41 protein-coding genes and 10 tRNA genes are annotated in these 51568 nt (G+C 27.3%); 34 read left to right on the plus strand and 17 right to left on the minus strand.

Features of this window, described 5'->3' with window-relative positions; translation table 4 throughout:
- The first annotated feature begins 63 nt into the window (after positions 1–63).
- The 4 genes from MAU_RS03420 (at position 64) to MAU_RS03425 (ending at position 5656) form a co-directional block, all read left to right on the plus strand.
- On the plus strand, positions 64–693 hold the full coding sequence (locus MAU_RS03420) for a variable surface lipoprotein (RefSeq protein WP_004424073.1): 630 nt from the start codon (positions 64–66) through the stop codon (positions 691–693).
- Between the two features lie 288 nt (positions 694–981).
- Positions 982–2811: a S41 family peptidase gene (locus tag MAU_RS01160; RefSeq protein ID WP_004424075.1), complete on the plus strand. Its 1830-nt coding sequence runs from the start codon at positions 982–984 to the stop codon at positions 2809–2811.
- A gap of 287 nt (positions 2812–3098) precedes the next feature.
- The gene (locus tag MAU_RS01165) at positions 3099–4910 is read left to right on the plus strand and encodes a S41 family peptidase (RefSeq protein ID WP_004424076.1); all 1812 of its coding nucleotides are present in this window, start codon (positions 3099–3101) and stop codon (positions 4908–4910) included.
- Positions 4911–5134: 224 nt separating this feature from the next.
- On the plus strand, positions 5135–5656 hold the full coding sequence (locus MAU_RS03425; RefSeq protein ID WP_004424078.1) for a variable surface lipoprotein: 522 nt from the start codon (positions 5135–5137) through the stop codon (positions 5654–5656).
- Positions 5657–5752: 96 nt separating this feature from the next.
- Here MAU_RS03425 and MAU_RS01175 read toward each other — a convergent pair whose 3' ends face one another.
- The 8 genes from MAU_RS01175 to MAU_RS01210 all read right to left on the minus strand — a co-directional run bounded on the left by MAU_RS01175 (position 5753) and on the right by MAU_RS01210 (position 15831).
- Positions 5753–6184, minus strand: coding sequence for a 23S rRNA (pseudouridine(1915)-N(3))-methyltransferase RlmH (locus tag MAU_RS01175; RefSeq protein WP_004424079.1), 432 nt, complete (start codon positions 6182–6184; stop codon positions 5753–5755).
- Positions 6185–6201: 17 nt separating this feature from the next.
- A complete protein-coding gene (mnmG, locus tag MAU_RS01180) occupies positions 6202–8037 on the minus strand; it encodes a tRNA uridine-5-carboxymethylaminomethyl(34) synthesis enzyme MnmG (protein WP_004424080.1) in 1836 nt (611 codons plus the stop codon).
- Between the two features lie 8 nt (positions 8038–8045).
- Positions 8046–8372 (minus strand): 30S ribosome-binding factor RbfA, encoded by a 327-nt coding sequence (rbfA, locus tag MAU_RS01185; protein ID WP_004424082.1) that lies wholly within the window; start codon positions 8370–8372, stop codon positions 8046–8048.
- Between the two features lie 2 nt (positions 8373–8374).
- On the minus strand, positions 8375–10180 hold the full coding sequence (gene infB / locus MAU_RS01190; protein ID WP_004424084.1) for a translation initiation factor IF-2: 1806 nt from the start codon (positions 10178–10180) through the stop codon (positions 8375–8377).
- On the minus strand, positions 10141–10440 hold the full coding sequence (locus tag MAU_RS01195; RefSeq protein ID WP_152414846.1) for a YlxR family protein: 300 nt from the start codon (positions 10438–10440) through the stop codon (positions 10141–10143). Before MAU_RS01195 ends, infB begins: the two co-directional genes overlap by 40 nt.
- Positions 10424–12019, minus strand: a complete 1596-nt coding sequence (gene nusA / locus MAU_RS01200) for a transcription termination factor NusA (RefSeq protein ID WP_004424089.1) — start codon at positions 12017–12019, stop codon at positions 10424–10426. Before nusA ends, MAU_RS01195 begins: the two co-directional genes overlap by 17 nt.
- A gap of 177 nt (positions 12020–12196) precedes the next feature.
- Positions 12197–13417 carry a phosphatase PAP2 family protein gene (locus tag MAU_RS01205; RefSeq protein WP_004424090.1) on the minus strand — a complete coding sequence of 407 codons (1221 nt, stop codon included), beginning with the start codon at positions 13415–13417 and terminating at the stop codon, positions 12197–12199.
- A 248-nt stretch (positions 13418–13665) separates the two neighbouring features.
- Positions 13666–15831 carry a helix-hairpin-helix domain-containing protein gene (locus tag MAU_RS01210; RefSeq protein WP_004424091.1) on the minus strand — a complete coding sequence of 722 codons (2166 nt, stop codon included), beginning with the start codon at positions 15829–15831 and terminating at the stop codon, positions 13666–13668.
- Positions 15832–16021: 190 nt separating this feature from the next.
- On the opposite strand from MAU_RS01210, the gene MAU_RS01215 reads away from it, so the two are divergent.
- A complete protein-coding gene (locus tag MAU_RS01215) occupies positions 16022–16918 on the plus strand; it encodes a nucleotidyltransferase (protein ID WP_004424092.1) in 897 nt (298 codons plus the stop codon).
- 41 nt (positions 16919–16959) lie between these two features.
- On the opposite strand, the gene MAU_RS01220 is transcribed toward MAU_RS01215, so the two are convergent.
- Positions 16960–17523, minus strand: a complete 564-nt coding sequence (locus MAU_RS01220) for a 5-formyltetrahydrofolate cyclo-ligase (RefSeq protein WP_004424093.1) — start codon at positions 17521–17523, stop codon at positions 16960–16962.
- A gap of 203 nt (positions 17524–17726) precedes the next feature.
- Here MAU_RS01220 and MAU_RS01225 point away from each other — a divergent pair, with 203 nt between their 5' ends.
- Together MAU_RS01225 and MAU_RS01230 are read left to right on the plus strand one after the other, a co-directional pair.
- Entirely contained in the window at positions 17727–18776 is a 1050-nt protein-coding gene (locus MAU_RS01225) for a Dam family site-specific DNA-(adenine-N6)-methyltransferase (protein ID WP_004424094.1), read from the plus strand.
- A gap of 45 nt (positions 18777–18821) precedes the next feature.
- Complete coding sequence (locus MAU_RS01230; protein ID WP_040543875.1) at positions 18822–19646, plus strand: type II restriction endonuclease; 825 nt, start codon at positions 18822–18824, stop codon at positions 19644–19646.
- Between the two features lie 83 nt (positions 19647–19729).
- Here MAU_RS01230 and pip read toward each other — a convergent pair whose 3' ends face one another.
- Together pip and MAU_RS01240 are read right to left on the minus strand one after the other, a co-directional pair.
- Positions 19730–20665: a prolyl aminopeptidase gene (pip, locus tag MAU_RS01235; RefSeq protein ID WP_004424096.1), complete on the minus strand. Its 936-nt coding sequence runs from the start codon at positions 20663–20665 to the stop codon at positions 19730–19732.
- 79 nt (positions 20666–20744) lie between these two features.
- Positions 20745–23621 carry a cation-translocating P-type ATPase gene (locus tag MAU_RS01240; RefSeq protein WP_238543388.1) on the minus strand — a complete coding sequence of 959 codons (2877 nt, stop codon included), beginning with the start codon at positions 23619–23621 and terminating at the stop codon, positions 20745–20747.
- A gap of 64 nt (positions 23622–23685) precedes the next feature.
- Between MAU_RS01240 and MAU_RS01245 the strand changes: the two genes are divergently transcribed.
- Both MAU_RS01245 and MAU_RS01250 read left to right on the plus strand, forming a co-directional pair.
- A tRNA-Ser gene (locus MAU_RS01245) sits at positions 23686–23775 on the plus strand.
- A 163-nt stretch (positions 23776–23938) separates the two neighbouring features.
- A tRNA-Ser gene (locus tag MAU_RS01250) sits at positions 23939–24028 on the plus strand.
- A 56-nt stretch (positions 24029–24084) separates the two neighbouring features.
- Here the strand turns inward: MAU_RS01250 and MAU_RS03430 are convergent.
- Positions 24085–25785: a BspA family leucine-rich repeat surface protein gene (locus tag MAU_RS03430; protein ID WP_004424098.1), complete on the minus strand. Its 1701-nt coding sequence runs from the start codon at positions 25783–25785 to the stop codon at positions 24085–24087.
- Positions 25786–26224: 439 nt separating this feature from the next.
- Here MAU_RS03430 and lepA point away from each other — a divergent pair, with 439 nt between their 5' ends.
- From lepA to metG, 7 genes are all read left to right on the plus strand, one after another.
- The gene (gene lepA, locus MAU_RS01260; protein ID WP_004424099.1) at positions 26225–28033 is read left to right on the plus strand and encodes a translation elongation factor 4; all 1809 of its coding nucleotides are present in this window, start codon (positions 26225–26227) and stop codon (positions 28031–28033) included.
- A gap of 50 nt (positions 28034–28083) precedes the next feature.
- The gene (locus tag MAU_RS01265; protein WP_004424100.1) at positions 28084–28989 is read left to right on the plus strand and encodes an MSC_0882 family membrane protein; all 906 of its coding nucleotides are present in this window, start codon (positions 28084–28086) and stop codon (positions 28987–28989) included.
- A 16-nt stretch (positions 28990–29005) separates the two neighbouring features.
- Positions 29006–29230, plus strand: coding sequence for a YneF family protein (locus MAU_RS01270; protein ID WP_004424102.1), 225 nt, complete (start codon positions 29006–29008; stop codon positions 29228–29230).
- 1020 nt (positions 29231–30250) lie between these two features.
- Complete coding sequence (locus MAU_RS03670; protein ID WP_238543389.1) at positions 30251–30700, plus strand: hypothetical protein; 450 nt, start codon at positions 30251–30253, stop codon at positions 30698–30700.
- Entirely contained in the window at positions 30627–31304 is a 678-nt protein-coding gene (locus MAU_RS03675) for a class I SAM-dependent methyltransferase (protein ID WP_004424104.1), read from the plus strand. Before MAU_RS03670 ends, MAU_RS03675 begins: the two co-directional genes overlap by 74 nt.
- Positions 31305–31459: 155 nt before the next feature.
- Positions 31460–32257 (plus strand): tRNA1(Val) (adenine(37)-N6)-methyltransferase, encoded by a 798-nt coding sequence (locus MAU_RS01285; protein ID WP_004424107.1) that lies wholly within the window; start codon positions 31460–31462, stop codon positions 32255–32257.
- On the plus strand, positions 32247–33809 hold the full coding sequence (gene metG / locus MAU_RS01290) for a methionine--tRNA ligase (protein ID WP_004424111.1): 1563 nt from the start codon (positions 32247–32249) through the stop codon (positions 33807–33809). Before MAU_RS01285 ends, metG begins: the two co-directional genes overlap by 11 nt.
- 95 nt (positions 33810–33904) lie before the next feature.
- Here metG and MAU_RS01295 read toward each other — a convergent pair whose 3' ends face one another.
- Both MAU_RS01295 and MAU_RS01300 read right to left on the minus strand, forming a co-directional pair.
- Positions 33905–34756 (minus strand): hypothetical protein, encoded by an 852-nt coding sequence (locus tag MAU_RS01295; protein ID WP_004424113.1) that lies wholly within the window; start codon positions 34754–34756, stop codon positions 33905–33907.
- An 8-nt stretch (positions 34757–34764) separates the two neighbouring features.
- Positions 34765–36060 carry a putative cysteine peptidase gene (locus MAU_RS01300; RefSeq protein ID WP_004424115.1) on the minus strand — a complete coding sequence of 432 codons (1296 nt, stop codon included), beginning with the start codon at positions 36058–36060 and terminating at the stop codon, positions 34765–34767.
- A gap of 524 nt (positions 36061–36584) precedes the next feature.
- Between MAU_RS01300 and MAU_RS01305 the strand changes: the two genes are divergently transcribed.
- The 11 genes from MAU_RS01305 (at position 36585) to MAU_RS01355 (ending at position 41019) form a co-directional block, all read left to right on the plus strand.
- On the plus strand, positions 36585–37745 hold the full coding sequence (locus MAU_RS01305) for a phosphatase PAP2 family protein (RefSeq protein WP_004424117.1): 1161 nt from the start codon (positions 36585–36587) through the stop codon (positions 37743–37745).
- Positions 37746–38084: 339 nt separating this feature from the next.
- Positions 38085–39356, plus strand: a complete 1272-nt coding sequence (gene obgE / locus MAU_RS01310) for a GTPase ObgE (RefSeq protein WP_004424118.1) — start codon at positions 38085–38087, stop codon at positions 39354–39356.
- A 109-nt stretch (positions 39357–39465) separates the two neighbouring features.
- Positions 39466–39542: transfer RNA gene (locus tag MAU_RS01315), tRNA-Pro, on the plus strand.
- Between the two features lie 5 nt (positions 39543–39547).
- Positions 39548–39624, plus strand: a tRNA-Ala gene (locus MAU_RS01320).
- Positions 39625–39628: 4 nt separating this feature from the next.
- Positions 39629–39705: transfer RNA gene (locus MAU_RS01325), tRNA-Met, on the plus strand.
- 30 nt (positions 39706–39735) lie between these two features.
- Positions 39736–39811: transfer RNA gene (locus MAU_RS01330), tRNA-Ile, on the plus strand.
- A gap of 2 nt (positions 39812–39813) precedes the next feature.
- Positions 39814–39904, plus strand: a tRNA-Ser gene (locus MAU_RS01335).
- Positions 39905–39910: 6 nt separating this feature from the next.
- Positions 39911–39985, plus strand: a tRNA-Met gene (locus tag MAU_RS01340).
- A gap of 1 nt (position 39986) precedes the next feature.
- Positions 39987–40063: transfer RNA gene (locus MAU_RS01345), tRNA-Asp, on the plus strand.
- Positions 40064–40068: 5 nt separating this feature from the next.
- A tRNA-Phe gene (locus MAU_RS01350) sits at positions 40069–40144 on the plus strand.
- Positions 40145–40236: 92 nt separating this feature from the next.
- Positions 40237–41019, plus strand: a complete 783-nt coding sequence (locus MAU_RS01355; RefSeq protein WP_004424120.1) for a PQ-loop domain-containing transporter — start codon at positions 40237–40239, stop codon at positions 41017–41019.
- A 39-nt stretch (positions 41020–41058) separates the two neighbouring features.
- Here MAU_RS01355 and MAU_RS01360 read toward each other — a convergent pair whose 3' ends face one another.
- The gene (locus tag MAU_RS01360) at positions 41059–41403 is read right to left on the minus strand and encodes a YigZ family protein (protein WP_004424123.1); all 345 of its coding nucleotides are present in this window, start codon (positions 41401–41403) and stop codon (positions 41059–41061) included.
- Between the two features lie 31 nt (positions 41404–41434).
- Between MAU_RS01360 and MAU_RS01365 the strand changes: the two genes are divergently transcribed.
- From MAU_RS01365 to fusA, 7 genes are all read left to right on the plus strand, one after another.
- The gene (locus MAU_RS01365) at positions 41435–42337 is read left to right on the plus strand and encodes an RluA family pseudouridine synthase (protein ID WP_004424125.1); all 903 of its coding nucleotides are present in this window, start codon (positions 41435–41437) and stop codon (positions 42335–42337) included.
- A gap of 86 nt (positions 42338–42423) precedes the next feature.
- Complete coding sequence (locus MAU_RS01370; protein ID WP_004424127.1) at positions 42424–43437, plus strand: hypothetical protein; 1014 nt, start codon at positions 42424–42426, stop codon at positions 43435–43437.
- 59 nt (positions 43438–43496) lie between these two features.
- Positions 43497–44684: a hypothetical protein gene (locus MAU_RS01375; protein WP_004424130.1), complete on the plus strand. Its 1188-nt coding sequence runs from the start codon at positions 43497–43499 to the stop codon at positions 44682–44684.
- Between the two features lie 25 nt (positions 44685–44709).
- The gene (locus MAU_RS01380) at positions 44710–45282 is read left to right on the plus strand and encodes a hypothetical protein (RefSeq protein WP_004424132.1); all 573 of its coding nucleotides are present in this window, start codon (positions 44710–44712) and stop codon (positions 45280–45282) included.
- Between the two features lie 188 nt (positions 45283–45470).
- Complete coding sequence (gene rpsL / locus MAU_RS01385; protein ID WP_004424135.1) at positions 45471–45887, plus strand: 30S ribosomal protein S12; 417 nt, start codon at positions 45471–45473, stop codon at positions 45885–45887.
- 28 nt (positions 45888–45915) lie between these two features.
- Positions 45916–46386, plus strand: a complete 471-nt coding sequence (gene rpsG / locus MAU_RS01390; RefSeq protein ID WP_004424136.1) for a 30S ribosomal protein S7 — start codon at positions 45916–45918, stop codon at positions 46384–46386.
- A 24-nt stretch (positions 46387–46410) separates the two neighbouring features.
- Positions 46411–48504 (plus strand): elongation factor G, encoded by a 2094-nt coding sequence (gene fusA / locus MAU_RS01395; RefSeq protein WP_004424138.1) that lies wholly within the window; start codon positions 46411–46413, stop codon positions 48502–48504.
- 865 nt (positions 48505–49369) lie between these two features.
- Here the strand turns inward: fusA and MAU_RS01400 are convergent.
- Together MAU_RS01400 and MAU_RS01405 are read right to left on the minus strand one after the other, a co-directional pair.
- Positions 49370–50602, minus strand: a complete 1233-nt coding sequence (locus MAU_RS01400; protein ID WP_004424141.1) for an Mbov_0401 family ICE element transposase-like protein — start codon at positions 50600–50602, stop codon at positions 49370–49372.
- Between the two features lie 162 nt (positions 50603–50764).
- Complete coding sequence (locus MAU_RS01405) at positions 50765–51412, minus strand: Mbov_0400 family ICE element protein (RefSeq protein ID WP_004424142.1); 648 nt, start codon at positions 51410–51412, stop codon at positions 50765–50767.
- Positions 51413–51568: the final 156 nt, after the last annotated feature.

The following is a 51568-nucleotide window of genomic DNA, read 5'->3' on the forward strand; positions in this document are numbered from 1 at the left end:
ACAATTGCTATTTCAAAAGCAAATTTGATATTTAAATATTTAGATAAAATTAGGAAATAAATAATGAAAAAAATAAACAAGTTTTTATTAGCTTTAGGTACTATAGCTTCTTTAGCTTCTATGCCACTAATTGCTGCAAATTGTAATGGAACCAAAAAAGAAGAAACAAAAAAACCTAATGAAAAAGATCCAAATAACAAAACTCCAGAAAATCAAACCTCAGGAAATAAAGCAAAAGTTAAATTAAATGCTTTAGAAAATTCGGTTGCTGAAAAAATAAAAAAAGCAATTAAGAATAATACTATTGAACCTGAAGAAGTATTAGATGTATTAAAAGGTGTTAAAGGTTTAGAATCTCTAAGATTAGGCGATTTTAAATCATTTGAATTTAAAGATTCAAAATTAACAATTGAAGCTATTGCTGATTCTTCTTTAATTGAAGGAAAACTTGAATTAACACTAGCAAATGGTAAAGAAGAAAAGAATAAAAAACCTACAGTTACTGCAACTGCCTCAGTTGTAGTTAGCGTAGTTAATAAACCAGGTACTGCTATTCAAAATGATAAATTTGAAATAGGTACTCCAAGTGGTGACGTATACAGCGACGAATCAGGAGAAAGAACTACTTCGGATCGTGAAGATAGTCTAAGAGACTGAATTAACAAAAACAAAAAGAAAATTAAAGTTCAATAATAATTAACATTAAATATTAAATTTCTCTTATTTTATTGAAATAAAGTCATTTTGACTCAATTAGACAAAATGGCTTTTTTCAATCAATTTCAATCTTCTTCAGTCTATTTTTAAGTATAATGAATGTAAGTATTTATTAGAATTTACTAATAATGGTTTTATATTTTTTTCTTATTTAAAGGATAGTACATATGTACTATTCTTTTATTTCTTTTTTTAGGAATTAGGAATACAATCTAATTTAAGGAGAAAGCTTATTCTCCAAAAAAGAAAAAAGGAATATAAATTATGCTTGCAAATAAAAATAAAAAAATTGGAAAAATATTATCTTTAATGTCATTGGCAATATTGCCAATAGCTGCCATTTCAGCTAGCTGTCAAAAAAGAGTAGATGATAATGCACTAACAATGGATGTAACAAAGGCTTCATTTAAAAACTTTAATAAAGAATACACAATTAAAGATAGCGAAATGTCAATATACAGAATTAAAGACCAACAAGAAATGATGTATATTGACCTTGATGAATTCTTAAAGAATTTAGAAGGGCTTTTTGACAATAAGGTCTTTAGTACAAGAGTAAGCTTAGACGATAATAAAAAATTCTATGAAATTAAAGATGAAAAAAAACAAGTTGTAAGTAGACTAGTAGTTGATTGAAAAAATAACAAAATAATAACCACAAGCACCTCTTTCTTTTATGAAATTCAAAAGCCTCAAGAACAAACTAATGATGGGCAATTCCTTGAAACAACATATGAAAGTAAAAAAGATGATCCAAAATCTGAAGTCGTTTTTGATTTAGGCAAATACAAGATGGATATCCTATACAAAGATAATAAAGTCTTGTTGCCATTTCTTGCCTTCAATACATTATTTATGAGTTGAACTTTCAATAATATTTATTGAAATGGTAAAAACCTTACAAATGTTCAAGCAGGTGTTGATGCATATAAAGATACACCAAAAGAAGCAAAAGAGAGAATTAGAAAAGATCAAGAAATAAAAAACAAAGAACAAACAAAAAAAGAACGTGAAATTAACTTCAATCACTTGATGTTTACAATGGATAATTTCTATGGTCTAAAATACCATAAAGAAATTAAATCATTTGAAGAATGAATTGGTCCTGAATATAAGCAAAAACTTCTATCAACTAAACCAGCTGAATTCCATCAAGCATACATTGATATATTCCACAAGAAACTAAATGAGCTTCATACAAGACTTAATACCTTATCCTACTATGAAGAATATAATGAAAAAGAAACAACCAAACAACGACTATTAAAAAATAAGGAAGCAAATTACGGTCAATATTTCAATGACTTTGGAAAGATTAAAGCGGATTTAGTTCAACAATTTGAAAAGAAATTTAACAAAAAAATTGATCAATTTGGTCCAGAAGACTATATAAGATACCATGGTAACACAGCCATTGTAACAACTTTTGGCTTCCAAGATGGAACCAAAGAACAACTTGATAAAGAAGATGAAGCTTGAAAATACGACACTTATTATCTAATGCGTCATTTAATGAAGCAAATTGAAGAAAGAAATAAGAAAGCCCAAAAGAAAGAAAAAGAAGGAAATAAGGAAATCAAAGAAATTAAAAACATTGTTCTAGACTTATCCTTAAATGGTGGTGGTAGTGTTAGTTCAATGGTAAGAGTCTTAGGCTTTATGACTGATAAAGAAGTCTTAAACCGTGAATATAACATTGTAGATAAAAGAGGTGACCTAAGTAAATCTAAAGTTGATACTGATGGTGATCAAAAATATGACAATGATGCATATACTAAATATACTTGAAGTTTATTAGTTGGTCTAAATACATTTAGCGCAGCTAATCAACTAACAAGTATTGTAAAAGAAATGGGAATTGCTAAAATCATCGGTAAGCAAACTGGTGGTGGAATGTCAGCAATTATGCCAATTATGCTAAATGATGGAACTACTATTACAATCAGTGGTCCAAATAATGCAGTATTTGGAGAAAAAAACGAATCAATCGAAGGCGGCATTAAACCAGATATCAATTTAGAATACAAGGATTTCTATAATGATGAAGCTATTGACAAAGCTTTAAATGCAGCTACAACTACTCCTAAAAAATAAAATTTAATTTTTCCCTTAATTTATCTCCTTGCATTAGTGCAGGGAGATTTTTATTTGCACTTAATTTCTAAAATTTTTCTAAAAATAAGTATTTTTAGTTCAATATCCTTTTATCTTGTTATAAAGATATAAAGAAGGCTTCAATAACTCATTCAATGCATTTTTTCTTCTTAATTTGAGTAGAAAAACGCTAGAAACTATCATATTTCAATCATTATTCAATATAGTTTGAATCTAATTCAATATAATTTAACTTAGGGTGTATGCCCAAAATTATAAGAGGATTTATGAGAAAAACATCGAATAAAAAAAGGCTAGTTAAGTTTATATTGCCAATACTAGCCGGAAGCATTTTGCCAGTTGCAATGCTATCTGCAAAATGCCAAACAGAAGAAATAAGTGTAACTAAACATTCATTTAAAAATTACAACCCACAATACAAAGTTGAAGAAAAAGCTGATTTGAATGCTTATTGAAAAAATGAAGAAATGTTTGTGGATGTGGATGAATTTTTAAGTACACTTGAAGGAATTGTTGATAATTCGAAATTTACTACAAAAATTGATCTAGATAAAAAAGAAAAATCATATATATTAAAACAAGATAGCACAGCTACTGAAGGAATTGAAAATCAAGAACAAGCTGAATATAAATTAGTTATTAATTGAGAAAAAAATACAATTTCAGTTCCTGATACTGGATTCTTCTATTCAATTATAAAACCAGGTCAATTGATTGATGGTAGCCAATTCTTAAAAATCAGAACTGAACAACAATATGATGCCAAACAAGAAATTGTATTTGATTTAGGCAAATATAAAATGGATATTCTATTTAAAGATGAAAAAGTTTTAATTCCTTTTTCAGTCTTTAATACCTTGTTTATTACTCAAAATTACAATAATATATATTTTAATGGTAAAACATTTACAAATCTTGAAGCGGGTATAGATTCTTATTCATCTTTTGGAACTCCAAAAGAAGCTAAAGAAAGAATCCAAAAAGAAGCTACTATTGCTAAGAAAAAACCAACCAAGAGACAAAGAGAAATTAACTTCCATCATTTAGCCTTTGTTATGGATTATTTTTATGGCCTTAAGAGATATAAAAAATTTGATTCTTTTGAAAAATATATCGGGGAAGATTATAAGAAGAAACTTCTATCAACTAATCCAGAAGAATTTCATCAAGCATATATTGATGTATTTCACAAAAAATTAAATGAATTGCATACAAGAATTGATGCATTGTCATACTATAATGGTTATAGTGAAGAATCTTTAAGAAACTCAACACTAGCAAAAGAACCAAAAAAATATTATGGTGATTATTACAATACATTCTTTAAGAACCAAGATGAATTACAAGCAAGATATAAGTCTACCTTTAAAAAAGATCTAGATAAATTGACTTTAGATGACCATATTAGATTTGTTGATGATGACACAGTTATATTGAGTACATTTGGTTTTGCTGATGCAACTAAAGAACAAAAAGAAGATACAGCAAATACTTGAAAACATGATACTTATTTCTTAATGAAAGAGTTCATGAAGAAAATAGAAGCAAAGAAAAAAGAAAAGAAAGAAATTAAAAATATAATCCTTGATTTATCCTTAAATGGTGGTGGTAGCGTTTATGCTATGATAAGAACACTTGGATTTATGACAAATAAAGAAGTTCTAAATCGTGAATACGATGTTCTTAATAAAATAGGAACTAAAACACTATCAAAAGTCGATGTTTTTGGGGACAATAAATTTACTAATCACAATTATGATAAATACAAATGAACAGCATTAGTTGGAATTAACACATTTAGTGCTGCTAACCAAGCTACAAGTATCATAAAAGAAATGGGCATAGCTAAAATAATAGGTCAAAAAAGTGGTGGCGGAATGTCAGCCGTTTTCCCTGCAACTCTATTAGATGGAACAACAGTGACAATGTCTTCTCCAAATAATGCTACATTTGGTGAAAAATTTGAAGACATTGAAGGTGGAGTTGAACCAGATGTTAAACTAGATTATAAAGACTTTTATGATAATAAAAAAGTAAAAGAAGCTGCATTAAAAGCACACAAAATGACACAAAAATAATCTAAACAATCGAAAAAATGGAATTTAGAAAAAATGGCTAAATTCTATTTTTTTGTCATCTTTTGCAAAAAAACACACTATTTTCTTTAATTTTGGCCACAAAATTCAAGACTTTGGCAAAAAAAAAAAAAAGTAAAATAGGGGTTGTAACAATGGAAATTGTTATGTTTATTTATAAAGAGAGAGATATTTAAATATTTGAATAATAAGGAGACTTTAAGATTATGAAAAAAATTAATAAGTTCCTACTTGCTTTAGGAAGCGTTGCTTCACTTGCTTCAATGCCACTAATTGCTGCAAATTGTGGCGGTAATGATAAAACAAAAGACGATAAATCAGAAAACAAAGATAAAGATGGTGATGGAAATAAAAATCCTGAAACCGATAACAAAACAGATGAACAAAAATTTACTGAAGCATCTGATAAGGCAATTAAAACATTAAATGACTTAAAAGAAAAAGTTAATAAATACGAGTTTGATGCTGAAAAAGCTAAAAAATCAGAAACCTTAAAAGATGCTAAAGAAGAAAATCATAAAGAATATAAAAAACAAATAACAGATCGTATAGATCAACTAGTTAAACAAATTGAAAGTTGAAAAACCTCAGGACCTAAAAACATTGATGAAGTTAATCTAGCAAAAGGTGAACACAAAACCTACGATGAAGCATATGATGCAATGATTAAAAAACAATTAGGTGATGCCATAAAAAAAATTGAATCAATTTCAAAAGATGTAAAATAATAATTGGTAAAAAAAACGGACGAAATATTTTGGTTTTTTTCTAATTCAAAAATCCAAACAAAAAAGTTGAGAATTTATTCTTCTCAACTTTTGTTTTTATTTGTGGTATTTGATATTCTTTTTAATTGCTAAACCGCGATAGATTTGTTCAATAAGCATCAATCTAAACAGCTGATGCGGGAAAGTCATTTTCGAAAAAGCTATTTTGTTTTGGAATTTAGATTCATCCACACCATTGGAGCCTCCAATAATAAATGTCAAATTGTCTTCAACAAATAAATCTGAAAACTCTTCACTTGTCATTTGTTTACCTTGTAAAGATAAATAAAAGACTTTGGAATTTTTGGGAATTTTGGATAATATAGCTTCTGTTTCTTTTGCTATCTTAAGTTCAATATTGTCATTTAAATTTTCTTTAATTTCAATAAGGTTAATGTTAGCTAGAAAATTGATTTTTTTAAGGTATGAATCATAGATTTTTTGATTATCTTTATTAAGACTTCCTATTGTAATTAAATTTATTTTCATAATGAAAGTAATTATGGTTAGGATTTGTTGATTTTGTTATTTAAATGATAAATAAGCATCTGAATATCAGCAGGATTAATGCCGCTGATTCTTGTTGCTTGTCCTAAAGTAGTTGGACGAATTAAAGCTAGTTTTTGGCGTGCTTCTGTTGCTAGATTTTGAATTGCTTGATAATCTAAGTCAGCAGGTAGTTTTAGATTTTCAAGTCTTTGCATTTTTTCAGCTGCGCTTTCTTGTTTTTTTAGATAGCCAAATAATCTAACTTGGGTAGTAATTTCATTAATATAAGGATAATCATCTCCCAAAATATCCTTTGGGTCAGTAGCTGGGTTGGATAGCAGTTTTAAATAAGATTGGCCATTTGTAACGTTATATTTAATGCCCAATTCACTTTTGGAAGAAACATAAATATTTTTAAGCTCTTCAATCTTAGATTGGATATTTTTATATTTGTTTAGCACTGCATTATATTCTTCTTCTGAAATCATTTTGTTATCAAATGCATATTTAGATAATCTTTCGTCGACATTATCATTACGTAATAATAAACGATACTCAGCACGGCTAGTTAGCATTCTATAAGGTTCATTTGTTCCTTTGGTTACAATGTCATCAATTAATACGCCAATATAACCATCATTTCTCTTAATTTCCATAACTGGAAGCCCTTGGATTTTGTTAGCTGCATTAATCCCAGCAATTAGCCCTTGCGCGGCTGCTTCTTCATAGCCACTTGTTCCATTAGGTTGTCCTGCTGAAAAGAAGTTTTCAAGCAATTTAGTTTCTAATGATTTATATAAAACAAGCGGATTAATTGCATCATATTCAATAGCATAACCATATTTTTGAACTCTTGCATTTTCAAGACCAGGAATTGTTTTGATGATTTCGTCTTGTACATCAGCAGGCATAGAAGTAGATAGCCCATTAATATACATAATGTCTCCCTTGGCAGTTTCAGGTTCAAAGAAAACATGATGAGTTTCTTTGTCTTGGAAACGCACAATTTTATCTTCAATACTTGGACAATATCTAGGACCAACTCCGACAATTACACCTGAATATAAGGAGCTTTTATCTAAATTTCTTAAAATTATTTCTTTAGTTTCTTTTGTTGTATGTGTTAAGAAGCAAGAAGTTTGTTCATCTAGTTTAATGTTAGTTTTGGATGAAAAACATAATTCAGTTTTATCTAGAATTTCTTTTTCTACTTTTGAAAAATCAATGCTATCTGTATAAATACGACAAGGAGTACCAGTTTTTAGTCTTTGAAGTTCAAAGCCATATTTAGCTAAATTCGAAGATAAAGTTGCACTATTTTTTTGACCATCAGGACCATCATTTTTAATTTCATTGCCTCTTAGAATTCTTGAATTCATATACACACCAGTTGTCATAATAGTAACGGTCGCATATAAATCTCCATGAGCAAGGGTTTTAATGCCTAAACATTTTTTGTTTTCAACAATTAAATCAGAAGCTTCATCTTCAATTAAAGTAATGTTTTTTTCTTGTTGTAAAGCTTCTAGAATAATTTCAGAGTATTTTTCTTTATCAATTTGGGCTCTTAAGGATCAAACTGCTGGGCCTTTTGAGGAATTTAGCATTTTAATTTGAATCATTGCTTTATCAGCGAAAATTCCTTGTACTCCGCCTAAGGCATCAATTTCTCGTGTCATAATCCCCTTAGCTGAACCGCCAATGGAAGGATTACATGGTAACATTGCAATTTTGTTTATATTAAGGGTAACTAGGGCCACTTTTAAATTTCTTTTGGCTAAAGCAAAAACTGCCTCGATTCCGGCATGACCGCCACCAATAACGATGGCATCGAATTTATTTAGATTATTCATTATAAAAATTATTTAATTTCATTAAGAATCTTTTCGATTCGTGCAGCTTCAGGTTCAACTTGGTCAATTAGGAATACCAATTCTGGAAGTTTTTTGTATTTTCAGCTTTTAGCAACAACTGAACGAATAAATGGAGTCATGGAAGTTACTTTTTCAAAGTATCTTTCTTTATCTTTGAATAAAGTAATAAATACTTTTGCATGTGAGCCATCATTTGATAAGATAACATCATTGATTGCAATGTTTGTCACATCGAAATCTTTTAAATCATAAAAACTATTTCCAATTAATTCTAATAGTAATTGTTTTTTTCTTTCATGCATAATTGTGTTCATAATTAAACTAATACATCCTCATAAAATTTTAATTCGTCATCTAACTCTATTTTATCAAAATCCTTTATGTGAGTTCCGAAATCAAAACCCTTTTCAACGATCTTGACATCATTTTTTTCAATTCTTAAAGAACTGATTGTACCCTTAAAAATGCTCTTGCCTTTTCTAAATACTTCTACCTTAGAAAATTCTTTAACAACACCATCAATTACCTTACATCCAGCAATCATTCCAACTTTTGAATAAAAGAATAATTTAATGATATTAGCCACACCAATTTGTCTTTCTTCATAAACTGGTTCTTTTAGTGTACTAATAATAGCCTGCACTTCTTCAACAATCTTATAAATAACATTGTGTGCAATAATTTTAATGTTTTTACTTTCAGCTAATTTTTTAATTTCTGCAGAAGCATTAACATTGAATAAATAAATTCTTGCATTAGAAGTTTCAGCTAAAAGTAAATCAGCTTTAGTTAGTTCTCCAGAAGTTGCTCTAATAACATTAACATTAGTTTCATCTGTTGTTACTTTGATTAAAGATTGCTTGATTGCTTCAGCTGTTCCTTGGACGTCTGTTTTAATAATTATATTTAGAACTTTTTTACCATCTTTAATTGAAAAAGAATTTCTTTCATTTAATTCTTTTTGTTTGTTAATAAAAGATTTTTCTTCAGCTATTTTTTTAGCAAATTTTTCATCACTAATTACAACAAATTTATCACCTGAAAGTGGATTTTTATTAAGCCCAGTAATAATACATGGATCCCCTGGCAGAGCTTTTTCAAGAGGTTTACCATCAAAAGTCATTAAGCTTCTTATATTGCCATATTGACCACCTGCAATAATGAAATCTCTTGGTAATAAGGTTCCATTTTGGACAATTATTGTTGTAACAATACCTCTTCCTTTGTCAATTTTTGATTCAATAACAGTACCAAATGGATCACGATTTAAGTTAGCTTTTAAATCCAATAAATCAGCTTGTAAAAATATAGCTTCTAGTAGACTATCAATATTTTCATTTTGAGTTGCTGAGCCATAAATGAATTGAACGTCACCACCTCATTCTTCACAAACAATATTATGTTCACTAAGTTGGCTTTTAACTTTTTCAGGATCAGCTCCTGGTTTGTCCATTTTGTTAACAAAAATAATAATTGGTAGCTCTGCTGCTTTAGCATGATCGATTGCTTCAATAGTTTGCGGTTTTACTCCATCATCAGCTGCAACAACAATAATTACAATATCAGTAACTTTTGCACCACGTGCACGCATTTCAGTAAAGGCTTCATGTCCTGGAGTATCTAAGAAAGTTACTTTTCTACCATAATAATCAACTTGGTATGCGCCAGTGTGTTGAGTGATTCCTCCAAATTCAGAAGCTAAAACATTGCTTTTCCTGATTTTATCAATCAAAGTTGTTTTCCCGTGGTCAACATGACCCATAATGGTAACAATGGGAGGTCTAGAAAATAAGTCATTTGGATCATTAACAATTTCTAATTTATCAAATAGATTTTCAGCATCAACATTTTCTTCTTTTTTGAAATCTAAGTCATACATCAAACAAAGTTCGGCAATTTCTTCTTCATTTAAAAAGGTATTAATGGTTTTCATAATTCCTTTTTTAAAATAATACGTTAGAATTTTAGCGGCAGTTTGGTTGATTTTGGAGCTAAATTCAGAAACAGTCATAGGTCCACTAAAAATAAAAACCCCATTTTGGATCTTTGTTTCAACTGTATTCAATTTTTCTTTAATAATATCTACATTTGAAATTCTTTTGTTGTTTTTTTGTTTAGCCATATTTCTACCTCTTTTTTTAATTTTTCATATGTTTCTATGTCAATGTTTTGTCGAAAGGCTTTGTTTAGAAGTCTTTTGGAAAACAGTGTATTGATTTGGGCTTCATTTTCTAAACAATAGGTTCCTCTACCATTTAATTCAATGTTTGGATCAAAATAAAATTGGTTATTTATTTTTGCAAATCTTACTAGTGAAGTGACTGGATAAATTTTGTTATCAACAATTGATTTACGACTATATTTTTTATCAATCTTCATCATCTAAATCACTTAAATCTAGATTTTCTAATCCAGCACTCAAATCTGCATCCTTTTTAAAATCTTTCATTTTTGTTGAAGTAATTTTTTCATAGTCAGCAGCGATTTTTTCTTTACTTTTTTCTTCTTTTTTATTGATTTGTTCAGAGTATATATCCATATCATAATCAATGGAGTTATTTAATTCCATTTGAATTTCTTCAAGTGCTTTTTCAATTTCATCATCAATGTTAGCTTCATTTAAATGTTTTTCAAAAGCTTTTTCAGTTTGGGATGCTTTTTGTCTTAATTCAGCTAGATCTTCATCAAATTCAGAAATATTGAATGAATAATCAAAAAGGCCAGTTTTTTTCTTTTGTGGTCTGCCAAATGATTTGATGTTTAGTTTCTTGCCTTCATATTTTAGTTGTGCTTCTTCTTCACTAATATTTGCATTATCAAAAGTATATTTAATGCCAAGTTGGTCAGCTTGTGCTTGGCTTATTATGTCAAGACGCACTCTAGTTAGCTCAGATGCCAATTTGACATTTTGTCCTTTTTTACCAATTGCTAGAGTGTGTTGTGCATTTGGCACAACTACAAGAAAACTATTAAAGTCAGCACGTGAATCTTCTTTATGAATAATATCAATAACTCTAGCAGGAGCAATGGCATTCATTACAAATGTTGCCTTATCATCATCGTAAAGAATTAAATCAATTTTTTCTCCATTTAGTTGTCTAGAAATGGAATCAATTCTTTCGGAATTTTTTCCAATAATGCTACCAATTTCTTCAAGTCCAAATGGTGCAAATTCACTTTTTCTGATGGCAACTTTTGCTCTTTCACCTGGAATTCTAACTACTCTAACTAATTCAATATACCCAGCTGCTACTTCAGGAATTTCTTGGGCAATTAATTTGTTTAGCAGTTTTGATTCAATTGATGAAACAACGATTTGCGCATTTTTAGATTCTTGTTTAACTTCTTCAATATAAACATCAATAAGATCACCTGGTTTAAGTGTTTCTAAAAGACGAATATTAGTAGTAGATGATGGCATATAAGCAACGCAGCCATCATTTAATTCCATTAGCGTTCCATTTTTTGTAATATTTGTAATCTTAGCCTTAACTACATCACCAACTAAATTGATATATTTTTGGTATGTTAACTGTTTTTCTAGTTCTCTAATTTGTTGATTAAAGATACTTAAAATTTTTTGATAATCTTTTTTAGCAAAACGTTCAAAGTCAATTTCATCAGAAATTAAATCACCTTCTTCAATGTTGGGATTTAGTTTCTTTGCTTCTTCAATAGTAATTTCAATGCATGGACAAAAATTGTCTTTTTCATCATCAGTTTTTGGTGCTTGAGTAACAATTTTTGTATGATTAATAACACGAAATTCACGATTTTCTTTATCAATAATGAATTCTAGTTCAGCATCTGGATCATATTGGCCAACAATAACTTGTTCAACAGCACCTTTTAGAAGCTTAATAACTAAGTCTTCATCGATATTTTTAATCTTAGAAACATTGTATATTGCATTAAAAATTTCATTAGCTTTAGTATTTATAATATTAGATTTACTGCCCATAATTCCTCTTTTTATATTTGTATATTTTATCAAAAAAGAATTGGCAACTTGCCAACCCTTTTTAACTTAATTAAAAACAGTATAATTAATTTTAATGCATTTTTTTAATAAATGAAAGTAATTATAAAATTATTTTCTTTTGTGTGTAAGGTAGTTTTTTTAAAATCTAAAAAAGTTTTATTTAAAAAAAACTACTTTTTTATCTAATTGAATTTGAATTTGAGTAGCAACCTTTTTATTTTTAGATCAGTTTCTTTTTTTGGTTTTTAGTCCAATATAATGTACGACTGCAACTAAAGGAATAGCTCATAAATAAGAAAAAGCAATGTCACTAACTCAGTGTCCGCGGTTAACAATAAGTCCAAAAGTCATTGATAAAAAATACAATAAATAAATTACAATTCAAATAATCTTTTTTGCATTTAATTTCTTGCTGTTTGATAAGAAAAAGAAGAAAATAAGTCCGATGTTAAGAGTAGCGACCACATGACCTGAAGGAAAAGCTCATCCAAATCAAACATTAAAGAAATGCATATGTGGATCTGGTTTAAAAGGTTTGCCATTTATAGAATACCAAGGAAGTTCAATGCTTAGAGGAATATTACCAGAAAATTTGCCATCGCCTAAATCATAACCATGCTTGATGCTGTTATGATTTAAATAATAATTTACTCAATCAGGATGTTCTTGTTTAACATTTGCAAGTAAATCACCATAAATAACATTGTAATAAAAAGGTCTAGAAGTTAATCCTTTAACTAAGAAAATAATGATGTATGAAATTACATTAAAAAGAATAAATTTAATTGCTTCAGTTCAGTATTTATTTGTTAAAAAATCTTCTCTTTTAGCAAATTTAAGATGTAAATATCAACCTCCTAGAATAAAGAAAAATAAATCAACAAAAATATTAGAAATTAAGGCAACTTTACGATAAATATATTTTGTTGCATATACAGCATCCCCCCCATTGTTGCCAAAACCGTTGCCATTTTTTATTGCATTATGGGCATTTAAGGAAATCATAAAGATATAAATAATTGGATATATGATATAAACTAATCCTAAAAGTCATTTTATCTTTGATCAAAAATTCTTCTTTTTATTTTGGGTTTTATAGATAAAAAAACTTTCAAGAATAACCATTGTTACAAAAAATAAAAAGACACCTAATAAAGTATCACCTGAGATCTCGATGAATACAGATCAGTATCTAACTAATTCATACTTTAAAAAACCTTTTTCAAAAAATCTTGCAAGTTTTAAATCAGACTGATAAGGACTTGAAATAATAAAGGCAACCAAAGAAACAAAAAATAAAATAAGCAAACTAAAAAATACTAAATTAAAGATAGTGTCTTTATCTTTGATATTTTTTTGTATCATATTATTTTGCATAATTAATTTTTGTATATTAATATTAATAATATCAATAAAAAACAATAATTTTCTTAATTTATTTTTGTTTAAATACTACTAATTAAACAATGATTGAAATATATAAAAAAAGATTGAATAGTTATTGAAATTTCATTAAAAAAATCCAAATAAAAACCTCAAGACTATGCAAACTCATTGAGGTATTTTATTTGCTTTTGGAGGATTGTAACAAGAATTGTTTTTTATTGTCTTTAAGAATAGAAAAACTAAGCATTTTTTCAAATAATTTTTCCTTGAATTTTTTTAGTTTCTTTATCAAAGTCAATAATTTGAATGTTGATATTATCGCCAATAGAAACAACTTCGGATGGATGGTTAATGAAATGATTTGCATCCCTTTTCATATTTGTTATATGTATTAAAACATTTTCTTTTAGTCCAATATAAACAAAGATTCCAAAGTTTGTAATATTTTGCACTTGGCCAATTAATTCTTGACCTATAAAAATATCTTCAAATTTTAATACTTTATCATTAACAATGAATCCTTTTTTATCATCTCTAATATCTTTTCCTGGAGCTATTAGTGAATCAATAATTAAACTAATTTCATATTCATTAGAATTAAGTTGGTCTGCTAATTCTTTTTTATTGACATCTAAAAGAAGTTGCTTATTAATATTATTTAAATCAATTTTTAAGGTTTCTACTATTTTATTTGCTAAAGGATATGAATCTGGATGAATATTTGTTTTATCATAAAAGTTTTCTGAGTCATAAATTCTTAAAAACCCCGCACTTTGTTCATAAGCTTTGGCACCTAGTCCTTTAACTTTTTTTAGTTCATCTCTTGATTTAAAAAGTCCATTTTCTTTCCGATAATCAACAATGTTTTTGGCAATCGTTTTAGAAAGACCTGAAACATATTCCAAAATAAATTTTGTTGCGGTATTTAAATCAACTCCTACCATGTTAACGGCCTTTTCTACTTTGAATGCTAGTTTGTTAGCCAATTCTTTTTGGTTAACATCATGTTGGTATTGACCAATACCTAATGATTTAGGATCAATTTTAATTAATTCATTCAAAGGATCCTGGAACTTACGTCCAATATTAATAGCGCTTCTATATTCTAATTCAAGATCTGGAAATTCTTCTTGAGCAATTTTGGATGCTGAGTATACAGAAGCTCCTACTTCACTAACAATTGCGAATTTGGTATTCAAATTCTTATTGTTTGCATGGCGGTTAGTTAGTAATTTTGCAACAAATTCTTCGGTTTCTCTACTTGCAGTACCATTACCAATGACAATTAAATCAATTGGATATGTATCAAGAATTTGGTGCATCTTTTTAACTGTTTCTAAGAAATTTTCTTTGGAATTTGAAAATGGATAAACAACAAAACCTTCTAAATAATTACCATTTTGGTCAATAACAACACATTTGCAGCCATTTGTATATCCTGGATCAATGGAAAGAATTCTTTTGTTTTTGGTAGCTGGAGATAGAAGTAAATCTTCAAGATTTTTAGCAAATACTTCAATAGCTTCAATTTCAGCTTTTTTAAATAAATCAGTTTTAATTTCACGAATAATTGAAGGAATAATTAAACGATCTAAAGCATCCTTGATTGCTTCATTGATGATTTTAGCAGTTCTTTTATTAACAAAGAATTTGTTATTCAAATGATAAGTAATTACTTTTTCATTGAATTCAATTGTGTAAGATAGAATATTTTTTTCTTCGCCTCTTGAAATTGCTAGAATTCGGTGGTTAGGAATATTTTTAACTTTTTCTTTGTAATCATAATATTGTTTGAAAATCAATCCTGGATCATCAACATTTTTTTTCTTAGTAATAATCATTCCATAATCAAACAATTGATTTTTTACATATTCTCTGACACTTATATCTTGTGAAATTTCTTGGGCAATGATATATTTAGTTTGCTCAATTACTTCATCAGCATTTTTTAAAGTATCATTGTTAACATATTTTCTTGCTTCATGAAAAACATTAAATTTTTCATCTGTGTTAGTCATAATTAACTGCGCAAGAGGACCAAGTCCTAGTGCTAAAGCATCAGTAGCTTTTGTTTTTTTACCGACTTTAAAAGGTTCATAAATGTTTTCAACTTCTTGTTTAGTTTGGGCTTCTAAAATCTTTTTTTCAATCTCAGGATTAAGAAGTTTCTTTTCTTCTAAAATTGATTTAACATATTCTTTTCTTTTTTGAAGTTCAACATCATATTCATATAAAGTAGCAACAGCTTGCACTTGTTCTTCATCAAGGCCACCAGTTACTTCTTTTCTATAACGTGAAATAAAAGGAACGGTAGCTCCTTCATTTAGAAGTTCAAGAGTTTTTTTAACTTGTTCTTCTTTGATTTGCATTTTTTTAGCGACATTTGCTATTGATAGATTGCTCATATTTGTATTCCAGTTTCAGCTTTTTATTTTTATTGCAATATTTTTAGGTTAAAAAATTAAAAATAAGAAGTGCAATAAAAATAAATTACATTAAATTTTATTGTAATTATATTACTATAATTTAAGTTAATTAATTGTTATTTGAAGCATTTGCATAACAAGAATAAAAGATGATTTTTTAAGGATTCTTATGAAAAAAATTGGTTTAATTGCAGAATTTAATCCATTTCATAATGGACATATTCATCTATTAGACCAAATTAAAAAAAAATATCCATCTTCCAAAATAATAGTAGCGCTTTCTTCCAATTACACTCAAAGGGGTGAAATTGCAGTTGCTTCTTTTGGCAAAAGAAAAAAAATTGCTAAAAAATATGGCGCTAACAAAGTCTATAAACTAGATTTTAAAACCTCAACGCAAGCTGCAACAATTTTTGCTTCCAATGCAATTAAACTTTTAGCTAAAAAAAATATTGATGTACTTTTTTTTGGTGTTTCAGATACAAATGATATTAATAAATATATAAAAGCAGCAAAAATAATCAAGCAAAACAAAGACATTTATAATCAAAATATTAAAAAGATTTTAAAAGAAGGAAAATCATATGTTGCTGCTTCTTTTTTAGCTTTAAAAACATTGATGGATGAAAAAGATATTCCACAAGATATTTTAGGTTTTGAATATACAAAATATATCATTGATAATAATCTAAAAATAAAACTAGATTGCATTAAAAGAAGTGTACCCCATGGAGCACAAGAAAATAATTCAATCTATGCTTCTGGCACACAATTAAGAGCAATGATTAAAGAAAAAAAAGATATTTCACTATATAGTCCATTGCAGATTAAAAATCCTAAAAAAATTGAAGATACCTATCCGAAATTCCAAAAAATAGTTAAGAAATTTGATGCAAAAAAACTTGCAAAAATAATGCTTATGTCAGAAGGGATGGAAAATCTTTTTAAAAAAAATATTGATGCCAAATCTTATGATGAATTTGTGTCAGCTTGCACTTCTAAAAGATATACATCATCAAGAATTAAGCGAGTTTATTTGTATGTACTAAAAAAGATTTTTAAATAAAAATTTCAATCATGACTCAACACTATAGAGATTGAAATTTTTTATTTTTTTATATAGATATTTTTTTCAGTGATAATTAAATCAAGTGCAATGTCATGTGATTCAAAAACAATTTCTTCATTTAGTTTTTGACTTTCAAAAGCAAGTCCTATTTTAAGATAGTTTTCTTTGTTTGCATGAAAGAAAAAATCATAATAGCCACCTCCCATACCAAGGCGATTTAAGTTTAAATCAAAAGCAACTAGGGGACAAAAAATACACTCAATTTGATTTAGATTTGTTTGGATTGGATTAAGAGGTTCTTTGATTTTAAATCTATTTAAAATATATTTAGAATCTCTATTTATTCAAACCATTTTCATTTCGTTTTTGTTTATTACAAAAGGGACATAAACAAAAATTTTATTTAAGAAACACCATTCAATAATTTCAGTAGTTTGCACTTCGAATTGATTTGCTAAATAAATGCCAATATGTTTAAAATTATTTTCTTTAATAAAATCAATAGTTTTCTTTGTTATTTCTCAATTGGATTCTAAAAAATAATCTACATTGAGATTTTTTCTTTCATTAAGTTTGATTTTTCTTATTTCATTTTTATCCATTATAAAATTTATTTTATCCCTTAATAATTTAGGTATTTCTTTGTTTTATTATTTTATGGTAAAAAATTAAGATTACTTTTTTTAGATTAAGAGTTTTTTAGTTTTAAAAAATGATTGAAACTTAGAATAATTAAATAAAAGAAAATGACCTTTTTAATAATGATGTAACTTATAATATACATTTTATGATAAACTTATTGATTATGGAAAAAGAATTATTATTATCTTTTGGTAATCGCATTAAATTTCTAAGAGAAAAAAGAAATTTATCTCAAGATATGCTATCTAATATATGTAATTTTAAAAGAGAATATCTTTCAAGAATTGAAAAAGGTAAGGCAAATGTTACTTTGGGAACAGCTTATAAGTTAGCAAATGCTTTTAGTGTTGAAATTAGTTATTTATTTGCTTCAAATGCAAATATAAAACCTAAACCATTTGTGAAATGAGCAGGTGGCAAAAACCAAATTATTGATAAATTAAAAGATTTTCTTCCTAAAGAATTTAATCGATATTATGAGCCTTTTGTGGGTGGTGGAGCACTACTTTTTTATTTAAAACCAAATAAAGCAATTATTAATGATAGCAACAAGGAATTAATTTATGCTTATCAGAGTTTTTTAGATGAAGCAAAGTTTTATAAGTTAATCAAAGAATTAGAATGCCACGAAGTAAAACATTGCGAAGAATACTACTATCAAATTCGAAACTGAGATAGAGATGCGAATTTTAAAAATCTTAAAGATTATAAAAGAGCAGCAAGATTAATTTATTTAAATAAAGCATGTTTTAATGGACTTTATAGAGTTAATTCTAGCGGTTTTTATAATACTCCTTTTGGTAATAAGGAAAAAATAAATACTTTTGATAAAAATAATTTTTTGGATATTTATAAGTATTTTTCAAATGCCATAATTGAAATTAAAAATGAGGATTTTGAACAAAGTGTCAAAGATGCAAAAAAAGACGATTTTGTTTATTTTGATCCTCCTTATGATGTTTATGAAAATAAATCTTCATTTACAAGTTATAATTCCAAAAAATTTGGTAAAGAAGAACAAATTCGTTTAAGAGACTTAATTATAAAATTATCAAAAAAAGGTGTCAAAGTGATGATATCAAATAGCAATACTCCTTTTATTAATGAGTTATATAGAAATTTCAATAAACATATAGTTCAAGCTAAAAGAATAATTAATTCCGATGCAAAAAAAAGAGGATATATAGAAGAATTAATTATTACTAATTATTAGGAAAATAAAACATGAAAAAAAAGAATTGATGAATTGTTGGACACAATGAAAAAAAGCATCGCGGATTGAAATTATTACTCAGATTCTTCACAAATTAAATCAAATTCAACATTAAAAAAAGGAAAATTAGACAAACTTAATTCAATAATTAACTCAGAGAAAATGAAGGAAGATTTTATAAATCTAATAAAAGAAGACCCTAGTGTATTAGAAGTAATTCCGATATTATTAGCATCAAGAGATACAACAATATTTATTGATGATGATAAAAATGGTATCGAGTTTGATTTTTTAAATTTTAAAAATAAGTTAGATGAATATGCAACTTTTATGGAAAAAAGCGGGCTATTTAACTTTTTTAAAGAAAATAATATTAATAATTTAAATGACTATGTTGCAGGCGTTGAAGTAGGTTTAAGTAGTAATGCAAGAAAAAACCGTAGTGGTAAGAAAATGGAGGCTATTGTTGAAAAACATTTAATTCAAGCTTCTTTATTAAAAGACAAAGATTATTTTTGTCAAATTTCTAGTAAGAATATGGCTAAGATGTTTAATCTTAAAAATATTGAAACAATTAAAGAAAAGACTTTTGATTTTGTTGTGCAATATAATAACCAAATATATGCAATTGAATGTAATTATTACAATACACAAGGCTCAAAAGTATCTGAAATAGTAAGAAGTTATAAATCAGTCGTAAATAATTTTAAAGAAATAGAAAGATTTCATTTTTTATGAATTACTGATGGTTTAGGTTGAAAAAAACAAAAAAATAACTTGGCTGATGCCTTAGACTCAATAGTTAATATATTCAATATTTCCGATTTAGAAAATAAAGGAATAATTGGAATTATAAAAGAAATAAAATAGAATGATTGTTCTTCTTTAATTTCAATAAAAAATTCAAACACAATTGCCTTAAAAAAGAGTGTTTGAATTTTTAAAATCATTTTTTAAAGTTTCTTAAATTCTTCTGTTGCTTCAATTAGTTTGTTAGCAATTGCTTCTTCTTTGGATGAATGACCAGCAGGTAGAATATATAGTTTTGAATTATTTAGATTTTTATGTACTAAATAAGCGCCAATAGGACGACAAATTAAATCATATCTGCCATGAACTATAATGGTTGGAATATCTTTAATTTTTTTTATATTATTTAAAATAAAGTTGTCATCTTCTAAAAAAATATCATTAATAAAATAATGGTTTTCAAGTCTAGCTAATTCTAAGTTTGCTTTGTTATCTTCTAAAATAGATTCAAGATCAGGAAGTGTATTTATTGCAACATTGGATAGTTCTCATTTAGCTCAATGATATGCAGCTTTATAAGCAATATCTAAGTCATCTGAATTTAGATACTTATGATATGAAGCTATCATATTGTTTCTTTCTTCTTTTGGAATAAAAGAAATATAGGAATCAAAACCATCAGGTGAAAAGTATGAGGTTCCTTCTTGATATAAAAAGAAATTATCTTCTTTACGTCCTAAGAAAACTCCTCTTAAAATTAGTCCTTTAGTTTGCTTTGGATGCAATATTGCATAAATTAAACTTAAACAAGAACCTCAAGAGCCACCAAATAAAATTCATTCTTTGATATTTAGATGCTCTCTTAGTTTTTCTATATCCGAAACTAAATCAAGAGTTGTGTTGTTTTTAATTTCAGCAGAAGGAATTGATTTGCCGCATCCTCTTTGGTCAAAAAGAATAATTCGGTAGAATTTCGGATCAAAATATTGGCGTGATGATTCAGAAATACCTCCGCCAGGGCCTCCATGCACAAATAAAATTGGGCGACCATTCGGATTTCCTACCTCTTCGAAATAAATTGTATGAATTTCATCAACTTTGAGAAAACCGCTGTTATATGGCTCAATTGGTTCAAACATAAATTACCTTTCTTTTTTATTAATTTTTAGATAGATTTTAAAAATGGTTTTTTAACTGATTAATTTAACTTTTAATTCTTTATTTATTTAATAATAGTCTTTCTTTTTTCTTGTTGATTAATAATAAAGTTACTTTGTGCATTGAATAAATTGGAATAAGAATTAAAGGTAAACTAAGTCCATAAGCAACTAAAGTTGCATGTGATGTAATTGCATGATAACTTTTAAAAACAATTGCAATTTTTCCGACAAAAACAACTAATAGTAAGAAGAATAAAGAAAATATAACTGAAGCATAAACTTTTCAATAATATAAAGGATTAGATAAAAATATTGGTTTTTTTGACATTAAATTAATTGAATTAAAAGTCGCTGAAATACCTAATACTAAAAAAGCAATTGTTGAAGCACTTTTAATGATATCCTCGCCACTGAAGCCGTTATTTTTAGCATATAAAGCTCCTAAATAATAGCCTATCATAGAAATAATTCCCACTAATATTCCTTGTCATAAAGTATTAATTCCCATTCCCTTAGCAAAAATAGATTCATCTCTTGCAGTAGGAGGATTATTCATATAATCTTCCTTGGAATTTTGAAGTCCTAAAGCAATAGCAGGAAAACCATGGGTAAATAAATTAATTCAAAGAAGTTGTGTAGCAGATAGAATATAAATTTCTTTTCCTTCTAATTCACTTCAGCTTTTAAAAACAAAGCTAAAAATAAATAAACCAAATAAAACAAGAATAATTTCAGCAATAGAAGTGATTAAAAGATTTTGAATAACATTTTTGATTTTTTGATAAACTGAACGTCCATTTTTTATAGCTGAAACAATAGTTGAAAAATTGTCATCTGATAATATCATGTTTGAAGCTTGCTTGGAGGACTCAGTGCCTACTTTTCCCATTGCACAGCCAATGTCAGCCTTTTTTAGTGCAGGCGCATCATTAACGCCATCACCAGTCATAGCAACAACATGATTTCTTTTTTGTAGTGCATTAACAATACGAAGTTTGTCATTTGGAGCAACACGGGCATAAACGGAATATTTTTCAACATTTTGTAGAAGTGCTTCATCATCAAAGTTAGCAAGATCTGCTCCTGTAATTGCTAAATCATTTTCTTGATAAATATTTAAATTTTTAGCAATGGCAATAGCAGTATTGATATTGTCTCCTGTTATCATAATTGGTTTGATACCAGCTTTTAGACAAATTTCAATTGCATCTTTTGCTTCTTGTCTAGGTGGATCAATCATAGCAACTAATCCATCAAAGTAAAGATTATTTTCTAAATAATCGAACTTTTCTTTATCATTTGCACTTAGAATTTCATTTAATTGCTCTTTAGTAATTTCTTTTGAAGCAACGCCTAAAACACGAAATGCAGCATTTGATCATTCAATGTTTTTTTGGTTAATTTCTTCTTTTTTTGTTTTATCAATAATTAGTTTATTAATTAAAACATCAGGAGCTCCCTTAACAATAACAATATATTTATCATTAATTTGATTAATAGTTGTCATCAATTTCCGCTCTGAATCAAAAGGTAAAACTAAAATTCTTTGATTTTTTTCTTCTAATGTTTTTCTTTCTTTAATAGCTGAGTATTGATTTAATCTATATAAGAAAGCAATCTCAGTTGGATCTCCTACTTCTTTAAATTCGTCTTTTTTATCATCGTAAACTAAGTTAGCTTCGCAACAAAGAGATCCATATTCAATTAATTTAAGTAAGGAATTAGTAAGAATTTCTGCATTATTTTTGATGTTTGCAGCAAAATTAAATTCTTTTTGTTCTAAATTAAAAAGTTTCATTATTGTCATTTTATTTTGCGTTAAAGTTCCAGTTTTATCTGAACATATGACACTACAGCTGCCAAGCGTTTCTACTGTCATTAAGTCTTTAACAATTGCTTTTTCTTTTGCCATTTTTTGAATGCCAATAACTAAAATAATTGAACTAAAAGCAATTAATCCCTCCGGTATAGCAGCAACTGCTAAAGAAACACCATTAACAATAATTGCACTTCAGAAAAATGGCTCTTTGAAATGCGTTGCATTTGGAATAGCAAAAAGAATTTGCATAATTACACTAACTAAAAATAAAGATATACCTAGATAACCAAAGATTTTACCTAACTTATTGATTTTGTTTTGCAAAGGACTTAAGTTTTCTTTTTGCTGCGAAACGGCATCGGAAATTTTTCCTAATTCAGTTTGTTTACCAATAGCACTAACACAAAAATAAGCAGTGCCAGTTGCAACTACTGAAGATGAATAAACCATAAATTTGCGATCCGCTAAAGGTAAGGATAGATCTTTATTAGCTAAATAATCTTTTTGTGAAGGTTCACTTTCACCAGTTAAAGAAGCTTCAATCACACTTAAATTTGATGAGAAAACTAAATATCCATCTGCAGGTACTACATCACCAGCTTCAATCATAACAATATCGCCAATTGTTACTTCTTTTGAATCAATTACCATTAGATTATTATTTCTTACTACTTTAGTTTGCAGTGGATTAAGATTACTTAAAGCATCTACTGCCTTGGCACTTTTTATTTCTTGAATGGCGCCAATTAAGGAATTGCTAAAGACAACAAATAAAATAATTGTTGGCTCAATAAATTCCACAATTAATTCAGTTTTTCATTGTCAGCTATTTCTTATTCCGCTGATGATTGCTAGTATATAAGAAATCAAAGCAGCAATAAGCAAAATAATGACCAAAACATCTTTAAATTGTTTTAAATAAACTAAAAAAGGATTAATTTTTTTTGTTTTTTTTAGTTCATTTAGGCCAAATTTATTTTGTCTATTTAAAACTTCATCACTGCTAAGCCCTTGTTTCATTGGTGTATTTAGCAAAGCTTCGTCAACTAAAAAAGGTTCGCTTATTTCTTTGTTTTTGTTATTTTTTTTAGTTTCATTTTTATAGTTTAAAATCATATTTTAAAATTTTATAATATTTTACTTATATAACTAATATAATAGTTATATTGGAATTTTATATGGGCAATTACTCAAGTGGTCTAAGAGGATAGCTTGGAAGGTTATTAGGAGTTAACAGCTCGCAAGGGTTCGAATCCCTTATTGCCCGCCATATCAAAAAGCCAATTGAGATTCCTAACCATAATATAAAAAGTAAGCATTAGAGTGGTTTGCTTACTTTTACTTTTTTAAGGTATATAAATTGTTATTTTTAGAATATGAAAAACTAATTTATTACCTAAATTAAATTAAAATAATTATTATTATTATAATTTGGGCAATTACTCAAGTGGCCAAAGAGGACAGTCTCGAAAATTGTTAGGAGTTAATAGCTCGCAAGGGTTCGAATCCCTTATTGCCCGCCATATCATAAAAAATGCATAAAAAAAAGATATGACTTTTTTATTGGAGTCATATCTTTTTATTTTGCAGATGAGGTGGATCTGGAGTTAGTTTCCCGCATACTCATTTTCTTTACTTTCTCTTTTAATTTTTCAGGTAGATAATTTTCTTTATCATGTATTTTTGACCCTTCAACAAATTTGAAATATTGGTGAGATTTTTTTAATTTGTCAGTATTTCAATTTTTAATATCTTGATCAAATGAGGTAGCATTAAAAAACATTCGACCCATATCTTCAACATTATTAGTGTTTCATGTTCCAATAGGTTTATTAAATTTAGATGCTCCTTCAAACATTGATCTCATAGATTTAACTTCTTCAGTTTTTCAATCATTTAGCTCTTGGTTGAAAACTTTGGCACTAGCAAACATAAAAGACATATCAGCAACCATTTTTACGTTTCAATTTTTTAATTCTTGATTAAATTTTTCAGCTCCATAAAACATTTGAGCCATATCAGTAACTTTTTCAGTTCTTCATTTTGATATATCTTGGTTGAACGTTTTAGCAAATGTAAACATTGCATTCATACTTGTTGCATTTTCAGTATTTCAATCTTTTAATTTACCATTAAATGATTCAGCAGAATTAAACATATTTCTAAATGACTTGACTTTTGTGGTTTTTCATTTTGAAATATTGCCATTAAATTTCTTTGCTCCCCAAAAAGTAGATTCCATACTTGTGATATTTGAAGTATCTCATTGGTCAATACCTTCAACTATTTCGCTTTCCAAGTCCTTAAAAGCACCCTCTAAAGTTGTAATTAAACTAGGTAAAGTTGTCGGAACCTTCTTTATATTTTTTGGAAAATTAATAGCCTGAAATTCATCTTCTTTAGTATGATGGAAGCCAATTTCAATGATTTCATTAGTATCTAAATTTACTAAGTTTAAGTCAGGAGTACTTCTTAAATTTCCATTTTTATCAAGGTATTTAGTAGGTCTTTTCCCTCTTTTAACTTCCCCTACTTCTAGACTTAATTCTTCGTTATCAAGAAGAAGATTGAAGGTTGATGGCTTTCTAGGTTCTTCTTTTTTCTCTTCCATCTCTTCTTTCATTTCAGGTTTCTTATTTTTAGTATCCTCTTGGTCTTTAAAAATTGAATAGAAACCTTTTTGACTATCATTTTCCTTTAATGAAATCTTTGAAAGAGGACGATTGATCTTATCAGTAATTTTTTGCAATATTTCTGAAAAATAGTCAGTAGTTGTTAACTTACCTTTGAACTCTTGGTCTCACAATTTTTCAACTATTTCTTTTGTTTTGTTTCTATAATCACTTTTTGTTTGAACTTCAAAAGTTACTTCTAAGCTACCTGTATATCTTTCTTTAATTTTTGATGAAAGTTTTGCACTTTTTTCAGAAGGTCCATCTAGAGTAAGTGTTTCAAAAACATTGCTATCAACACTTGAATTTTTAGCTTTCAAAGCATCAATAATCTCTTGAGAAGTTGGCTTAGATTCATCTGTAAGAATTAGACCTAAATTCTTATTTGGAAATAGATCATTTAGACTCACTTGACCCATTTTGTTTGGCATGTTATACATATTATTTCCATGCATTGAACCTTGGTCATTTTGAGAGTTTTCAATATTTGAATTATTTGCATTTTTATTTTTTTTGCTTAAAACAATTGCAGTAGGAATGGCAATGGTAGGAACTGCAATTCCAGCTGCAGTTGAAATGCCAATAATAAGCTTTTTATTTTTTGTCATTCTTTAATATACCTTTTAGTTTTTTTATTTTTTATTTTGTTTACAAGATTATTTTTACATTACTTAAATTAATAGAAAATATTTTAAAATATTGAAAAAGTAAAGTATAACTAAAAATACAAAAATTCCTAAAAATTAGGATAAAAATGCCCAATTTTATTGCTTTTAGATTGAACAAATATTGATTTTTGCTAAAAAATTATGTTTTTTAGAATCTTAACTTTATTGTTTTTCTTATTGAAATAAGACTAACTAAATGGCTAAAAATCAAGCTTTTATAACCTTTAAAAATCTTTCTAAATAAGGTATAAAATGTAGCTCTATTTAATATTTATATAAACTAATTTTTCTAAGTTACTGCAATGCATTTTATACGATCTTTTCGACCAAAAATTAAATGCAAATAATTTTCTTGTTTTATAACTATAATTATAAAAATATGACAAATGAAAAGATAAGAAATTTTGCAATCATTGCCCATATTGACCATGGAAAAAGTACACTTGCTGACAGAATTTTAGAATTCACTGATACAGTAAGTAAACGGGATTTAAAACCCCAACTTTTAGACTCAATGGACTTAGAACAAGAACGTGGTATTACAATCAAATTGAATGCTGTGCAAATTAAGTATAAGGACTATATTTTTCATTTAATTGATACACCAGGTCATGTGGACTTCACTTATGAAGTAAGTAGAAGTTTAGCTGCTTGCGAAGGAGCACTTTTATTAGTTGATGCAACACAAGGAATTCAAGCACAAACACTAGCTAATGTTTATTTAGCTATTGAAAATAATCTCGAAATTATTCCTGTTATTAACAAAGTTGACTTGCCAAGTGCTGATCCTGAACGCATCAAAAAAGAAATTGAAAATATTATTGGAATTGATGCTTCCGATGCAATTTTAATTTCAGCTAAAACAGGAATTAATATTGATAAAGTTGTAGAAGCAATTATTAAAAGAATTCCAGCCCCAAAAGAAGCAAATCCAAATAAGCCTCTTGAAGCCTTAATTTTTGATAGTTACTTTGATAATTATCGGGGTGTTGTTATTTATACAAGAATTTTCAATGGTGAGCTTAAGGTTGGTGATGAAATTTATTTTATGCAAACTAAGAAAAAATATTTAGTTTCTGAACTTGGCGTTAAGAATCCAAATGAAGAAAAAAAAGAAAAACTAAGTGCTGGTGAAGTTGGATGAATTGCTGCATCAATTCGGGATGTTAAAAGTGTTTCTGTTGGGGATACTATAACTTTAGCTAACAATCCAATTTCCTATCCACTTCCTGGATATAAAAAAATGAAGCCAGTTGTTTACACTGGATTTTATCCTGTTGATACAAGAGATTACAATCTATTAAAAGATGCCCTTGAAAAAATTAGTTTGTCTGATTCTTCGATTGTTTGAGAACCTGAAACTTCCAAAGCCTTAGGTTTTGGTTTTCGAATTGGGTTTTTAGGGCTGTTGCATATGGATGTGCTCCAAGAAAGACTTGAAAGAGAATTTAATATTGATATTTTAGCAACAGCGCCATCTGTTGAATTCGTTATAACTTTAACAAATGGCGAAGTGCTATATATTACTAATCCTTCACTTTTTCCTGATAGAAGTGTCATTAAAAGTATTGAGGAACCTTACATTCGAGCTTCAATTATGCTAACGGAAGAATATATTGGGCCAATTATGGAACTGTGTCAATCTAAAAGAGGTAAATATATTGAAATTGAATATTTGGATGAAAAAAGAAGAAGACTTGTTTATGAGTTGCCCTTAAATGAAACAATTTTTGATTTCTTTGATCTAATGAAAAGTTATTCAAAAGGTTATGCTTCTTTTGATTATGAACATATAGGACTACGCGAAAGTGATTTAGTAAAAGTAGATATTATGCTTAATGGTGAAAAGATTGATACTCTTGCTTTAATTGTGCATCGTGATTTTGCTTATAATCGTAGCCGTGAATTAGCTGAAAAACTTAAAGAAGTAGTGCCAAGAAAAAACTTTGAAATTCCAATTCAGGCTGCAATTGGGGGTAAAATAATAGCAAGAGAAACAATTAAAGCATACAGAAAAGATGTCACTGCCAAATTGTATGGTGGCGATGTCACAAGAAGACAAAAACTTCTTAAAAAACAAAAAGAAGGTAAGAAGCGAATGAAACAAATTGGCAGTGTTGAAGTTCCTCAAGAAGCCTTCTTAGCAATCCTAAAAACCGAAACTTCAAGCAATAAAAAAAATAAGTAAAACAAAACTTGAATTAATTAATATTAAACTAAAGCAAAAGGAGGTGTACATTGGAAATTAAACCATTAATTATCAATCATCAAAGTAATGATTTATTAGTTGTTGATGAAAAAACAAATACTTCACAAATTGCTACAATGGTTGATACAAGCAATACTGAAAATCCTTCAGATAAGACTAAAATGCTTGATCCTGAAAGAGTTATTCCTAACGAAATTTACAAACTTTTTTCATCAGAAAAAATTCAAAAGAAAATTAATTTGATTTTATTTAGTGTTGTTTTTTTATTTTCAGTGATTGCCTGCTTGATTTTTGCTTTTGCAAAAGATTTATTTATTAAATTGAAATTAGTTGATGAATCAATTAAAGCAATTCCTTGAGGTTGGTATGTAATTCCAACCATTTTAATCATTATTTCATTTACTTATTTTTCTTTAAATCTTATTGAATTTATAAGTATTAAAAAGTCAATTATTTTCTATCGAGTTGAATTAAGAAAAGGTAATCAAAAAGCACCGCAATATATTGAAAAACTTTATTTAAGATTACTAAAAAAACAAGTTCGCCGAACTTGATTAGCTGTAGCGTTTTTGTTTTATGTGGGAGTTTTTACACTTATTTTTTGAGCACTAAAAGATCAAAAATGAGGAAAACTTGATTTTAAAAAATGAATCCATAATTCATTTTCCAACCCTAACATTTTAGTGTATACACTTTGTGGTATAATGCTATTGGTATTAATGCTATTTATTATTGGCACAATCTATCGCAAGAAAAAAATTAGTGATATTCAAGTATTTTTTGGCTCTGAAATCATGGACTATAAAGATTATGCTGAAATAAAAACCAAAACACATAAGTTTTGAGCAAAAGTATTCTTTTTAAGTGTATTAATTATTCTTATAATACCTGCAATCATTTTATTAATAGTTTTAAAAGTAAGAAAAAGAATTTAAAAAAGGAATTGAAAAAATGCCTACCTGGGGAATTGTATTATTAGTTATATTACCATTGCTATTTGCTGCTATTTCTGCATTTGTTACACTTTATATTGCAAAGAAAAAATTCGAAAAACAATTAAAAGAAAATCCACCAATCAATGAAAAAATGATTCGGGTAATGTTTCAACAAATGGGTCGCAAAGCATCAGAAGCTCAAATTAGACAAGTTATGCGTTCAATGAAAAACGCTAAATAATAAAATTAAAGAAATAAGAAATCTCAGTTGATATTGAGATTTTTTTGTTTTCTTGCTAAAAAGAAAAAAATAAATTACAAAAAAATGCTTTCTATATCTTAATAGTGCTAATCTTATATAGTTTACATTTTTGGGATTAAAAAAGATGAAAACATACACAAAAAAACATAAAATACACTAGCTCTCTTACTTTATCAATGATTGGGTCAGAGGCATTTAAACTTTGAAGTTCAATTTTTATATATAAATTTACAGGTAACCTTTGGTTAGTAACAATCTTTTATTTATTAATTCAGCTTCCTTCAATCTTTGTTTATTTGTTAAGTTCGAAAATTGTGAAAAAATTAAAGAATGATAAATTAATTTTATTGATTGCTGACATTTTTAGTTTTGTATATTTAATCCCCGGTGTTAATTAATTTATTCCTCATTGAGAATAAATTGATTCTTTCAATCGTATTGATCATATTAAATACTTGTCTTGGAATTATTCATTCATTTAGATTTATTTATCTAAAAAATGTTGTCTATTATATTGCAACAAATAATAAAGAAATGAAAACGCTAAATATATCTAATTCATTTGCAACATCATTTGGTCTTCTTTTATCTGCAATTCTTTCATTCTTTTTATTCAAGAATTTAGCCTTCTATTGGTTAGTAGTTTTGAATATGGTTACGTATTTTCTTTCTGGTTTCTTGTATTTTTCTTTGAAAACTACAAGTTCACCACAAATTTTCAAAAAGAAATTGAAACTAAGAAGCAAATTATTAAAAAAACTAAGTTAAAATCGTGAATTTTTATTCTTTGTGGTTCATTTTTAGCTGGTATATTTCTATATCCAAAAAACTCTGGGCTTTCCCAATTATTTTCAAGTTTGATTAGTTACAAGATTGATACGTGAGGCTTTTATTTATCAATTATTTTTACTTTGTTTTCATTATTTGGTGTAATAGTATCTTATTTGTTAAGCAAAAAAGAAAAATCTCAAAAAACATTTTTTTATTCTAATTTGCTTAATGTTAATTTTAAATTTTGTTTGATTACCATTTAAGAATGCAAATGAAAGTAGCTATTTAATAAGTTATATTGTAATTACTACAACACAACAATTTCTATTTTCACTGTTTATTCCAATTTTTTATTCATTATCATATGAATTATTTGATAAGAATAATTTTCATAAGCAAAATGGCATATCAATTGTTTTTAGAATTTTGTTATCATCATTAATTAATTTGCTATTAACACTGATAACAATAAAATTTACATACTTTTATGCTTACTTATTTTATTCAGCAGTTATTTTAATTGCTTGTTTGGGGATTTTTTATTCTATGTTTGATTGAAAAGATTTAAAAATTAAAAAATATTATAACAATAAATTAATTTCAGATGAATATAAGGAAACAACCAAAAAAAGGCTTATGAGAGTCTGAAAAATTAATCTTAAATGACTTAATTACTAAGAATAATAAAATAGAAGATATTTTAGATATTGGCTGCGGAACTGGAAGAACTACTTTTGCATTAGAAAAACTTTTTCCAAATGCAAAAATTATTGCTATTGATATTTCAAAAGAATTAATGAAAAATTTAAAAGATACAAAAAATATCACTTTTTTAATGCAAAATATTCTAACTTTCAAAGAAGATACTAAATTTGATTTAATCTTCTTTAGTTTCAACGGGCTAACGAATATAATTTCTAAAAGAGATCTTGATAAATTCTTTAAAAAAATCAATAATCTTCTAAGAGATAAAAATAGTCATTTTATATTTACAATTCATGATATGTTTTCATCAGATGAATATAAAAATTTTTGAGTTAATAAGATTAAAGTTTATTCTCTTCCATTATTTTCAAATAAAAAAGTTCTAATCAATCCGCGTCCTGACATTAAGCATATTAAGCATATCAATAGATTTTATACACATGAAGATATGCTAAAAATCTTTGATATTTATTCTTTTAAATTAAATAAGCATTTTAAACGTAATGATGATCTTGAAGAAGATTGAGTTAAAGATATTTCAATGCCTGTAATCTTCTATGATATTTCAAAAAAATAATAGTAAAATTCGAAACATGGCTTTCGAATTTTTAAATTCTGATTTTTAATAGCGATTAAGAAAATGAAATTAATTTAAATACTTTTTAAATAACTAATAGAGGCAAAGATTAAATTAGTTATGTACTTAAATATTTAAATATAATTTAATAGACAATGAAAAAAGTTGGTATTTTCAAAAATAATTTAGGTTATGGTAACGATCTTTTTGTCTATCAAGATAAAGAGATGTTTAATTATTCAGTTGATACAATTTTATTAGGCAACTTTATTTCAATTAATCGAAATGTTTCTAATATTTTAGAGATTGGAACAAATAATGGAGCACTTTCAATATTTGTTGCAGCTAGATCAAAAAGAATTAAGATTGATGCAATTGAAATTCAAAGTAAGGCAGTTGACTTGGCTAAAAAAAATGTAGCACTTAATAATATGCAACAACAAATCAATGTTATTGAAGCTGATTTTAGAGTTTATGCAAAAGAATATGCATTCAAATGTGGAAATAAGTTAGCAAAAAAATATTCTTCAATTATTGCCAATCCTCCTTACTATAATGAAAACTTTAATAAACCTAGAAACACAGGAACTTATGAACAAAAATTAGCTACACATGAAATTAATTTAAATCTTGAAGAACTTATTTCTTTATCATCTAAAATCATTGAGCAAAAAGGTTATTTATCAATTGTTCTACCGATGGCTAGATATATTGATTTAATATGTCTATTAAGGAAATATAACTTTGAACCAAAAAGAGTGCAACTAATTCATACAAGAATAAATTCGCAACCTAAATTCTGTTTAGTTGAATCAAGATTCAATTCAGGTTGAGGAACTTTTTTTGAACCTAATATTTATTTACATAATGAAGATAAAACTGATCATTCATACAATGAAGAAACAAAAAAACTATATATTCCAATCAAAGAAGGTATTAAAGATGCAAAATAAAAAAACTTTTTATGTCTCAACTCCAATTTATTATCCAAGTGGAAACTTACACATTGGACATCTTTTAACTACAACGCTAGCCTGAGTATATCGGAATTATAAAAAATCAAGAGGATATGATACTTTTTTTGTTACTGGAATTGATGAACATGGTCAAAAAATTCAAAAAAAAGCGCTAGAGCAAAATTTGGATCCACAATCATATGTTGATAAAGAATCACTTAAATTTGTAAACTTATGAAAAATGCTTGATATTGATTATGATTTCTATAGTCGAACTACAAATAAAGAACACGAATCAATGGTACTTGAAGTTTTTTCAAAAATGTTTGAAAGAGGATATTTATATAAAGATAAGTACACAGGTTTATATTCAGTTAATGATGAAGAATTTTTGACTAGGACTCAAGCAATTTTAAAGGACAATCAATACTATCACCCAACTTCTGGACATCTACTTCAAGAAATAGAAGAGGAAAGTTATTTCTTTAATATAAAAAAGATGCAAGACTGAATTAATTTATTTTTTGCATCTAATCCCAATTTTCTAACTAATAAAAATATACAAAAAGAATTAACAAGTAACTTTCTTCAAAAAGGATTGGAAGATTTATCAATTACAAGAATTTCTTTTGATTGAGGAATCAAGATACCAAAAGAAAAATATAATGATTCAAGACAACATGTAATCTATGTTTGACTTGATGCATTATTTAATTATCTAAGTGCATTAGGATATAAGAGTAATAATGAAAAAAATTACTTGAAATATTGAGTTAATGGAGATGAGAGAATTCATGTTTTAGCTAAAGAAATATCAAGATTTCATGCGATTTATTGACCTATTTTTCTTAAGAGTCTTGATATAAATCTTCCAACAAAAGAAGTAGTTCATTCATGAATTATTACACCTGAAGGAAAAATGTCTAAATCAAAAGGAAATGTAATTGAACCTGTCCCACTAATTGAAAAATATGGAGTCGAAGAAATTAAGTATTTCTTTAGTTCCCAAGTGAATATTGATAGTGACTTTTCCTTTAGTGAAGAACTTCTAATCAATGTTTTGAATGCAGATTTAGCAAATAATTTTGGAAATCTAGTCAATCGCACAATCAAAATGATTAATCAGAATTTTGAAAATGGAGTTTCTTATATCAAGGAATACTTAGAAGCAATAGATATTGAAACATTAAGTTTATATTCACAATATTACTTAGATTATGTTACTGAATTAGATAATTTTCATGCGGATAGAGCCTTAAAGATAGCAATCTTGCTGTCATCTAAATTGAATGAATATATTGATCTAACCAAACCTTGAACCTTAAAGGAAAATAAAAAACGTTTAAATTGTGTATTAGATGTCTTGCTTAATGGAATTTATGCAATTGCATTCATGCTTTCAATCGTAATGCCTAAAAAAATGCAAAAAATTCTTTCATTTTTAAAATTAGATGAGTTTAGTGATAATCAAATTAATAATTATTCCAAATTTGATAATCTTATTCCAGATGCAACTGAAATTCTATTTTCTAGAATTATTAAAAAGTAATCAATCTAATATAATTCAAGATGTTAAATTTCATCAATCAACTAAATTAAAAAAAATAGAGTATCCTGATTGGAACTCTATTTTTTATTAATTAATTATCATTCAAAATTAAATGTAATTAGAAATGCTGATAGATATTTAAAGTTATTTTTAACTTTTCTATTTTTAACTAAAATAGCAGTTATTTTTGTTATATATGAAATAATGAAGATACCAACAAATAAAACAATTATAGTGATTAAATTAGTTCAACCTGCTTTTCAGTAATCAAAAGTATAATTTGCCCATACAGTAATGATTGAAATAATAAAATATGTCATTAATAAACAATTAATTCACAAGTAATTGATTGTGTTTCCGCAGTTAATTTTGTTACTTGATTTTGATTTATACAATAGTGGAATTAGTAGATTGTCAATCAATATGATTCTTATTAATGAAAATGAAGCAAATGCAATAATTACTTGATGAATTCAATCATGTTTGTTTGAAGTATCTTTATATGCAAAAGTAATAATAAGTGTGTGAAGAAGAATATAGAAAGCAAATCAAATTAAATTAACATAGAATTGTAAGTTAATCAAACTAGATTTTGTTTCCTTATATGAATCTTTTTCAATAATATATTTTGCAATATTGTAACTTTGAACATTTTTTAAATTATTTGAGTCAGAAATTAATCTATTAATTGTTGGACTTATGAATGTAAAATTGATGATTGATATAGTAATAAATATAAAAAGTTTAGCAATGGTAATTGCAAAAATTGCTGGACGATTAGTTGCAACCACATTAACTTTGATTGAAATAATATCAATTGCGTAAATCAAAATGAAAAAAGCTTGAATTATTCAACTGAAACTTAGTGCAATATCACGTTTTTTTGATTTATTCAATGAATATAGCAAGTGACTTGAGCTAAATATTGATGTGTGTAAATATTTCATATTTTCTCCTATTTAAATCTCGTTACATCAACATTCTCATTATTTAGCATAAAGTAGCTCTTATCTGCTACAGTAGGTTTACCATTTGATGCTGAAACACCTAATAGTCACAATTGACCAGATAGTGAACTACTCATTATTACTTGACTATATCCTTCTCATCCAAAGTGAGCTAGGCATTTATTTCCATTATCAAAATATCCATAAACAACAATTGCATGCCATCCTAATTCATTTTCAGCAACTGGTATATGACCAAACACAATACAAGGTTTATCATCGTTGATTCATTTTCAAGGTTTTATCCAACCGGCAGATCTTCTTTGAACATATAACGGATATTTATGTTTATCTTCATATTGAAAACTATTCATTACAGATACTAAATATGATGATGAAGTAAAAAATGCTTCTTTACCATGGTTAAATCAAAGATCAAAAGTCAATTTTTTGTTAAATTTTGGACCCGTAGGATATCCATACTTATCATTCAAAGGATTTGAAGTAGTTGGTTTAGTCATGTACTTTTCGAGTTGGTTTTGGCTAAATGTTTCTTGTGATAAAAATAACTGTCCATATTCTAATAAGAGAGCAATGGCTATATAATGGCATAACCCTCTATCATCTTTTGTGTAATTGAAATCTTCTGGAGGATAAGCATAACCAAAATTATCGTTTAAGGTTTTGAATCATCATGAATGTGAGACTTCCTTATCAGCTTTAATAATACGATCAGTAATTCTATTATTTAGCGGAGCATATCCGGGAGAATGCCCTAAAGTCAACGGATGCATGTTGTTAGTATCACTTGTTAATTTATTTTTAACTTCAATTAATTTTTTATTATTCAAAGTATCAGATATTTTTAGCTTGTTGTTAATTAGTTTAGTATATAGTTCATTACCATCTACAAAATCATATTCTTTTTTTATTTCAAAAAAATTACCTTGGTATAAACCAAAAGAATAAATTTTAGTTTTATCAAGTTTACTTATTTTGTTTGATTTTTCATTTATATTAATAACCAATGATTCAAAATTTGTCAAAGAAAATACTGCCCAACCAATTGGCAAATATTCAACAAAAATCATTGGATTTCCAAATGTATCTTTAAAGAATTTAATTTTTTTAACTTTAAAATTAGTCTCCTTATCATATTTTAGTAATTCTAATTCTAAATATTTTATAAATTCCTTATTTTCAATATCAATATACTTCTCAATTATTTGTTTTTCATCAAGTGAAAAAAATTTATTATTTATTTTTTCAATAATTGCATTGTCATAATAATCAACATTGAACATATATTTATATTCCCTTTTTAATAATAATCATTCTTTTGCCTTAACAATTATTAAAAAGAAATGATTTCTATAAATTTCAGAAAGTTATATTAATTTGATATGCACATAAAAATTAATTTTTCATGCTCATATCTTAATAGCCAATATAAATATAATTTAACCTAATCAAGGAATTATTTCTTATTATTAAAGTGAAAGAATGTGTGAGAAATACATATATTTTATCTTGAAAGTTGCATTATCAAACTTAAGTTCTTAACTATGCATTAATATACTAAATTTATGTATCTATACACACTTAATTATAACTTATTAATAAGTTATTATTCCAATTAAAAGTTAAGCCAAAATGTAAATAAGTGCTTTTCAAATTTAAAAAATATAAACATTTATTCAACACGAAATTAAAAGAAATCAATAATAGAGTATTTAAAATTGCGAGTTTAAAAAGTAACTAAAAAATATTGATAAATTCAGTTATTTTATTGATATTATTAAATTAGTAGAAAACAATAATTTTGAAAATGAGTAACAATGTAAGATATAAATCTAAAAAGGAAAAAGACACAGTCTTTAATTTAGTATTTTTTAGTTTTCTTGCATTATTCTTTATTTCATTAATTAGTTTTATTATTTCAAGTCCATATTCAGGCGATTTAAAACTTGCTAAATTTTTTGAGCAAGCTTTTTTAAAATCTGAATTTGTCAGATATTGATCAGTTTTTATGGAAATTTCAGGTAATACGCTATTGGGTGTCTTTTTATTCTTTGTTGCGATGGTCATATTTGAAACTCTATTTTTAGTCAAAGCAAAAAATAGTAAGAAAAATCTTGGATCTCAATATCGATGAATACTAAATGCGGGTTACTTTATATATCCAATGATATTTATTTGTGTGCTATGTTATAAAGCATATATTGGAATAAAAACCGGTAACGGTTTTGGAAGCGAGGGAGATGCGATATATGCGACAAAATTTATATATCGTAAAGTAGCACTAATTTCAACTATATTTGTTCATCTTACATTATTTATTTGAGGTGGTTGATATTTACATTTTAAGTTTGCAAGATCACAAGATTTTTTAACAAACAAATATTGAGTTGAATCAATTAAATTTATTTTATTTAGTATCATCTCATACATTATTATTATCCTAGTAAAGGGACTTACATCAAGACCATATTATTACAATGTTATTTATGGAGATTTACTTGAAAGTGTTAAGCAAGAACATCCTGAATGAGTTAGTTATTACTTATCTCAAAATTGGGCAAAACATGGTTTTGATCTCGGAGATGGAAAATTTGCAGGAAATATACCGCTTGATATCCAACTTCCTTGGTATGTCATTAATGGGAAACCATTTAAACCAGATCCACAATTAAAATTCTTTGATAATTGAGTTGATTGAGCATTTCCTTCGGGACATGTAATTGCTACACTTAACATTGGACTTATATTTTTTTTCTTTCTATCAAATAATAAAACATTGAATTACAAAAAAATAATTTGAATAGTTGTGTATTTAATTTATTTTTGGTCAATGGCAATTGGTCTAATTGTTAATCGTGCACATTGAGTTAGCGATATTGCATTCTCTTTCCTTTGAGGGGCTCCGTTAGTTGCGATTGTATATTATATAGGATTAAAAATCAAGAAAAAAGATGCAATGAAAATATAAATATTACTTGAATTTAGAATGTGTAGTTTTTATTCATTTAGCATTGAATTTGATTGAATTAAATAATTATATTGGTCTATATTCAATAAATTTTTATAAACAATTTAATTCAATCAATTTACTCAATTAGATTGTTTAGAATTCAGCATAAATAAGCATTTGAAATTAAATTGAATAATTAGTACAGTATAAAATTGAAAAGATTAAAATATATACTCAATATTTCCATAAATGCTTGGAAAAATACTAATTAAAAATTAAATTTTCAATGATTTTATTATAAATAACTTAATAACTTAAATATCCTTAAAAGAGCTATTTTTTGATAAAATAAATCACATGAAATTTATTGATGAAGTTGATATCATAGCAATTGCAGGAAAAGGTGGTGATGGAATCATCAGTTTTCGTCGTGAAGCCAATGTGGATAAGGGTGGTCCAGATGGTGGTGACGGTGGTGATGGAGGATCAATTTACTTCCAAGGAGACTCTGGACAAAATACACTTTTAAGTTTCTATTATCAAAATAAGATCGTGGCTGAAAGCGGTCAAAATGGAAAACCTAAAAATGCTTATGGTAGAGGAGGCGAAGACTTAATTGTAAAAGTTCCCCTTGGTACTTCTGTTTACAAAGATAATAAATTAATTGCTGATGTTATTAGTGAAGACTTATATCTAATTGCTAAAGGTGGCAAAGGTGGCAAAGGCAATTTAAGATTCAAATCATCAAGAAATACAGCGCCTAGAATATGTGAAAATGGTTTGCCCGGCGAAAAATTTAATTTGCATTTGACTTTAAAAGTTTTGGCTGATGTTGGGTTAATTGGCAAACCTAGTGCAGGAAAAAGTACAATTTTATCTTTGATTTCCAATGCAAAACCCAAAATAGCAGATTATGACTTTACTACATTAGTTCCTCAATTAGGATTGGTTAAATATTTTGAGAATAATTTTGTCATTGCCGATTTGCCAGGTTTAATTGAGAAGGCTTCAGAGGGTAGGGGATTAGGTATTCAGTTTTTAAAGCACATTGAACGTTGTCGCGTTATTTGTCATGTTATTGATTTTGGAGATCCAAATAAGGATCCGATTTCGGATTTTGAAATTATTAATCATGAACTTAAAAGTTACAATCTTAAATTGGAATTACTTCCACAAGTCGTTGTTGCTAATAAGTCAGATTTAGAAGCATTTGATCATCATATGAGTTTATTTAAAATAAAATATCCTGATATAAACTTAATTGTTAACTCAGCTTTTAATGATTCAAATATTGAAGAAATTAAGAAGCAACTTTGAAATACACTAAAAGATGCAAAAAATAATTTAATTGATAATATCGATGAAAATGAAGATGTAGTTTTAATTCAACTGCAAAAAAATAAGATTGAAATTAAACAATTATCAAGTGATACATATGAAATTATTGGTGATGATGTATATGCAGTATATGATAAAATTCCAGTTATTTCATTAGATAATCTTTGAAGATTTAATACAAAATTAAAGAATTTAGGAGTCTTTGAATTGATAAAAAACTCCAATATTAAAGATGGTGACACAATCAAAATCAAGGATTATGAATTTGTTTGAAATGAAGAAGATTTCTAGAAATAAAAAAAATAATATTTTTATATCTTTTTTATGAAAACATATATAATTTTTTAATGCTTAAAGTGCTTAAGCAGATTAAATAAGTTAAATTAAAAATTAAAAGTGTGGAGAAGTAGCTCAGCTTGGTAGAGCACTTGACTTGGGCTCAAGCGGTCGCAGGTTCGAATCCTGTCTTCTTCACCATTTATGGGGGGGTAGCTCACCTGGCCAGAGCGCCTGCCTTGCACGCAGGAGGTAGAGGGTTCGAGTCCCTTCCTCTCCACCATTATGGCACTGTAGCTCAGTTGGTTAGAGCATCCGGTTCATACCCGGAAGGTCAAGAGTTCGAATCTCTTCGGTGCTACCATATGTGCATCGGCTCAATCGGGAATGTTTTGGACCCATAGCTCAATGGTTAGAGCAACCGGCTCATAACCGGTCGGTTACAGGTTCGAGTCCTGTTGGGTCCACCAATGGGCAATTACCCAAGAGGCTGAAGGGAGCAGTCTTGAAAACTGCCAGGGGCTTCACGGCCCGCGGGGGTTCAAATCCCTCATTGCCCGCCATTATATCGCGGAGTAGAGCAGAGGCAGCTCGTTGGGCTCATAACCCAAAGGACGTTGGTTCGATTCCAACCTCCGCAACCACGGTCCAGTGGTAAAGTGGTTTAATACGCTTCCCTGTCACGGAAGAGATCGCGGGTTCAATTCCCGTCTGGACCGCCATTATTGGCTCTGTAGCTCAGTTGGTAGAGCAACGGACTGAAGCTCCGTGTGTCGCTGGTTCGATTCCTGCCGGAGCCACCATTTCAGAAATGACAAAGAAACACCTCTGGTGTTTTTTATTTTATTTAAAATAAATAAGATAACAAAATACCTAAATGCTATAATAATTATTTATGATATTAGATATATTTATTCAAATATTTGGAGCCGCAGGAGCTATTTTTACAATCTCACTCGGCATTCCCCAGTTAATCCGACTACTAAAAAATAAGAAAGCAGAGAACATTAATTATTATTCATTTTGAATCTTTTTTGTTGGCATTGTAATTTGAATTATTTATGGCGTATTTACACCAAATGAAGATGGTTGATATGTATTTTTAGCTAATTTAATTTGTGGAATTATTTTTTCATTCACAATTTATTATACTTATGCATACAACAAAGAAATTACTAAAAAGCAACTAAGAATTGCAACAATTTTTATTGTTTTAATTGATTTATTAATTGCTGCCTTTTTAGCTGTTTTTATAGTTTTAGTAATCCAAAAAATTCAAACAAAAATGTTTTATCCAAAAGAAAACAACAAAATTGCTACCTTTAGTAAAAATGCTTCAATTATTATTGGACTAATTACACCAGCTCTTACAGCATTAGCATTTTTACCACAATTAATTAAAGGCTTTATGACTAAAAATTTCCATGGTTTAAGTCCTTGAATGCCATTTTTATTCATTCTAAACTGTTTATCATGAATGCTATTTTTTACTTTGGTTGTTATCAAAGCAAAAAATCCGAAAGCTGATTTAGAAGAAAGTAAATCGATAATAAATGCAGCAATTGGTGCTTTAATATGACAGAGTTTAGCTGTTATTTTATACACAGTGCAATTTGCTTTTATTATGGTACATGAGAAAAAATTAAAAAAAGAGCAATTTATTATTAAAGAAGCATAAAAAATGCCTAAATCATGCGTTGATTTTAAGGGCATTTTTTTATTTAATAATTAATTTGGCTGCATTTAAATAAGCTCTTAAAAGATTGCTTTTTCCTAACTCAATACCGCCATAATAGCGAATGACAACTAACATTTTATTATAGATTTTTTTAGATTCTAATAGACTATATAAAGGTATCCCAGCTACACCTTTAGGTTCAGAATCATCACTATATCCATTAATTGTAATTTTTTCATTTTTAATAATATAAGCATAAACAATATGTCTTGCTTTTTTATTTTCATTTCAAAGTTTTTTAAGAATTTCTTTTGTTTCTTCTTTATCTTTAATATCAATTAAAAGCGGAATAAATTTTGATTTTTTAATCTCTAGGAAATCCATTTTATCAATTATTATATATAATATTTAAACTATGTTGAGACTAATTGCTACTTGTTCTGAAAGAATCGATAAATATATATCTTCAAATTCCAATATTTCAAGAAATGACATTCAGCAACTTATTTCTGAAGGCGCTGTTTTTGTTAATCAAAGAAAAATTAACAAAAACAAATTTATTCTTAAAGAAGGCGATGAAATTGAAATAAAAAAAGTTATTGATAAACAAATTAATTTAAAAGAACAAGAAATCCCCCTTGATATTGTTTTTGAAAATGATGATTATTTAGTAATAAATAAACCTTCTGGCTTAGTAGTACACCCCGCCCCAGGGCATAAAGAAAATACGTTAGTTAATGGACTAATGTATCATTTCAAAAACAATTTAAGTAATGTTAATGGTCTTTTAAGACTTGGCATTATTCATCGGATTGATAAAGATACAAGTGGCCTTTTAATCGTAGCAAAAAACAATGAAACACATAACTATTTTGCTTCACTGCTAAAAGAGCACAAAATTAATCGAAGCTATATTGTCATTGTTGATGGCAAAATTCCAAATAAAAAAATTCATATTGACTTACCTATAGGAAGGGATATAAATAACCGCCAAAAATTTGCAGTTACTGAAACAAATTCCAAAAATGCCTTTACTGCTATTGAAGTTTTAGATTATTTAAAAATCAATAACAAAGATAAAACTTTAATTAAATGTCAACTAAAAACAGGGAGAACTCACCAAATTAGAGTGCACTTAAACTACATTGGACACCCAGTTTATGGAGACCCTGTTTATAATAAAAAAATTGATGACTTTAATCAAAGATTACATGCATATTCATTAGAGTTTATAGATAATAAAAATATACAAAGAAAATTTGAAATTCCGCTTCCTTCCATTATGGCAAATGAAATTGAAGCAAATAAAATGAAATAATAATCATATATAATTTATAGATATTTAAATTAATAGTATCTATAATACTATGGTTTAAATTAGATATTAAAATCAAGGAGGTTTTAATGAGGGATATTGATATAACTAAATATGCAACTCCAGAAGAGTTATATGATGACCAAAGAAAAAGATTCAATATGTGATGAATTTTGTTTTCAACTTTTTTAGGAATTCTATGCATTCTTTTATTTAGTATGTTTATTGAATTCGCTTTAAGAAAAGAACATTATATTCTACATTACACTGAAGCTATTTCATCATCACAAAATAATGGCTCAAATGCTATTGATTTTAGCAGCCAAGCATCAATATTTTATACACGGAAATTTGCTTTTGCAATTGTCACTGTTTTAATTTCTCTTGGTATGTTTATTTGACATATGGTCTCTTATATTTTTGCAATTAAGAAAAAAGATTTTAGTAAATACTCACCTTGATTATCTACTTTATATACTTTTATTATTACTTTTGTGCTTATCAATTTTTTCTTTTCAATTGGTAGTTTCTTTAATTTTCCAAGTTGGGATTTAAATCGAATTTTAAACTTTGTTTTTACAATAATCTTACCAATTGGTTACTTTGTTTTCTATTGACCATGTTCAAAAATTATGCGTATGTTTAAATATTTAAGAGCACAACAACAACTAAAAGAATTAGGTTTAAATGGCAACCCATTTGCAATGTTTCCAACTATGTTTGACCAAAATAATTCCCAAACAGTTAATAATGAAAAAATGTCTGAAAATTCTTCAGATGCAACTGAAAATAATCCTAGTTTGACTGAGACTGCAGCTGCAAAGCCCCAAATTGATTACAAGTCGCAACTTGAAACTCTTAATGATAAACAGTTGCTAATTATGGCACAGAAATTAAATATTTTTGGTGCCTCTGAATTAAGCAGAAATGATTTAATTGAAAAAATTGTCTTAATTTTCCAAAGCAATGACAATAAAAAATCTTCGGATGCATCGAAAAATAAAGAAATCTCTGAAACTAAATCTGACGATCAAATTGAGCAAAAAAATGAAGATTCTAAGCCAACGTCAGACACCGAAGATAACAATTTAGAACCAAATTAAAAAAAGATTAAACAATCTTAAAATCCTTTTTAGTTATTTTTATGTAAGGAGAAAAAAATATGGAATATAGTCTACTAGCAGAAGCAACTAATGCTGCTACAGCAACAAAAGCCCCCAAGCCTTCCAATTCATTTTTAATATATTCGCTTATTTTAACAATTTTATTAATTGTCAATATTTATTTCATGATTAAATTCTTTATTAATTACAAAAGAAATATTGATAAAACAAAAAAAACTCTGAATGAATATTTAGTAAAAAAATATATGCAAGGAATGAATCTTAAAAGTAACGGATTTTTTAATATGTTATTTATAGGTTCTCTTATTCTTGCCCAAATAATTATTTCATCAATTTCCCTTGCTAGAGTTTATAGTGATCTTAAAATTAGTAACATAAATGAAAAATATTTAGGCGCATTTTATTTAACTTTAGTTACTGGAATCTTGTTATTAGTATCTTTAATATTTGGTCAAATTATTATTTTTTATGTGAAATTCAACTATCCACAATATAAACAAAAAAGCAAAGATATTGAAGCTGAATTAGTTTCCTTAAAAGAATTTAAAAATGAAGAATTAAACGTAAATTATCCAAAAGAAATCAAAATTGATTTTGATAAACTAAAAAGTGATAATGTGCTTTTATCTAATATCCTAAGTCGTTGAATGCAATTCTATAATAAAATGAATGAACAAGAAATTATAACTAAAAAAAATAAAGAAGAAAATCTTCTTAAACCAGTTTATTCATCCAAAAAACAATATGATTTATTTTTAAATCAGCTATTTAAAATTAATTACTTTAAAGAAACTTTTGAAGAAATTAATAAGAAAGAAGAGCTTAGAGCAAAAATGCTTGAAGAAATTGAAACTAAAAAAACTAAAGAAGAAAATTCACAAGAAGAAAAAATTCAAAATGAAGTTGCTTGAATGAAAGAAATGGATGATAAATCTAAACTTCTAAAAGAAGAAAAAGAGACACCAGCCATGACCAAAGAAGAATTTAAAAAGAATTATGATGAATATGTTGCTATGAGCCGTTCAATGGATCCAATATACCAATCTTCCCAAAAAAATTCTTGACTATTCTATCGTGATGCTGAAATTGAAGATCTCTTTTATAATGTAACAACAACTATTCATTATTCATATGACAATGAAGAAGTTGTTAATGAAAAAGAACTTTCTTTATTCTTAGAAGAATACAAAAATCATTTAATTTCTAAATTTCTTTTAACTAGATAAAAATAAAACCTATAAAGGTTTAATCATGCTAAAAAAAATAACTAAATTAATGTTTTTTTCATCACCAGTAATCCTTACACTTCCCTTAGTTTCTTGTGCTCCAATTAATAAATTTCTTAATTCAATTAAAAACAAAAGTTTAATTGAAATTGATAGAAATATCGGCCCTTTTTTTGACGAAGCAAAAAAAGAAGATAAGGATGTTAAGACTTTAGAGGAAGATATTAAAAAAGTGATTGATGAATTAAAAGACAAAAAAATTGAAGATTCCTATCCAATTACACAATTCTTTGATGATTCCAAAAATAAAATAATTCATTCAATCGATAATTTCTATAATCTTAAACTACAGCAAGCCCAAGAAATTATTCAATATATTAAAAAATACAATGAATTAAGAGATATTGTTACTAAGAATAATATTGCTGAAGTAGCTAAAAACAAAGAATTAAACAAAGAAGTAGCTGATTATTTCAATAAGAATTTTAGTGACAAAAACTTTGATATTAATAATTTAAGTATTGATAAATTAAAAGACCAAAGTAAAGACTTATCAAAGTTTTTAGATGAAATTAAAAAGAAATACAATATACATTAAACTTTCATAAAAAAATAGCTAATCTAAAGACCATTTTATGGTCTTTTTTTATAACTAAAAAAATAAATAAAAAAATGTAATACACCGGTTTAGTTGTTGTATAATTTATTCGTATTTTATATATAAGATAATAAAAGTAAATTAATCTAATTAAAACTAATTAAAAAAAATCTAAAAAAGGAGAAAAAATGCCTACAGTTGCCCAATTAGTTAAACAAGGCCGTAAAGCAAAAAGCACAAAATCAAAAGCTCCCGCTTTACTAAAAATGTATAACTCATTACAAAAAAAAGAAAAAGCAATTTCAGCGCCATTTAAACGTGGTGTATGTACTCGGGTAGCAACTATGACACCTAAGAAACCTAACTCAGCTATTCGTAAATATGCTCGTGTTAGATTATCAAATGGTCAAGAAGTTACAGCTTATATTCCTGGAGAAGGACACAACTTACAAGAACACTCAGTTGTTTTAATTCGTGGTGGTAAAGTTAAAGATTTACCTGGTGTTAGATACACAATCGTGCGTGGAACACAAGATGCAGCAGGTGTTAACAACAGAAAACAAGCGCGTTCATTATATGGAACAAAGAAACCAAAAAGTAATTAATTAGAAAGTTAAAAGAAAGGAAAAAAATATGTCAAGAAAACATAAAGCACCAGTTAGAGATGTTTTAGCAGATCCAGTTTTTAACTCAAAAATTATTACCAAATTAATTAACACAATTATGTTAGATGGTAAGAAATCTGTTGCCGAAAACATCCTATACAGCGCATTTGATATCATCAAAGAAAAAACTAACAAAGATCCAATGGAAGTATTCAATATAGCTCTTGAAAATGTTAGTCCCCAACTAGAAGTTCGTTCAAGAAGAGTTGGTGGTTCTAACTACCAAGTGCCATGTGAAGTTAGTGCCAAAAGAAAACAAACTCTAGCTTTAAGATGAATCATTCAATATGCAAGATTAAGAAACGATAAAACAATGGAAGAAAAATTAGCTTCTGAAATCATTGATGCATCTAACAAAATGGGTGGTGCAATCAAAAAACGTGAAGACACACATAAGATGGCTGAGTCAAATAAAGCATTTGCTCACTTCAGATGATAATTATTTAAAAAAATAGGAAAATATATGTCAAGAGAATATAAATTAGATGATTATCGAAACATCGGAATTATGGCGCATATTGATGCTGGAAAAACTACAACCACAGAAAGAGTTTTATACCACACAGGAAAAATTCATAAAATTGGTGAAACACACGAAGGTGCTTCCCAAATGGACTGAATGATTCAAGAACAAGAACGTGGAATCACTATTACTTCAGCAGCAACAACTACATACTGAAAAAATAAAAGACTAAATATCATTGACACTCCAGGGCACGTGGATTTTACTATTGAAGTTGAAAGATCACTTCGTGTACTTGATGGTGCTGTGGCAGTTTTAGATGCGCAATCAGGAGTTGAACCACAAACTGAAACAGTTTGAAGACAAGCAACAAACTATCGTGTACCTAGAATTGTTTATGTAAATAAAATGGATAAAATGGGTGCTAACTTTAAAGCTTCTGTGGAATCTTTAAAGAAATTACTAGGAGCAAATGCTCATGCAATCCAACTTAACATTGGTGAAGAAGCTCAATTCAATGGAATTATTGATTTAGTAACAATGAAAGCATATGAATTCGATGGTGGTGTCGATGAAAATATGAAAGAAATCGAAATTCCAAGCTACCTAAAAGATGAAGCTTCCTTAATGCGTTCTTCTTTAGCTGAATCATTAGCTGATTTTGATGATGAAGTGATGGAAAAACTTTTAATGGAAGAAGAAATTTCTGTGGATTTAATGAAACAAGCAATCAGAAAAGCAACTTTAACTGCAAATTATTTCCCAGTAGTTTGTGGAACATCCTTTAAAAACAAAGGTGTTAAATTAATGCTTGATGCAGTTGTTGATTATCTACCAAGTCCACTTGATATTCCTCCAATGAAAGCATACAAAGATGGACAAGAAATTTCAATTCCTGCTTCTGATGATGAATTCTTTTCTGCTTTAGCATTCAAGGTTATGAATGACCCATTTGTTGGAAATCTAACATTCTTTAGAGTTTATAGTGGTGTTATTACTAAAGGTTCTTATGTAGTAAACTCAACAAAAGGTGAAAAAGAAAGATTAAGCCGGATTCTATTAATGCATGCTAACTCAAGAAGTGATATTGAAGAAGTTAGAACTGGAGATATTGGTGCTGCTGTTGGACTAAAATACACAACAACAGGGGATACTTTAATTGATGAAAAACACAAAGAAATTGTGCTTGAAAACATGAATTTCCCAGAACCAGTTATTTCTCAAGCAATCGAACCTAAAACTAAAGATGCATCCGAAAAACTTTCTTTAGCGCTACAACGTTTAGGTGCAGAAGATCCAACATTTAAATACTACACAGACGAAGAAACAGGTCAAACTATTATTGCTGGGATGGGAGAACTTCATCTAGATATTATAATTGACCGTCTAAAAAGAGAATTTAGAGTTGAAGTTAGTGTTGGAGCTCCCCAAGTTTCCTACCGTGAAACAATTACAAAATCTGCTGAAGTTGAAGGTATTCACAAGAAACAATCTGGTGGTAAAGGTCAATATGGTCATGTTTGAATTAAATATGAACCAAACCCAGATGGTGGCTTTGAATTTGTAGATAAAATTGTTGGTGGAAAAATTCCTAAAGAATACATTAAGTCAATTGAAAAAGGACTTAAAGAAAAAATGGCAATCGGAATTTTGGCTGGATATCAAATGATTGATATTAAAGCAACACTTTTTGATGGATCATACCATGATGTCGACTCTTCTGAATTAGCTTATAAAATTGCTGCTTCAAAATCTCTAACTAAAGGTCGTGATTTATTAGGAACTGTTCTACTAGAACCAATTATGGATGTTGCTGTTGTTGTTCCTGAAGATTTCTTTGGTGATGTTATGGGAGATATTTCACGTAGAAGAGGTCAAATTCGTGATAACGAAACAAGAAATGATGGTGCGCATGTTATTAAGGCATTTGTCCCATTAAGTGAAATGTTTGGTTATGCAACACAACTTAGATCTATGACAACCGGTCGTGGAACTTACCAAATGTGATTTGATCACTACGAAAAAATTCCTCGTAATTTAGCTGATGAAATCATTAAAAAACGTGGTGGTAAAGTTTCAATTGATGAGGACTAATAAAACGTTTTTATCTTTATAAAAATTAAGAAAACTAAATTTAAATAAGTCAAGTAAAAAAGCAAAAACGCTACTCTTGGCTTATTTTTTTAGCTTTTTAAGCCTTTTTTAAAATTGGAACCGTAAAATTTAAGTGTGTAGAAAGCTTTACCAAGCCTATTCAATCTAACTATATTTTACAACATTTTTAAAAGTCTAGAATTTTTAATTTTTAATTTTTGTGTCATTTTTCTATTTTAAGGCTTAAAAAACTTTTTGTTTGTTTTTTTATTGCCTTTAAAGGCAAGATAAGGAAGTGCGCCAAAGTTCTTACCGAACGCCACTTTTTTAAGCCCTTTATTTTTTTGTAGATAAAAAATAAAGAAAAACTAATGTTTTTTGTAACAGCAAAACAACAAAAATAGAATTTAGACACAAAAATTTAATAGTTTGTAACATACATATTATTATTAAAAATATAAAGCTTATATTTTTAATAATTTTAGTAAAATGCTATACTTTTATTTCATAAAAGTATATCACAAAATACATTATTATTTTTTATTATAAATACCTAGTATTTATAATAAATGCTGCAAAAACTACCTTTGTCCTTTGGTTGCACCATTTATTTAATAATCAAGCAGCAAAAATATTCAAAAAATTTAGATTTGGCTAAGAAAATTAGTACTTTTTCTTGTTCAAAAACAAAGAAGAAGTTTATCTATATACAAAGTATATAGATAAAAAAATGTTGAAAATTTCTCTTTCCTTTTTACTAGGTAAAAAGGAAAAAAAGAACTAATTTCTTTTTATTTTTTTATTTCTTGTTATAATAAAAAGTAGATGCTAAAACAATTAAATTTTTTTAAATTTTTTCTTCTAACTAGTAAAACAACGTGGCTTGATTTTTTATAATATTTCTATAAAGGACTTTCAATTTTATATGTTCAAAACAAAAAAGACTTTGTTCTTTCCTAATATGTTTTTTGAAAGAGTTATAAACAAAATGCTCAGTATAAGACTTTAATTTCTCATTATTGTCAAAAACTGCCCTGGCATTATTCGATATCAATTTGTAGAAATTTCTTGCTCTTTCAGATATACCAGTAGGCATTTTTAAAGCAATAGGATTAGACAAAAATTCATATCAAAGTCGACGAAAAAGTTCTTCATTTTTTAAAAGAATAGCTTCATCAAAAACATTTTTTCATGACTTATTTAGTGTCTTATTTATATAGGTTTTGTAGTAAATTTTATTCTCTTTTGAAACAAATTTATTTGTACCAAATGTGTCATTTAAAGCCTTTTGAATATGAAAAAGATCTAGCGAATAAGTAGCATTTAGTTTATCAGCAAGTTTCTTAATTCATCTAGCTCCATCACCATTTACAATTAGTTTTTGCTTATAATTACTTGTAATTAATTCTTTATTAATAGTATTTTTAATAAACTCTAAATCATTATTTTTAGTTGTTGGATCGTCTAAATTTTTAGTAAAAAATATATTTATTACGTTGCTTAATTTATTACTTTTTAGAGTATGTGCTACCACTTCACGTACTCTCATTTTTTTAACTTTAGTTGACTTATGGAATATATAAAAGTCATCCATTTCTAGATAAATTTTTTCATTATCTTTTGCAAAATTACATTTTATTTCATTCAAAATTTCTTCATTTTTATCTAGTAATTTTTCATTAATTTTTAGTTTGTTTAGATAATAATTTAATAGTTGTTTACTAGGCAATAATTGTTTTAAATTTGATGGAATTTTAGAATTCTCTAAGTAAAATTTCACAGCTAATTTAAGATTATCAGTATCATATTTACAATTGCAAATTTGCTTAAGTTTTTCATCATGATAATAAGTAAAACGCGTTATCCTACCTTCATCATCTTTTGTTTCGTACATTGTAATATTAAGTAAAAAAATACCGCCCAAAGTAATTCATTTTCTAGTTTCTCTTCTAAATATCTTCCAATTTGGATGAATCGTTTTTCTTAATGTATTCCTAAAATATTCTTCTATATCATTTAGCTCTTTTGCCTTATTAGCATATAGCTTATTAGTAGTGTCTAAGATATCGTTAAATATATCTACATCTAACTTTTCCATAGCATCTTAATTATATGAAACAATTAATTATTAAAAAAAGTTAGTATAAAAAACTCATAGGTTATAAGCCTATGATAGTTGTTATGATGCTTAGAAAAATTATTACTTGTATATTCAGAAAAGGCTCTAGAAGGCTTTATTTGCGCTGATAAAACCGTCTTACTAGAGAATTAAACCTTCGTCGTCTTCTAGAGTATTAGGTTCTTTTTCTTTAGTAAGATTAATATATTCATTTTCTACTAATGAGTAGAAATTGTTTTCATCTCTAGATATTAATTCTCTATATGGGGATTTTATTTTGCTGTTATAAGTATTAATTATTTTTTCACAAGTATCTTTATTTAAAAGTCCAATATCTCTTGTTTTCCAAATTGTGCGATCTGAAACAAAACTATCGACTTCGAAATATTGGATATCATCTAAATTCTCATATAGTTTTTCCATTACACTATTATAAATATTTGGGGAAGTTAGATAGTTATTTAATTCATTATCTTTTTCAAATAGACTTTCAAAGAGGTTTCTATCCATTACATTAATTACAGAACAATTAATTGCTATTTCTTTATCATTACCATATAAGTCATTTTGAAGAACTAAATTTCCTTTATCTTGTGCAGTTAATTCTCTATTTTTATCAGTTATACTTTTAGCAGAAAGATAATAAACTTTATCATCAGAATAAAAGATTAAAAACGGTCTATTTGCTCCATGGGCATCTATTTCATCTCCATTCCTATTTTTAGCAATTGGGAGTCTATTTTCTTTATTTCTTTGTTTAAATACTCTACCAATTAATAATTTACTCATATTAGAAATTATAATAAAAAAACATAGGTAAATACCTATGTTTGGTTCACTCTCCTCATTTCGTAATCTCTAAGTCATACAGGGTCAGTAGAACCACACTGCCAATATAGTTCTTATTGGGAACAATTTCATTTTAACATAAATTTTAAAATTAAT

The organism is Metamycoplasma auris 15026 (genome assembly GCF_000367765.1).
Lineage (GTDB): Bacteria > Bacillota_I > Bacilli_A > Mycoplasmatales > Metamycoplasmataceae > Metamycoplasma > Metamycoplasma auris_A.